Origin of the sequence: Paucibacter hankyongi (assembly GCF_037482915.1) — a bacterium.
GTDB lineage: Bacteria > Pseudomonadota > Gammaproteobacteria > Burkholderiales > Burkholderiaceae_C > Paucibacter_A > Paucibacter_A hankyongi.
Genome location: NZ_JBBHJX010000016.1, coordinates 1 through 57,146 on the forward strand (window position 1 = coordinate 1; position 57,146 = coordinate 57,146).

The following is a 57,146-nucleotide window of genomic DNA, read 5'->3' on the forward strand; positions in this document are numbered from 1 at the left end:
ACGTTCAAACAAGGGGCGCGAATTAGGTGATTGAAGTCGCTCCGCGACGCCCGCCAAACCTTCCGCTCCTCGCCCATGCAGAAGGGGGAAGTCTAGTCAACTCGGCTCGCTGCGCGTCGCCTGGATGGGTGCTGCGCTACGCGCAAGCCCCTCGCAGGTCTATGCCGATAGGATCAGGATTCTTTTACTTGAGATGTACATTCAGACTGGGCATAACGCCTGGATTTGATGGCAACATACACACTTGCCATGCTACTGACTGCGCCGCCTGATCCTCATTGGATTTGGGACAGGTGCGAAGTTGGTCGATAAATTCAATGCTGCATGAATAAACAAGCTGGTCCGGAGAGAACTCAGATGCGATAAGCACTTGCTCGCCGGTTTGGCAGGGCTGCTACTGCGCCGCTTTTTGGCAATGTTCAGCGCCGCAGGGCGCTCTACAACGGGCCAGGTGGCATAGGGCTACGACCGGGTCGCACACGCAAATGACACTCCTTTACCTTCTTCTTGGTGGTCTCGCGGTTTGGATCGCGTACAGGGTTTTGATGAAGCCACGAGCATATCCTCCAAACCCGCGATCCGGGCAGCACGAGATACCGATCAAGATCACGGTGAGCTATGAGGACGGAGGGTATGGGCGCCAACCTCGCGAGAGCATCGATAAAGATGAATGGGAAGGCAGCTTTTGGGAAGTTTCCCAACCTTTGCCAGCGAAGGCCAAGCTGAAGCTCAAGTACACCGATGGGGCCGGCCGCAAAACTGAACGTACGGTCGATGTACGGCAGTTTGGCGCGGTAGGTCCGACTACGTTACTCATCGGGCACTGCAACATGCGAGATGCAACGAGGACTTTTCGATGCGACCGTATCGAGTCTTGCATTGATGAAGAGTCTGGCGAAGTCGTCAGCGACGTTCGCACATACCTTCAGACCAAGTACGACGAGTCACCTGATCGCACCAAAGACCTACTTCTTGAAGGGGAGTACGACACACTCAGGGTACTGCTCTATGTTGGCAAGGCGGATGGCCAACTTCGCTCTGCAGAGAAGGCGGTCATTCGCGAGACCTGCGTTGCAATCACGAACGATTCCCGTCTCACGGACGGCACTATCCAAGATTTGCTTGCGAATATGGATGTACCGACATTGCAGGCCTTCAAACTCGCCGTCGGTCGCCTTGCCAAGCGCGATCCGGCAGCACAAAGCGTGGTCATGACTGCCGCCGAGAAAATGGTCGCAACGCAGAAAACAGTCCATCAAGCAGAACAAGAAGCGCTTGACTACATGAAGAAACGGTTTTCAATTGGCGCGAATGCCGCTTAACCGCTCTTGAGTACAAAGCCGTGGCGAGTTCTCTGATTTAAATGCAAGACCTGACCCTCAAGGGAATCGCTTGACAGGTGCATGTGCTCTGCGCATGCACCCTTCGAGGCGACGCGCAGCGAGCCGTGTTCTTTGGCGTTCCCCTTCTGCATGGGTGAGGAGCGCAGAATTTGCCGGGCGTCGCGTAGCGACTTCAAGAACTGGCTTCGCGCCCCTTGTCTGAACGGAGCGTAGCGCAGTGAGTTGGGCGCGGCCCGGCAAATTTGAGCATCCGAGCGGACCCGCAGGGCCATGCGTCAGGGTCGCCTTCTCTTGCCTCCTTCTCTTGGCGAGACAAGAGAAGGGGGTCGCCCGCCGGGGCGAATTCCCGGCATCGTGCGGGGCGACCGAGTCAAACGAAGCCGAACAGCCTTCAATGCATCGGAGCGATTACTTCAACCATGCCAGCAAGACCTGACCCTCACGCCCAACCGTCCCGCCGGTTTATGCTCTTCCTAGTTCAAACCCAAAGGTCCCCACCATGTACGAATTCAAACTCCCCGATATGACCTGCGGCCACTGCGTGGCCGCCATCACCAAGACGGTGGCGAGCGTGGACGCCGAGGCCAAGCCCTTGTTTGACCGCGAAGCGAAAATCTTGCGAGTCGAAAGCGAAAAAGGCCGCGACGTGTTCGTCGCGGCCTTGACGGAAGAGGGCTATCCGCCCGCTTGAGGGCTTAGGCCGGTTTCAGCAGGGCCGCCGCTTCGATTGGCAGCTTGCGCACCCGCACGCCGGTGGCGGCAAAGATGGCATTGCAGACCGCGGGAGCGATCGGCGGGGTGCCGGGCTCACCAATGCCACCGGGTGCTGCGGTGCTGGGCAGGATGTGAACCTCGACCTTGGGCATCTCGCTGAGGCGCAAGACCGGGTAGTCGTGGAAATTGCTTTGCTCCACGCGTCCGTCTTTGTGGCTGATCTTGCCGTAGAGCGCCGCCGAGAGGCCGTAGCAGATGGCGCTTTCCATCTGGTGCGTGATGGTCAAGGGGTTGACGGTCTGGCCGCAGTCCACCGCCGCCACCACCCGGTGCACCTTGGGTGTCCCGTCTTTGCCGATGGAGACTTCGGCCACTTCAGCCACATAACTGCCAAAACTCTCGGCCACCGCGATGCCGCGGTGAATGCCCTTGGGCGCAGGCTTGCCCCAGCCGGCCTTGGCGGCGGCTAGCTCCAAAACACCTCGCAGGCGCGGGTGCTGGCTCAACATCTTCAGGCGGAACTGCAGTGGGTCGGCCTTGGCCGCATGAGCCATCTCGTCGACAAAGCTTTCCAGGAAGAAGGCGTTTTGTGAATGCCCGACCGAGCGCCAGAACCAAACCTGCGGGCCGGGTTCGGCCTGGCCATAGGCGATGCGCTGATTGGCGATCTCGTAGTGGTGATCGGCAAGGCCTTCCACCGCCATCGCGTCTACGCCGCTGGCGGGAATCTTCATGAAGCCGGAGCCGGCCATGATGGAAGGCGAGCCGATGTCGGCGCGCAGCAGGGTCGGTTGGCCCTTGTCATCTAACGCACCCTCAAACTTGACCAGAGAGGCAGGCCGGTAGAAGCCGGCGGCCATATCGTCCTCGCGCTCATAGATCAGCTTGACCGGGTGGCCGCTGATCTTGGACAAGAGCGTGGCGCTGATGGTGAAGTCATGCGCAAAGCGACGCCCGAAACCGCCGCCGAGCAAAGTGGTGTGCACCTTGACCTTGTCGGTCGGCACGCCGGCGACTTGTGCCACGACTTGTTGCGTTGGCCCTTGGGCCTGAGTGCCGATCCAGACGGTGGCCTCGTTCTCTCGCACCCAGGCGGTGCAGTTCAGCGGCTCCATGCAGGCATGGGCCAGATAGGGCACCTCATAAGTTGCGCTCAGCTGTTGGCTGGAGTTGGCCGCCGCATCTTTCAGATTGCCCTTGTCCACGGCCACCGCTTGCGCATTGCTGGCGGCGGTCTCGAGCATGCTGCTGACCTTGGCGCTGCTCAGTTCGGCGCTGGGGCCCATGTCCCATTGCAGGTTCAGCGCGGCGCGGCCCTTCTTGGCGGCCCAGAAACCGGTGGCCAAGACGGCCACACCTTGATCTAGGCTGATCACATGTTTGACGCCCTTGATCGCGCGCGCCGCGGCCTCGTCGAAACTCTTGGGCTTCACCCCTGCGGCGGGCGCGCGCGACATCACCGCAACCAGCATGCCCTCCACATGGGCGTCGATGCCAAACTGCGCGCTGCCATTCACCTTGGCGGCCACGTCCAGGCGGCGGGTGGGCCGGCCCAGGATCTTGAAGTCTTTATTTGCTTTCAGCGTGGGCTTGCTTGGCACCGGCTGTTTGGCGGCAGCCTCCACCAAGGCACCATAGGCGATCTTCTTGCCGTTCGGCGCGATCACCTGGCCGCGCTCGGTGCGCAGCTGTGCTGCGTCAATCTTCCACAACTCAGCGGCTGCCGCGACCAACATCTGCCGAGCGGCAGCGCCGGCCTGGCGCAGCGGCGTCCAGTGCGCGCGCACCGTGGTGCTGCCGCCGGTGCCTTGCATGCCGAACAGAGGGTTGTTGTAGGCCGCATCGGCGGGGGCTTGCTCCACACCGACCAGGGCCCAGTCGGCGTCCAGCTCCTCGGCCACCAGCATCGGAATGGCGGTCAACACACCCTGACCCATCTCGGAGGAGCCGCACATCACGGTGACGCAGTTGTCCGGCGTGATGCGCAGCCAGGCATTCGGGCTGAAGGTGTTGGTGGTCTGCGCCTCGGCGCGTTTGGTCGCCAGCGGCAGGGCAAAGGAAATCATCAAGGCGCTGCCAAGGCCATGAGCGCTGCTCTTGAGGAAGCCGCGGCGAGAATTGTTCACAGTCGTGCTGTCCATGATCAAGCGCCTTTCTTCAACAGGGCCGAGGCGTCGTGAATGGCGGCGCGCACCTGCTGATAGGTGCCGCAGCGGCAGATATTGCCGCTCATGGCCGCGTCGATGTCGGCGTCGCTGGGCGACTTCTTGCGGGCCAGCAGCGCGCAAGCGCTCATCACCTGGCCGCTTTGGCAGTAGCCGCACTGCGGCACATCGAGCTTGACCCAGGCGGTCTGCACTGCGCGGCCGGTCTTGCTGGCGCCCACGCCCTCGATGGTGGTGACCTTCTTGCCGACGGCCGCCGACAGTGGCGTGGAGCAGGAGCGTACCGGTTGACCGTCCAAATGCACGGTGCAAGCGCCACACAGCGCCATGCCGCAGCCGAACTTGGTGCCGGTCAGCTGCAGGTCTTCACGCAAGGCCCACAAGAGGGGCATATCGGGTTCGGCGTCCACCGAAGCGGGTTTGCCGTTGACGGTCAAATGAATCATGGGTGGATCCTCGCGAAGGCCTTGAAACGGGGGCAGGGCGGTGTTGGCTTTGCGCCAGCGCCGGCAAGCATACACAGTGGCGCGGCGCCTGTCTTGGGACAGGCTTGCCGCGTTGGTGTTCAGCCTTGCTTCAGGGCTTGCTGCTGCCGGGACTGACTTGCTGGCGGCCGTTCAGATAGCTTTGGAAATCGGCCAGCTCTTGGTGCTGGGTGACCAGCCCGTTCTCCACGGTCAGGGTCAGCACCAAGGGGGTTTTGCTGCGCACGGGTGCTTGGCCGGGCAGCGAGAAGGACCAGTCCGACTCGCCGATGAACACCGCGTGCTGGCCGGCAAAGGTGCTGCGCTCACGTTTGAAGGCGTGTGTTTCCACATAGGGGTAGACCTCGGTGAAGTACTTCGTCAGTGCCGGTTTGCCCTGCTGGCTCAAGTCACCAAAAACCATCTTTGCCGTGGGGTCGGCAAAGTGGATGTGCTCGGCCATCAGCGGAAACAAGCGCGGCCAGTCGCGGCTCAAATAGGCCTGCAGATAGCGCTCGGCCACATCGCGGGTTTGCGCTGACAGCGCGCGGTACTGCTGCGCCGGCTCGGTGGTCGCGGCGGCGGCATTGCCTGTGTTGGCGGGCTGTGCGTCGGCGTTGCTGCTCAGCAGGTTCAGGCTCAGAGCGAGCAACAAGGGGGTGTAAGAGGCGATTCGGCGCATGGAAGAGGTCCTCGGTTGATGGCATGGCGTCTGTGCCCTTGGGCCCAAACGCGGCCGCGACTTTGGCTCGGAAAGCGCTGGGCCTGGCCCAGCATGGGATGAATTGCCAGGCCGGGGGGACGAGTGGCAGCGCCTTGGCCCGCTCTGGCCTTGTGCATGGCATACAGTGGCCGCAAGGCGGGCCCAAGGGGGCCGGCCGCTGTCAACGCTGGTGCTTCTTTCGCCTGATTCATGCGCGCTAATTTCTCTGACGTCTTGCCTGGCCGGGCCGCCGATTCAGCGGGCCCCGGCCGGATAAGCCTGCGCCGCAGCGCTTGGCGCGGCTTGTGGGTGTGCACGGTGGTCTGGCTGCTGTTTTGCCTGTTGCTGGTCTTGGCGCAGACCAATGATGCGGCCAAGCTAGGGCGAACCCAGCTGAGTTTCGGCGTGCTGCTGAAAGACAGCCTGCCGCTCTTTCCGCCCTTTCTTTTGCTGAGCTGGTGCTTGTTCATGCAGGCGCAGCGTTGGCCGCGGCTGTGGTCCTGCCCGGCGGCTTTGTCGAAAAACTTCGTCGTCTGCATGGCGGTCTTCATGGTCGTGTGGACAGGCTATGTCAGCGCCTTAGACCTGTTGCAAAACGGCAAGCCGCTCAGCCTTTGGTGGCAGCACATCAGCAGCCAGCGCTGGTTCAACCGTTTTTATGACTTCGTGCTGGCCAGCAGTGCCTTTGCGGTCCAGGCCGGCTTGTGTGCGCTGGGTGCCGCAAGAGACCGCGAGCTGGACTGGCGGCGCGAGCAGACCGACAACCTGCGTCTGCGCCTGACCTTGCTGCAAGGCCAGCTGGAGCCGCACTTTTTGTTCAACGCGCTCAACAGCATCTCGGCCCTGGTGCGCGGCAGTGACCGCAGCACCGCCCTGTCGGCCTTGAGTCGGGTCAGTGAATTGCTGCGTTATGCCTTGCGCGCCAGCCGCAGCAACTGGGTCACAGTGCAAGACGAACTGGACTTTGTGCGCGACTACCTGGCCTTGCAAAGTCTGCGCTTTGGCGAGGGCTTGCAAGTACGCTGGACGATACAAGAAGGGGCGGGTGCACCCGCCTGGGCCGAGATCGCCTGCCCGCCGCTGCTCTTTCAACCCTTGATCGAGAACGCCATACGCCACGGCCTGGAGGCGCATGAAGGCCAGGGCGTGATCCAGTTGAGCCTCGCCTGCCCCGAGCCCGGCCGCCTGGTGTTCTTGATTCGCAACCCCTTGCCGGCCGAGGCGGCGCGTCAGCCCGGCCATGGATTGGGGCTGAGCGCCACGCGCGAGCGTCTGGCCATGTTGTATGGCGAGCAGGCTCAGCTGCGCAGCCAAGCGATGACGCAGGCGGCTTGCTTTGAAACCGAATTGACTCTGCCCTGTCGGGATGCTGTTCATGAAGAAGACCCTGAGCGCGCTGGTCGTTGACGATGAAGCGCTGGCGCGCAGCAATCTGCAGCTGGCCCTGGCCGATCACCCGGGCTGGCGCTGTGTGGGTGCCTGTGCGGGCGCTGCCGAGGCGCGCGTGGCGCTGGCGCAGCGCGAGGTGGATCTGCTCTTGCTGGACATTCAAATGCCGCGCGAGAACGGCCTGAACTTTGCCGCCGAATTGCAGGCCGCCGCGAGCCCGCAAAAGCCCGCGCCCTTGATCGTCTTTGTGACGGCCTTTGATGAGCATGCGCTCAGCGCTTTTGATGTGTTCGCGCTGGACTATCTGCTCAAGCCCTTTGACGACCAGCGCTTTGCGGCCATGCTGGCGCGGGCCGAGCAGGTGCTGGCGCTCAAGCAGAGTGCCGCCTACGCCACGGCTTATGCCGATGCCATGGGCAGCTTCTTGAAAGAGCAAAGCCAAGTGGCGGCGGGGCAGCCCTATCCGGCCTTGGACTTTCTGACGGTGCGCTCGGTGGGCTCGGTTGAGCGGGTCGCCGTTGCCGACATCGAGTGGATTGCTGCCGCCGGCAACTATGTGGAGTTGCACCTGAGAGTCAACCCGGGCAGCAGCCCTCGCGTGGTCTTGCACCGCTCCACTTTGAGTGCGTTGGAGCTGCGCCTGCTGCCTCATCAGTTCATGCGGGTGCACCGCACGGCGCTGGTGCGCCCAGGGTCCATGAGCCGCATGGAAGTCACCGGCGACAGCACTTATGAGCTGACGCTGAGTTCGGGTGACAAGGTGCCGGTCAGCGAGCGTTTTGCCAAAGAGGTCAAGGCGGTTTTTGATTCAGCCTGAGCTTGATCCAGAGCCTAGGCTTTGCGCCGAGGTCGCCGCCCGTGAAAACCCCCTGGCCCTGCGGCGCCCCGGTGATATGGTCGCTAGCTTCGCCTTCCTGCTGTTTGCGCTAAGCGACCACCCACACCCATGACCACCCCCGCACATCTGCTGCCCACCGAGCAGAAAGTTCCTCATCCGGCTTTCTTCATGTTTTTGATCGCGCCCTTCGGCGCGGCCACGGGGTTTACCGGGGTGTGCGTGGCCTATCTGCTGGCGCAAGCCCATGTCAGTGCCGAGCTGATTGCCACCATGCTCGCCATGAACTACATCCCCCAGACCTGGAAGTTTCTGTGGGCGCCAGTGATCGACCTGACCCTGACGCGCAAGCGCTGGTTTGCCATCGGCATGGTCGGCCTGGTCTTCAGCATGCTGGCGCTGGGCATGCAAGTCATGAGCACCGTAGCCATGCCGCGCATCATCGCGCTGGTGGTGACCCTCAGCGCGGCTTCCACCGTGGTCGGCATGGCGGTGGACTGCTTGATGGCGCATCAAACGCCCGAGCATGCCAAGGGTCGCGCCGCCGGCTGGTTTCAGGCCGGCAATCTGGGCGGCGGCGGTCTGGGCGGGGGGGCTGGCTTTGTGGCTGATTCATTCCGGCGGCCTGAGCGTGCTCGCCGGTACCGCCGTGTTGGCCTCGGTCTGCGCCCTGTGCAGCCTGCCCATTTTCTGGCTGCGCGAGGATCTCTCCCAGGCCATCGTCGGCAGTGTGCGTGAGCGCTTGCGCGAGACCGGGCGCGACCTCTGGAGTGTGGTGCGTTCGCGCCGAGGCGCCCTGGCCATGCTGGTTGTGTTTCTGCCGCTCGGCACCGGCGCGATGAGCAATATGTACGCCATCTTTGCCGACAAGTGGGGCGCCAGCGCCGACACCGTCGCCCTGGTCACGGGCACCATGAGCGGCCTGCTTTCGGCCGCCGGCTGCCTGCTCGGCGGCTACCTGTGTGACCGCATGAACCGCCAACTGGCCTACTGCTTGCTAGGCCTGGGCACCGCCGGCATCAGCGTGGCCATGGCGCTGGCACCACAGACCGAGACCCAGTTCATCGTCTGGACCAGCCTCTACGCCTTCGCCAACGGCCTGTGCTACGCCGCCTTCTCGGCCGTCACGCTGGAGGCCATCGGCAAAGGCGCCGCTGCTACCAAGTACAACCTGATGGCCTCACTGTCCAATACGCCGATTGGTTGGTCAACGGCGGTTTACGGCTACGTCTTCAGCAAGTACGGCGCTCATGCCACCTTGCTGACCGAGATGGCGATGACCGTGCCGGCCGTACTGCTCTTTCTTGCCCTGCTGGGCTGGAGCCGGCGCAGTGATCGCCGCCGAGGCCTGCAGTCAGCCTGAGGGACGTGTGAATGCTGCCCCTGCACCTAAGCAAGGCCTCAGCTTCATCAGTTGTCCTGCCTCATTTCTGCCGTGGAAGTTGATACGGTTTGCGCGTCAAGGCTGGGGGTGTCTAACGTCGAAACTGAGCCGCGAGCGACGGCAGCGCCCGGAAGGCCAAGAATGAAATGGGGCCGGACTGGCCAACCACTGCGAGTCGGTTCGAACCCCGGGTCGGGCATCATCGAGTTGCTCTCTTGCGAGCTTGGCGCCGATGGTAAAGGTGTCAACCGAGAATTCCAACGAGTAGGACCGGCCCGTCTAACTGTTGGCTGGCTTCTGGTGAATTCAGGGCCGGGCCTTGCTCTTAGATTTACGACCTGCCCCCGAATTTCGCACACTGCCTCTTCTCTCAGTGGCCGCAGGCGGAACCGGCAGTGCACGGGAGATCGGGTGAGCATCACCTGCGTGGCCGATTACTGCTGCACGAAATGCTTGCATGTCATTCAGAAAGAGCGGAATCCAGAACGGAACTTTATGACCGTCGACGGTGAGTCGAAGGTGCGGAAGGAAGTAGTACTTCGCCGGCCATACTTTGGAAACTCCTTCCCAAGGAACTATTTGCCACCGACCAAACGTGTTGAAGGTGCGAATGCCTTCGGCCTGCACTTGAAACCTCACCGCGGCGGTCACGATACCCAATATGACGGCGCAGAAGGCTGAGATTGCCAAGCTCAAGAGCAGGTGTGGTTTCGTCATGGGCCGATCAACGATCAACGATAGCGCAAACCAGACTAGGAAGACGCTTGCGGTACAGATGGTGGACTGAAGGCGCCAGATCGGGAAAAAGTCGTAGCGAAAGTTTTTCAAAGGCGGAGGACTTGAGTGAGATGGGATTTTGCGGCCTAGCTTGGAAATATGGAGACATCCGTGTCGGATAACTTGGCGGCCTGTCTCCATAACGTCGCGAGGCGGCTCGACCGACCAGTTAGAAGTCATTTTCACCATGTCATCGACCACTCGACACGCACATGCGGCTTAAGCTGCAGTTCACAGAACTTGACCCTCTCGTCGTTGAACGAAACTCGCAAGAGTTCTTTTGACCCGCTTGTTTCAATTGTCCAGCCACTTGCCGCCACCGAGCTAAATCGCACCCGCAATTGATCTTCTTGCCACCATTGAACGGAGAATTCCATTTCATCCGGTCCGACGGTTGCAACGATCTTGTCCGCGCCGCGATGCGTCGTGAACCTAGCTCCGTAGTACCAGCCCTCTGGGTGAATCCAGTCGGGCTCGGTTTCGAAGAAAACCACGTAGTCGAGTAGCTCCGGTCTCTGTTCCATGACTTCTAACTATTCAGTTGTGATGAGTCTTCAAGTGACTTGCGGATTGGATTTGTGTGGCATTTTCTGTGAACAAGCCGATTTAAATAACAGGCAAAACCAGCGGCCAGATTTTGAACTGCATTTTGGGTTCGAGGGCTTGGTAGCAACCCAAATTGGGGCAGCGCTTTTCACTGGAGGCGCATAGGTAGGATCCAGCATTCGCACAAGGGGGCGGGCGCAAGGCCCCTTGTCCAGAGACATGGCTGAGTCCCTCTGGCCCTTGCTGGCGCTTCGGTGTGAAACCTCGCGCCGAAGGCAAGAAGCTGGCCGCCTGAAGCGGCCATCGGTCCGACCTCAGCCCGGCCGCTTGCAGGCGGCCTGGCCTTCGTCCGGCGTCAGGATGGCCGCAGGGCCATCCTTCGGTCCGGACTCAGAACTTGTGGTCGTATTGGATGCTGAACTTGACGAAGCGGGGTTCGGTGTAGCTGATCACTCGCTCATAAGTGGGCGACACATTGGTGCCGGTGCCGCCTACGTTATAGGTTTCATCCACGTTCTGTGCCACTTGCGAGTTGAAGGCGTTGAACACATCCATTCGCAAGGCCAGCCCTTTCACCACCGACGGCCGGTAGATCAGGTTCAGGTCCAGGCGCTTGTCCCAGGGCAGATTGCCCACCGAGCCACGGGGCGAAGGCTTGCCGTCGCAGTAGTGATAGGCCGAGCCATTGCCGGAGTTGGGTGTGGTCGGGTAGGAACCGATGCAGCTGCGCGGGCGACCCGAGGCGAGCAAGGCATTGGCGCCGATCTGCCACTGGTCGTTCAGCTGATAGAAGCCATAGGCCTTGATCGAGTGGGTGCGTTGGTTGGGCAGCGGGCCGTAGGCATGCTCCATGAGGTCGGTGTAGTCCCAGGAGCGGGTTTCGCCGATATCGGTCTGGCCCACATCGGACTGCGTCTGCCCTTCGGTATTGCCCTTGTTGCGGCTGTAGGCATAGCTGATCTTGCCGTACCAGCCATCGCTCAAGGGGTGCTCGGCGAATACATCAAAGGCCAGGAAGTCGCGCTGTGGCTTGTCAAAGCCGAGTTCGGCGGCGCTCAGCTTGACCTTGGTGTAGTCCTTGCCGGTGCCGGCAAAGTCCACATTGAAGGTGTTGTCCACGCCTGGGTTGAAGGGGGTGCATAAGAAGCCGCTGCCATTTGGGCCGCCGATCCAGTTGCTGGTGTCGATCTTGTGATCGTCCGCCCATTTCTGTATCGGGCCGGCGCCGCCGCAGTAGTCGTCGATGGTGGAGACCAAGCGGCGGTAGGTCAGTTTGCCGCCGATATTGAAGGACTTGCTCAGCGCCTTCTCAAAGCCCAGCGAAATTTCGTCCTGGCTGTTGGGCTTCATGTCGTCAATGATCAGCGTGCGGCGGTCCTTCTTGGAGCCGTCTTCGCCATCCGGGCTGTAGCGTGGGCTGATGTTCTTGCGGCCAATCGGTGAACCATCGGCGTTGATGCCGGTGTAGGTGAAGTACTGCCACATATAGGTCGAGGGACCAGCGCCGCGCACCGCCAAATGGGTGGGCATCTGCACCGCATAACGGCCTGCGCTGCCGTATAGCTTCAAACTGGCGTCACCATTGACGTCCCAGATGGCGGCCAGGCGTGGGGCGATCTGGTTCGGTTGATCCAGAAACACCTCCTTCTCGTTGTTCTTGTTGGTGAAGGATTCGCTACGCAGGCCCAGCGAGATCAGCAGGTTTTTGCTGACCTGGTAGCGGTCTTCCAAGTACCAGGCCGAGGTGTCCGAGTAGGCATTGGTGACGGTTGAGAAATTGAACTCTCGCCCGTAGTAGCCCTGCAGGCCCAGGCCGCCGCCGCTGGCAATGCTGGTTGAGCCGGGAGCGTCACCCGGCACCGCATTGATGTCGTTGTTCTTGCGGTAGCGATAGGTGCCGCCGCCGGGCAAGAAGTCGCCGTTGTTCATGGAGCTCAGCTCATTGCGATCCAGGCCGGCGCGCAGCGAATGTTGGCCGAGACGGTATTCCACGTCCAGGCGCATCGAACGCGTCTTGTCTACAGCACCGTCGGGTAACTGGTTATTCAGCAGGGGCTGTGGGTTGTTGTAGACCAAGCCGGGTGCGCGGCCGCTGGCGCTGGCGTCCACAAAGTACTGGCTGCCGCCCGACGTGCCGCCGTATTGAAAGGTGTTGACATGCTCCGAGCGTGTCTGGCCCACCATGGCGGTCAGCGTCAGGTCATTGCTCAGGTTGCCGGTGTACTTGAGCATCTGCACATCCGAGCCCACCGGGGTTTGGTTGAACTCGTTTTTGTAGTGGTCGCGGAAGTCGGTGTTGGGCTGCGCGCCCTTGCGGCTCAGCGTGGCGTAGTCAAAGCCGCTGACCCGGCGGTCGCGCGTGGAGTTGTCGCCAATCAGGGTCAACTCCAGGCGATGGTCATCGTGCAGATTCCAGTCGAATTTGGCCAGGTAGCGGGTGGTCTTGTCCTCGCGCTCGGCCCAGCCCCATTTATTGCTGGAGACGCTGGAGGTGGGCAGGTCCACCACGCTGGAGTCGGTGCGTTTCTCGTCCGCCGCCAAGAACATGAACAGGCGGTCCTTGATCAGCGGGCCGCCCACATAGGCGCCCATCTCGACCTGGCTTTGTGTGTTTTGGTCTTGCAGGCGGTACAGCGTGCCGTCGGTGCCTTCATTGCCGGGCTTGCCGGTCTTTTGATAGTAGATGTTTCGCGCCTTCGATCGCAGCGCATTGGGCGAGTAGGTGAGCAGGGCGCCGGTCTCCCATTCATTGCTGCCGCTCTTGCTGATGATGTTGACCACGCCGCCCATGGAGCGGCCAAACTCGGCGCCGAAGCCGCCGGTCACCACCTGCATCTGCTCGATGGCGCCAAAGGGCAGCGATGAAGCGCCCAGGCCGGTGTTCGGATTGGTGACCACCATGCCGTTGATGTAGAAAGAATTCTCCGAGGCCGCGCCGCCGCCCAGGCTGGCTGCGCCGTTGTAGCGGGAGTCGCCGCGCGTCACATTGGGCGCCAGCTGCATCACCGCCTCCACCGACTTTTGCACCGGCAAGATGTCCAACTGTTTGGCACCAAAGCTGACGCCGTTGTCGGCGGTGGAGACGTCAATCGTCTTGGCGCGGCCGCGCACTTCGACGGTCTCGAGCTTGCTGGCGTCAAGGAAAGACACCTCGTTGCCTTTGCCGACCTGGACCTCGACGCCCTCGCGGCTGCTGACCAGCACCCCGCCCTTGAGCAGGCTGACTCGGTAGATGCCGGCCGGCAGGGACGTGGCTTGAAAGCGGCCTTGAGCGTCGGGCGTCAGATTGCGCTTGAAGCCGGTGGCCGGGTTTTCAATCAAGATGCTGCTGTCGGCGGTCTGCACGTCCAGCCGACCAAAAATGGTGCCGGTGGCATTGGACTGCGCCATCACGGGTGTGCTCAGACTCACGCCCAGCGCGGCGCCTCCGAGCGCCAGCGCCAGGGCGCGGGCAATTGCGGTTTTCTTGAACAAGTCAGTCTCCTCAATGGGGTTGAACCACGCCCATCGGGACGATGGGGCGGATGACTGACTCTAGAAATGAGCGGTGTGCAGCGGCCTGCCCAGGGGACGAAAACCGGGCTCGCAGACACCGAGCGGGCGGGGCTGTTGCAGCTGGGAACAGGCGCCGAAATTCAGGGGTGAATGCACCCCTTCGGCCCACTTAGAGCGGTCTGGCCTGGGATGAAACCCCGCTGGGCTGGCAGGCGCTGGGCGCGAGGCCCAGAACAGGCGCAGGGCCTGTGGCCACCGGCGCTTGGGCTCTACTCAGACCTCAGACTTTGGCCAGCGCGGTGCCGAGGGCACCGGCCGGTGCTTCGCGCAGGGCGCTGATCACGGCCTGCAAGCGCGCTTGCTGCTCGTCGCTGAGCCCACTTTGGCGCAGGGCGGCGACGAACCACGCGGCTTGCTGGGCGGGGCCCTGCTCGCTGCCGCCGCGGCCTTCCATCGCATCTTTCAAGGCCTTGAGCTTGAGCTGGCGGCGCGCGGCCATCAGCTCGGGCGAGCTGTCCAGGTCCAATGCGGCTTCGAGTTGCAGCAAGACTTCATCAAAGGCCGCGTCGGCTGGGCCGGCTTGGCGTTGGTTCAAGGCCTGCTCCCAAGTAGCGGGCAGGGCGCCGGCTTGGGTCCACTGCGCGGCGAAGCTGGCCTCATCCATGGCGGCGGGGTTTTGCTCGCGCGACAGGCACAGCGCCCACTTCTTGGCCAAGGCTTCGCACTGCGACTGCCATTGCAACTGGCTGCGACCTTGCAGGATCTGCAGCGCCGCTTGATGGGCGGCCTGCAAGCGCGTGTTCAGCGCGGCCTCGGTGGCGCGTGGCAGCTCGCCGCCTTGGCGCCAGCCGCGGTCCACCTCGGCCAGGGTGCGTCGAATCTCGGCGTCAGGTGTTTCCAAGCTCAGCGCGCTCAGCTGCGCCAGCAGAGCCTCATAGCCGGCCACGCTGGCCGAGATGGCTTCATCGCGGGCATTGAAGGCGGCTTCGCGCTGGGCAAAGACGGCGTCGGTGGCCGTCTTGAAACGGGCCCACAAACTGTTTTCTGCGGCACGGGCCAGCGGCAGGCTGCGTGCCTGGGCTTGCCACTGGGCTTGTAAGTCGCGCACCCGCTGGGTGGTGTCGCGCTGCTGCGGCTGTGCTGCGATGTCGCGGGCCAGCGCTTCGGCGGCGGCAATCAATTGTTCGCGTTGCGCTTCGGCGCGAGCGCGGGCTTGCTGCAAGGGCTGCTCGATGCGCTCCAGCAGGGCGCGTTGGCGTTGCAGCAAATCGCTTTGCGCCGCATGCGGCACCGTGTGTTCCACCGGTCCGAGTTGGCGCCAGGCCGTTTGGAACTGGCTCAAGATGCGCAGCTGCTCTTTCCAATGGGCGCTGGCTTCTTCAGCGGCCAGGGCCGCTGTGGCTTCGCTGCTCAGCACCGCTGCGTTTTGCAGTTCGTTGAGCAAGACCTCGCGGGCGGCAAGATTGCTCTCGCGTGCGGCGCGCATCTCGGCCACTTGGGCTGCGATGGGGCGATGGGCGATTTGCAGCGCGGCATCGAAGCGCGCCCACAGGGCCTGACCGGCGCCGCCGCTGAGGCGCTCGACCTCTTTCCAGCGCTGGCGTAGCGATTGGATGGCTTCGCGATGGGCTTTCAGGTTCAGCTTGGGGGCCGGGGCAGGGGCAGCGGGGGCTTCCTCTTGGACGCTGTCTGTAGTGCTGCCGGGGCTACTGGCCTGGGGGGCTTCGGCAACTTCAGCGCTTGCTGCGACTTCAGTCTCAGGTTTAGGGGCTTCAGTCTCAGCAGGCTGCGGCGTGGCTTGCGCCAGTTGCTCAGCTTCGGCAACCAGCGCGTCGAGCGCACGGGCTCCGCCCCAATGCTCCCAGTCGCGCAGGTGCATGCGTTCGGCATGCAGCGCTAGCAGGCGGCCGCGCAGGGCCTCGCTCAAGCTCTTGGCGGCGAAGCTTTCGGTCAGCGTGTCCACGGCTTGCAGCTGGCGCAGCATCTCGCTGCTCAGGCCTTCGCTGGATGCGGCCTCGGCGGCTTGCAGCAAGACTTCGAGTTGCTGCAACTGCTCGGCGCTGGCATCGGGCAGGCTGGGCCGGCGCTTTTCATCAATCTTGTTCTTTTTCTTCTCGGCCTTAGGCGCAGCGGGTTCAGCGGCATCCTGCTTGGCTTGGGGCGTCTGTGCGCGCTTCCAGGCCGCAAACTGCTGTTGCAGCGCTTGCTCCCAGCTTGCTTGGGCCAAGGCGGGCAAAGCCTGCCATTGCTGAACGGCTTGCTCGAACGCTTGGTTGGCGGCGTCCACTTCAGGCGGAGTGGCTTCAGTCGTTTCGCCTTCGGCTGGTGCAGTGCTTGCTTGTGCCGGTGCTGCAGGCACAGCCGGCAAGGCACGGCAATGCGCCAGCAAATTCAGCTTGGCCAAGAGCGACTCGGTTTGGCCCAAGGCCTCGGTGATGCGCTGCGCCAGCGCTTCGCTCTGGGGCAGCTGGGGCTGGGCTGTCTGCAACGCCTGCAGCGCGGGGATCAATCCTTCCAGGGCCTCAGCTTGGGCTTCGCTCGCTGCGTTTGTGCAGCGGGCTTGCCAGTCGCTCAGGGCCTGTTCGGCCTCTTGGCTCCAACGCTGCAGCGCTTGCTCTTGCTCGCTGCGCTCGCGCAGGCTTTGGTTCAGTGCGGCGCTCAAGCGGGTGAAGGTTTCGATCTGCTCAGGCGCCAGCAGTGCTGCGTCCAGCGCTTGCCATTCGCGGTCCAGACTGATCAGGCGATTGACAGGCAATTCGGCGTCCGCCTGCAAGGCCTGGGCGCTGGCGATCAGCGCTTGCGCCTGGCTGCGGGCCACGCGCGTTGCCACAGCCGCTTCCAGCTTTTGCTTGGCCAGACGCTGCACTCGGCGGTCGTGCTTGCGGAACTCGCGCTCGGCCTGTTTAAGGCTGTCTTCGCTGCTCAGGGCCTCAATCGCGGCAAGCTTGATGTCCAAGAGGGGCGTGGCCTGGGCCAGGGCCAGCAGGGCCGCTTCGTCGCCGAGTGCGGCTTGCAGACGTGGCGTCCATTGCGATTTGGCATCCTCAATCTCGCGCGCTTTTTGTGCGGATTTTTGAGCCTGTGTTTCTTGCGCCAGTTCGGTGGCCCGGGCTTTTTGCTCTTGGGCAGCGGCTTGTGCAGACGGGGCAGCGGACGCGCTCTTGCGTCCAAATTTCTTGAAGATCCAGCTCAGCATGGGCGTGCGGCCTGGGCCGCGATTCAGTTGGGGGTTGTTCGACTTGGCAAGGCGCTTGCGTCGCGCGGCGCCGCCCGCAGTGTAGGCGGCCACCCATCACTGTAAACTTATACAGGTATGGACTCGCCTCAAACCCTCAGCCCCACGCGGGCCCAGCTCTCGCGCCTGATGAAGATCTGGCGTTCTGCCGGTTGGCCCTGCCACGACGGTTTGGAGCTGGATTTGATCGCAGCCGGCTGGGTGGAGCCCATGTCTGCCGCCGCCAGTGGCCTGCACAGCCTGAGACTGAGCGCCAGCGGCATTCAAGTCTTGGCTGCGGCTCGGCGCCGCAATCTGCGCGCGGCCAGCGCGCATGACCAATTGGCGGAGCGGGTAGTTCGTAGCTTGCAGCAAAACGGGCGCGTGGTCTGGCGGGAGTTGTCGCTGCGGGCGCAGGCCTCGCCAGCCGCAGGGGACACCGCTGCCGCTGTTCTTGCGTCCGATGGGCTGGCGCCGCCGGAGCTGCCGGGGCTGCCTGGTTTCGTGGCCGAAGCGCCCGATGCCACGCCCGTGCCTCAAGCCGCTGGCGGCAAAGCGGTCTGGCGCATGGCGCGGCCGGATGTGTTTTCGGTGCGCAATACCTCGGTGCAGGCCTATCTGCAGCCGGTGGTGCATGAGGTCAAGGTCAGCCGGGCCGATCTCTTGTCGGACCTGCGCCATGCGGCCAAGCGCGAGTCATATCAGTGGCTGTGCAGCGAGTGCTTTTATGTATTCCCCGCCGGCATCGCCGAGCCACAAGAGATCCCCGAGGATTTTGGCGTTTGGGTTTTGCATGGCGAGGTCGCGGATGGCCGGCTGGAGCTGCTGCGCCCGGCCCGGCACCGGCACTGCGAGTTGCCGTTTGCGGTCTGGATGGCTTTGGCCAAAGCGCATCCGGCCCCAGGCCCGGAGGAGTCGGCGCAAGCGCAACTGGGCGGCGAGGCGGAAATGCCTCTGCCTGATTTGCCTGATCTTCCCGAGTCGCCGTGAGCACTCAGCCGCAGTACACGGTGGCGGTGCGGGCGTTGTGCGAGTTCGCCGCCAAGTCGGGCGACCTGGACCTGCGATTCACCCCTGCGCCCAGCAGCCAAGAAGGCATCGCCGGCCATGCCCTGGTGGCGAGCCGGCGCGGTGCTGACTACCGCGCCGAGCTGAGCCTGAGCGGCCAATACCAAGCGCTCTTGGTGCGCGGCCGCGCCGATGGTTACGACCCCGGCCGCAAGCGTTTGGAGGAAGTCAAAACTCATCGCGTCGCGCTCGCGCGCATGCCGGCCAATCACCGCGCCCTGCATTGGGCGCAGCTGAAGGTCTACGGCGCGTTGCTCTGCGCTAGCGAGGGCTTGCCCGAGCTGGACCTGGCCTTGGTCTACTTCAACGTCGTCAGCGAAGAGGAAACAGTGCTTTGCGAGCGCCACAGCGCGGCAGACTTGCAAGTGTTTTTTGAGCAGCTGTGTGAGCGCTTCCAGGGCTGGGCCGAGGTTGAGTTGGCGCATCGGGCGGCGCGGGACGAAGCCTTGAATGCGCTGCGTTTTCCGCATGCGGACTTTCGTCAGGGCCAGCGCCCCTTGGCGGAGTCGGTTTACAAAGCGGCGGTTTCGGGGCGCTGCCTCTTGGCGCAGGCGCCCACCGGCATTGGTAAAACCGTGGGCACGATTTTTCCGCTGCTGAAGGCCGGCCCGGGTCAGCGCCTGGACAAGGTGTTTTTCCTGGCGGCCAAGACCTCGGGGCGGGCCATGGCCTTGGAGGCATTGAACAAAATCTCTCGTGCTGCACCCGAGGCCCCGCCGCTGCGAGTGCTGGAGTTGGTGGCCCGCGACAAGGCTTGCGAATACCCGGACAAAGCCTGCCACGGCGACTCCTGCCCGCTGGCCCAGGGCTTTTATGAGCGCCTGCCGGCGGCTCGCTTGGCGGCGGTGTCGCAGCCATCGGGCACGCTGCTGGACAAAGCCGCGCTGCGCGCAATCGCCTTGCAGCATCAGGTCTGCCCCTATTACCTGAGCCAGGAGCTGGTGCGCTGGGCTGATGTGGTGGTGGGCGATTACAACTACTTCTTTGACCTTAGCGCCATGCTGCACGGCATGAGCCAGGAGGCGGGTTGGCGCGTGGCGCTTTTGGTGGACGAGGCGCACAACCTGGTGGAGCGCGGCCGCAAGATGTACAGCGCCGAGCTGCAGCAAGCCAAGCTGCGCGCCTTGAAGCTGAGCGCGCCGGCCATTCTCAAGAAACCGCTCGACAAGCTGCAGCGCACATGGGCCGCCTTGAACAAAGAAGCGGGCGAGGCGCAACGCGAGTACGCGGTTTTGGAAGCTCTGCCGGCCAAGCTGCTGACGGCCTTGCAACTGGCCAGCGCCGCCATCACCGAGTACATGAGCGAGCATCCCACCGAAAGGGATGTGGCCCTGCAAGACTTCTATTTCGAAGCCTTGCACTTCACCCGCTTGGCCGAGCTGTTTGGCCCGCATTCGCTGTGTGACTTGCAGCTCAGCAGTCAAGGTTTGGCCAAAACCTCGTCCACCCTGTGCATCCGCAATGTGCTGCCGGCCGAGTTCCTGAAGCCGCGCCTGCAAGCCGCCCACACCGCCGTCTTGTTCTCGGCCACGCTGCAGCCTTTTGCTTATTTCGCCGACCTCTTGGGCCTACCCGAGCGCAGCGCTTGGCTGGAGGTGGAAGCGCCCTTCAGTGCCGAACAGCTGCAGGTGCGGGTGGCGCAGCAGGTGTCGACCCGTTACCAGCATCGCCGCGCTTCATTGCCGGCCTTGGTGGCCTTGATGGGACAGCAGTTTCAGCAGACCCCGGGCAACTACCTGGCTTTTTTCAGCAGTCACGACTACTTGAACGAGGCGGCTGACCTCTTCGAGCGCGAGTTTCCAAACATCACGATTTGGCGCCAGCAGCGGCGCATGGCCGAATCGGCCCAGGCCGAGTTTTTGGCCCGCCTGACCGAGAGCAGCCAGGGCATTGGCTTTGTGGTGCTGGGCGGTTCGTTCTCGGAAGGGGTGGATCTGCCAGGCAAGCGCTTGATCGGCGCCTTCATTGCCACCTTGGGGTTGCCGCAGCTGAACCCGGTCAATGAGCAGATTCGGATGCGCTTGGATCAATTGTTAGGCCAGGGCTATGACTACGCTTACCTCTACCCAGGTTTGCAGAAAGTAGTGCAGGCCGCAGGTCGGGTGATTCGCACCGTCAGCGACGCTGGCGTGGTGGTCTTGATGGACGACCGCTATGCGCGGCCCGAGATTCGGGCCTTGCTGCCGCGTTGGTGGCAGATCGAACGCTCGGCTTGAACGGATTTGTTCAGTACAGCTCAAGCTCAATGACGCGGGTTTCGAGGGCCTGCGCCTCCCAGCGGCGTTTGTATTGAAAGCGCAAGACATAGTGGCCGGGCTGCTCGGCCTGGATTTGAAAGACCTGCTGGCCGCCGTCCCCGGGGCTGGGGGCGGCGGCTTGTTCCATGGCGAGTTCTCTCACCCGCAGGCCCGCCGGAGCGGTCAGCGGTTCCCAAAGATAGCCGGTGCTGGGCGCTGAGCCCAGCTTCAGCTCAAAGGGCTTGCCGGCTTCAAACTTCAGGCGCATAGCGGACTGGGATGTCGTTCAGGCATACCACTTGTGATACATGGCCGAGTCGGTGCCCTCGACAAAGCAGTCCAGGCGGCCGGGGGCCCAGGAACTGACGCCGACGCCGGAGCTCAGAATGCCGCCCAGATCCTCTTCGCCGCTCCAGCTGCTGCCGTCCCACCATTTGTGCATCATGTGCGAAGTGGCGCCGGCGTAGAACACGTCGATGCGGTTGGGCCCCCAGGACTCGGCGGCCGGCTCGGCGCTGACATAGCCGCCCAGGCTCTCCCAGCCGCTCCAGGCGCCATTCCACCACTTGTGATACAGCTTGCTGTCGGTGCCTTTGACGAAGCAGTCGAGCCGGTTGGCGGCCCAACTGGACACCGCCGGGCCCGAGGCCAAGACGCCGCCGAGGTTCTCCCAGCCGCCCCAGTTGGCGCCGTCCCACCACATGTGATACATCGCGGAGTCAAGCCCGCGGCCGAAGATGTCGATGCGGTTCGGGCCCCATGAAACCGCGCAAGGCTCGGAGGAGAACTGGCCGCCCAGCGACTCCCAGGCGCTCCAGCCGCCCTGGAACCACTTGTGATACATGCGGTGATCCAGGCCCACGGCGAAGATATCGAGTCGACCATTGCCCCAGGAGCAGATCGCCGGTGCGCCCTGGATGCCGCCGCCTAAGCTCTCCCAGCCCTGCCAGCTGCTGCCGTCCCACCAGCGGTGGTGCACGGCCGAATCGGTGCCGCGCGCCACCACATCGATGCGATTGGCCGCCCAGGAGGTGGCGCTGGGCCGCGAGGTGATCACGCCGCCGAGGTTTTCATAGCCATGCCAACCCACTTGCGGAGGCGGCAAGACCACGCCTTGGGCGGTGGCGAATGGGTAGGCGTCGAACTTGCATTCGCCGTAGCCAATCTTGAAATAGCCGGCCATGCCAAAGCTGTCGGCCCAGGAGTTCTTGCAGATCCAGCATTGTTCGGCCTCGGAATAACCAATCACTTCAACGCAATGGCCACCGCGGTAGACGCCCGAGACATGGTGATAGACACCGCTGCCATAGGAGAAGAAATCGTCGTAGACATCAAAGGACGCCGAGCAAGGGCCGACATTGCTGAGGTAGTTTTTGCGGTCAACGATGCTGCTCAGCAGGCCGTGCGAGTTGATCTTGATCGCCGCAGCGGCGCGATTCGGGATGGCGCCGGCATGCGGTATCCAGTAGTGCGGTTCGGCCGGGCTGTTTTGCGGGGGATTTTCAAAGGCGGCCATATAGGGGAAAAGCGCATCCGGCACCACGCCGCGCACCTTGATCTGCTCCAGGCAGTCATTGGCATTCCAGCCGCTGCAGCTGGCCCCGTGCGAGGAGCCGAAATGCGCATCGGCCTCCGAGAGATTCAGCAACTGGCCTTTCTCGATCGAGGCCATGGACTCCACCAAGGCGGTGCAGCAAAAGGACACGCAGGAGCCGCAGTTCTTTTGATCCTTCACCGAGGTGACGTGATTGCCATTGCGGTTGCGCCAGTCCACGGCCGGCGCGAAGGCGGCTGGCGCCTTGCTTTGTGGTGCCGGTGCGGCCGCCGCGTCTATGTACTCTTTGGTGAAGATGACACCCAGCAAGGCCATCTTCTGGCTTTCACTGAGCAAGGATTGCGGGGTCTGTCGGGCTGTCCAGCGTGCCTTCGCTTGGCTCAGGTCTTTCGACAGTGCATTGATATCGAGGTTAGGCATTACTGTGCTCCCATTGGTGAATCATCTGCGTCAGAGCAGGCGCGCCAAATACGCAGCCAATGGGCGCCTACTAAGCGCACCATTGCCTCTGACTCATTCACACTAGGTGCTGGTGAGGCCGATTGATATGCCGGCCCCCTAGCTTGTCACCACTTCTTTGGAGCGATCATGAGCACACAGAACTCCCTCTACCTCTGGTTGGGCCAACATGTGTTGGCTTGCTTTGTTTTGCTGACGTTCAGTTTCATCGTGTTCGGCGCGCTGTCCTTGGACTTGATTCGCCTGTTTTCAGCCAATGCGGCCTTTCTGCTGGCGCATGGATGGATTGCGGTGCTGGAAGGCGGATTACGTCAGTTTTTGGAGTTATTGTTCAACGCGTTCTTGGCGATGGCGGCTTATCTGCTCTTCAAACTCAGTGAGCATGCGCTGGTCCATCGCCTGATGGCCGGGCGCGGCGCCACTCGGCGCTGAAACTGGGTGTTAAAGCCGAGCCAGCGAGCCGGCAAGTTCGTCGCGCAAGCGACGGAGCCTGACGAGTTCTTTTTCGGGCGCTTGCAACGCCGGCCAGAGCAGGGCGACCAAGTCCCTTGCGGCCGAGTCGATCTCGATCTGGCGGCCGGCGATGATCACTTCCCACAACATATGTTCCATCGGCCCGAACACCAAGGAGCGCAAAAGCCGCAAGGGAATGTCGGCGCGCACCTCGCCGCTGGCTTGGCCGCGTGCCAACAGGTCCATCAGCGGCGCGGTGTAGCGGCGCTGCAATTCGACAAAGGCGTCGCCAAATTCCTGACCCTTGGTGCGTCCCTCCGAAAGCACCAGGGCGCACAAGCCGGTGCCCTGGATCAAGAATAGGCGCAAATGGGTGTGCACCATGAACTCCAGTTGCACTCGCACCGGCGCCTCGCGCGGCAGGCCGGCTTCGATGGCCTCGATGATTTCGTCGTACCAGTCGCCGATGACCCGCATGCACAACTCCCGCTTGCCCCGGAAGTAAGTGAAGACGGTGGCTTCCGACACCCCCAGGCGCTGGGCGATTTCGGTGGTGGTGGCGCGCTCGTAGCCGCGCTCGGAAAAAACCTCACGCGCCACCCGCAGGATGTCGCGCACCCGTTGCTCGGCCTTGGCGCCGGCGGGCGCACGGCGTTGCACGGCCGCGCTGGTCGACCCGGCGTTGGGGGTGTTTGGGGCGGCGGAGGCTTGTCGGGTGCTCACAGGCGGCGATTCTGCGCAAAAATTGAGTAAAGCTCAAGTGTTGCTTGCAACATCTTCGCAGCTGGCCTATTCTTCGGCCTTCGCATGCCGCTGAGCGACCAGTTTGAGGCGTGTGGATGAATTTGTGAGTTGCACTCATTCCGAATTGGGTGCAGCGATTTTTGGAGACACCATGCCCGCCCTCAGCAGCAAACTGAATGCCCGTTCCGCCGATTTCAAGGCCAATGCAGAGGCCATGCGCGGCCTGCTGGATGACTTGAACAGCCGTTTGGAAAAGATTGCCCAGGGCGGTGGCGAGGCGGCACGCGCCAAGCACACCGCGCGCGGCAAGTTGCTGCCGCGCGACCGGGTCGAGATGCTGCTGGACCCCGGCACGCCGTTCCTGGAGTTGGCACCGCTGGCGGGCCTGAATATGTACGACAACGCCGCACCTGGCGGCGGCATGATCGCCGGCATCGGCCGCGTCTCCGGGGTGGACTGCATGATTGTCTGCAATGACGCCACGGTGAAGGGCGGCACCTACTACCCCATCACCGTCAAAAAGCATTTGCGCGCCCAAGAGATCGCTGCGCAAAACCGCTTGCCCTGCGTCTATCTGGTGGACTCGGGCGGCGCCAATCTGCCCAACCAAGACGAAGTGTTCCCAGACCGGGATCACTTCGGCCGCATCTTCTTCAACCAAGCCAATCTGTCCGCTGCGGGCATCCCGCAAATCGCGGTGGTGATGGGCTCTTGCACCGCAGGCGGCGCCTATGTGCCAGCCATGAGCGACGAGACCATCATCGTCAAAAACCAAGGCACCATCTTCCTGGGCGGCCCGCCCTTGGTGAAGGCCGCCACCGGCGAGGTGGTGACGGCCGAAGACCTGGGCGGCGGCGATGTGCACACGCGCCTCTCCGGCGTGGCCGATCATCTGGCCGATAACGACACCCATGCGCTGGCGATTGCCCGCCAATCGGTCGCCGGCCTGAACTGGCGCAAGGACTCGCAGTTGCTGCTGCAAGCGCCGCGCGAGCCTTTGTTCGACGCCAGCGAGTTGCACGGCGTGATCCCCACCGACACCCGCAAGCCTTTCGATGTGCGCGAGGTCATCGCCCGCGTGGTGGACGGCTCCGAGTTCGAAGAGTTCAAGGCCCGCTACGGCGCCACCCTGGTTTGCGGCTTTGCGCATATCGAGGGCATGCCCGTCGGCATCGTCGCCAACAACGGCATCTTGTTCGCCGAGAGCGCCAATAAGGGTGCGCACTTCATCGAGCTGTGCTGCCAGCGCAAGATCCCGCTGGTCTTCTTGCAGAACATCACCGGTTTCATGGTGGGCCGCAAGTACGAGAACGAGGGCATTGCCCGCGCCGGCGCCAAGATGGTGACGGCCGTGGCCTGCGCCCAGGTGCCCAAGTTCACCATCATCATTGGCGGCAGCTTTGGCGCCGGCAATTACGGCATGTGCGGCCGCGCCTTCAGCCCGCGCTTCTTGTGGATGTGGCCGAATGCGCGCATCTCGGTGATGGGCGGCGAGCAAGCCGCCAGCGTGCTGGCGACCGTCAAGCGCGACGGTATCGAAGGCAAGGGCGGCGCCTGGAGTGCCGAGGAAGAAGAAGCTTTCAAGGCCCCGATCCGCCAGCAGTACGAAGACCAAGGCCACCCCTACTACGCCAGCGCACGGCTGTGGGACGACGGCGTGATCGACCCCGCTGACACCCGCCGCGTCTTGGCTCTGGGCTTGTCCGCTGCCTTGAATGCGCCGATTCCGGACACCAAATTTGGTGTCTTCCGCATGTGAGTGTGGGTCGGATCTGATGACCGAATTGCGCGCCCTGCGTCCCGAGGATTCGCTCGAGGAACTGACCGATTTGCTGCACGCGGCCTATGCCAGCCTCGGCGCGCAAGGCTGGAACTTCACTGCAGTGGATCAGCCGGTGGACTTGACCGCCAAGCGCGTCAGCAGCGGCAACTGCATCGTGGCCGAGCAGGCAGGGCGGCTGGTGGGTACGGTGATGGTGCGGCCCTGCTATCGGCCCGAGCGCGATGCCTGGGCGCTGAACACGCCCTGGTACTTGCGCGCTGACACCGCCATCTTGTCGCAGTTCGCGGTTCATCCCGATTGCCAAGGCCAAGGTCTGGGCGAGCGTTTGATGGATGCGGCCGAGGCTTGGGCGATGACGCAGGGCTTTGCCCACATCGCCCTGGATACCGCCAAGCCCGCCGTCCATTTGCAGGCCCGTTACGCCAAGCGCGGCTTCAGCCCCGTGGGCGAGGTGCAATGGGACGGCAAGACTTATTCAAGCGTTCTGATGGTGAAAGACCTCAGCCCCACTGCAGCCTTGCTGGAAGGGGCTGGTCGATGAGGCGCGGCTTGCGTTTGGGATGCATCGCCTGGGTCTTGGCGAGTCTGAGTATTGCGGCTGCCGCCAAGCTGCGCGAGCAGGAGCAAGATCTGCCGGTTCGCGTCAGTGACCGCTTTGGCAAAGTGATCGAACAGACCATTCGTTTGACGGTGTTCGTCGATGACAGCACGCCACAGCCGCGGCCGATCTTGGTCTTGAACCATGGCCGGGCCACCGAAGCCGAGGCTCGCGCCGCCTTGGGACGGGCGCGTTTTGTTGAGGTTTCGCGCTGGTTTGCGGCGCGTGGATTTGCGGTGGCCCTGCCGACGCGCGTCGGTTACGGCGTGAGCGGCGGTGAGGACGTGGAAGACAGCGGCGACTGCAGTCGCAAGCACTACCGCCCCACCTTTGACGCCGCAGCCGAGCAAGTGCAGGCCACGCTGGCTTGGATGCAAACCCAGCCCGACACTTTGAAGGACCGCAGCGTGGTGATGGGACAGTCCTTTGGTGGCGCCACCTCGATCGCCGTGGCCGCACGCAACCCTGAGGGTGTGGTGGCGGCCATCAATTTCGCCGGCGGCGGTGGAGGCAATCCCAAGACCCATGCGCAAGAGCCCTGCTCCCCGGTGCTGCTCAGCCGTGTCTTGTCGGCCTATGGCCAAACGGCACGAGTGCCCATGCTCTGGGTCTACACCGAGAACGACCAGTTCTTTGGCCCGCGCTATCCCCGGCAATGGGCCGAGGGCTTTGCGGCTGCTGGCGGCCGTGTCGAATTCAAACAGTTCGGCCCGCATGGCGAAGACGGTCATTTGCTGTTCAGCCGCTTTCCGGCGGTGTGGCAGCCGGTGGTGGCCGAGTTCTTGCGCCGCCAGGGCTTTAGCGATTTCAAGGATTGAGAGGACGTGATGGTGCAAATCAGCAGCTTGAAGATTCAACGCGAGGGCTTTGTCGCCACCGTCACCCTGAATCGCCCCGAAGTGCGCAACGCCTTCAATGAGTCGGTGATTGCCGAGTTGACCGAGGCTTTCAAAACCCTGGGCCAGGACCCCAGCTTGCGCGCCATTGTGCTGGCGGCTGAAGGCAAGGCTTTTTGCGCTGGCGCCGATCTCAATTGGATGAAGGCCATGGCCGGCTATTCCTGGGGCGAGAACCATGCCGACGCCTCGCGCCTCGCCGAGATGCTGTGGACGATTTACAGCTGCCCGGTGCCGGTGATTGCGCGGGTGCAGGGCGATGTGTATGCCGGTGGCGTGGGCCTGGTGTCGGTCTGCGATGTGGTGGTGGCGGTGGATGCGGCGGGCTTTTGCCTGTCCGAGGCCAAGCTGGGCCTGCTGCCCGCCACCATCGGGCCTTATGTGGTGCGCGCCCTGGGCGAGCAGGCCTCGCGCCGCTACTTCGTCACGGCAGAGCGCTTCAGCGCCACCGAGGCGCATCGCCTGGGCTTGGTGCATGAGTTGGCCACGCCCGAGACTCTGGACGCCAAGGTGGCGGCGCTGGTGGAGGCCCTCTGCGCCAACGGCCCGGCGGCCGTGCGCGCCTGCAAGCGCCTGGTGCAGGATGTGGCACACGCGACAATCACGCCTTCGCTGCGAGATGACACCGCGCGCCGCATTGCTGACATCCGTGCCAGCGAAGAGGGACGCGAAGGTGTGCAGAGCTTTTTGAACAAGAGCCGACCGTCCTGGTTGGCTTGATGTTTTGACTCGGTCCTTGTCGATGAATTCCAGCAGTACCCAAGCCGATTGGCAGCGCCGCAGTCGCGCCGCCGTTTGGCACCCTTGCACCCAGATGGCACGCGCCGAAGTCGTGCCGCCCTTGCCGATCGCGCGGGGCGCCGGCCCTTGGCTTTATGACTATGAGGGCCGCCGCTACTTCGACGCCAACAGCTCTTGGTGGGTCAATCTGTTTGGCCACGCTGATGCGGGCATCAATGCCGCCATCAAGCAGCAGCTCGACACCTTGCCGCATGTGATGCTGGCTGGCTGCACCCATGCGCCCGCAGTGCGCCTGGCCGAGCGTCTGAGTGCGCGCACCTGTGGTGTGGATGGCAGTGCTTTGGGTCATGTGTTCTTCGGCAGCGACGGCGCCAGCGCGGTCGAGATCGCTTTGAAGCAAAGCTTCCACAGCTGGCGCAACCTCGGCCGCGACCAGAAGCGCGAGTTCGTCTGTCTGAAGAACGGCTACCACGGCGAAACCATCGGCGCCTTGGCCGTCACCGACGTCAAGGTCTTTCGCGATGCCTATGACCCGCTCTTGATGCAGGCGCACATCGTCGAGTCGCCCGACGCTCGCCTGGGCAATGAGGCCCAGGCCTTGGCCGCCATGCGAGCGTTGCTGAGCGAGCGCAGTGTGCAGATTGCCGCCGTCATCATCGAGCCCCTGGTGCAAGGCGCCGCCGGCATGGTGATGTACAGCGCCAACTATCTGCGCGGCCTGCGTGCCTTGTGCAGCGAGTTCGAAGTGCATCTGATCGTCGATGAAATCGCCATGGGCTGTGGCCGCACCGGCCGCTTCTTCGCCTGGGAACATGCCGAGCCCAAGGCGAAGTCGGAATGGCCGGACTTCATCACCGTGTCCAAGGGCATCACCGGCGGCACCATGCCGCTCTCCCTGGTGTTGACGACCGAGTCGGTCTACCAAGCCTTCTGGAGCGAAGACGTGACGCGCGGCTTTTTGCACTCGCATTCCTACACCGGCAATGCCCTGGCTTGCGCGGCGGCGAATGCGGTATTGGACCGATTTGACGCGGGCCAACTGGAGGCCAATGCAGGCCAAGCCGAATTGTTGAAGGCTGCATTTGCACCGCTGGCCACGCACCCCAGCGTGGCGCATCTGCGCCAGCAGGGCATGGTCTTGGCCTTTGATGTGATGGAGCCCGGCCTGCGCTTTGCGGAGCGCTTCCATCTGGCTGCGCGTGCGCATGAGTTGCTGATCCGCCCCATCGGCAACACGGTCTACCTGCTGCCGCCCTATGTGATCGACGCCGAGTCGGCTGCGTTTTTGGCGCAGGCCGTCAGCCGCACGCTCGACGAAGTGCTGGCCCAAGCGCCCGATTCAAGCAGCAAGGATCAACCCCATGTTGCTTGACCACCTGAACGAGAAGCTGCGCGCCATCGAGGCGCAAAGCCTGACTCGCTTTTTGCGTCAGGCCGAAAGCCCGACCGCGCCGCGTCAGCAAGTGCGTGGCGCCGACGGCCGCAGCCGCGAGCTGCTGATGTTCTGCTCGAACGACTACCTGGGCCTGGCCGCCGAGCCCAAGATCACCGAGGCCTTGATCGAAGGCGCGATGATTTACGGCGGCGGCTCCGGCGCCTCGCCCCTGGTCAGCGGCCACAGCCGGGCGCATGAGCAGGTCGCCGAGACCTTGGCGGCTTGGTTGGCGCCGCACATCCCCGAGGCGCGGGCGCTGGGTTTTTGCACCGGCTATATGGCCAATTTGGCCGTGGTCACGGCGCTGGGCGACGAGGGCGCGGAAATCTTCTCCGAAGCCTGGAACCATGCCTCGCTGATCGACGGCGCCCGCCTGGCGCGCGCTGAGGTGAAGCGTTATGCCCATGCCGATGTGGCCGGCTTGCGCGAGCTGCTTTCGGCCAGCACGGCCAAGATCAAGCTGATCGTCACCGACGCGGTCTTCAGCATGGACGGCGATCTGGCGCCGCTGCCGGCCCTGCTGGCGCTGGCCGAAGAGTTCGATGCCTGGCTGATCGTGGACGATGCGCATGGCTTTGGCGTACTGGGCGACAAGGGCCGCGGTTCGCTGGAGCATTTCGGTCTGCGCAGCGAGCGGCTCATCTTGGTCGGCACCCTGGGCAAGGCCGCTGGCTTGGCCGGGGCCTTTGTGGTAGCTCATGCCACCGTCACCCAGTACCTGCTTCAGGCGGCGCGCAACTACATCTTCTCCACCGCGTCGCCGCCGGCCGTTGAGCATGCGCTGTTGAGCAGCTTTGCCTTGATCGAAGGCGAGCTGGGCCAGGCGCGCCGTGCCAATCTGCGCCGCTTGCAAGCCCAGCTGCGTGCTGGCGTTGAAGTGATTCTGCAGCGGCACCCGAGCCTGGGCTGGCGTTTGCCGCCGTCCGACACGCCGGTGCAGCCGCTCATCATCGGCGGCAATGCCGAAGTCATGGCGCTGGCCGCAAGGCTGGAGTCCGAAGGCATTCGCGTGCCCGGCATTCGCCCGCCCACCGTGCCCAAGGGCGAGGCGCGGCTGCGCATCACCTTGTGCGCGACGCATACCGAGGCCGATGTGGCCCAGTTGCTGGCTGCCTTGAGCGCGGCAGCGGCTGAAATGGATCAGAAAGAAAGCGCAAAAGCATGAAGGGCTTTTTCATCACCGGCACCGACACCGAGATCGGCAAGACCTGCATCACCGCGGGCCTGACCCATGCTTTCAGTGCCATAGGCCTGCGCGCCGCGCCGATCAAGCCGCTGGCTGCAGGCCAGGACTACGTCAATGGCCACTGGGTCAATGAAGACGTGCAGCAGTTGCACGCAGCGCAGAGCATAGGCATGAGCCCGGAGCAGGTCGGGCCGCTGCAGTTCCGCGCCGCCTGCGCGCCGCATATCGCTGCGGCGCTGGAGGGTAAGACCATTGAGCGCGAACCCTTGCTGGCCGCCATCCGCGCCAGTGCCGCCTTGGGCGAGCTGGCGCTGGTGGAAGGGGTGGGCGGTTTTCGCGTGCCCTTGAATCCGGGCTATGACACGGCGGATCTGGCTGTGGATCTGGCCCTGCCGGTGGTCTTGGTCGTGGGCTTGCGTCTGGGCTGCATCAACCATGCGTTGTTGACCGCCGAGGCCATTCGTGCCCGTGGCCTGCAGCTGGTCGGCTGGGTGGGCAACCAGGTGGACGCCGACATGCCGCATGTGAAGGACAATCTGGGGGCGCTGGAGGCCGGGCTTGGCGCGCCTTGCTGGGGCCATGTGCCTCGGCTGCCATTGCCCAGCGCAGCGGCCGTGGCCGCCTGTTTGAATCGGGAGCAGTTGCTTGCGCAGCTGGTCTAAACCTCGCCTCCTCTTTTCTTTTCGAATCGCTTTTTGGAATCGCTATGAGCCACTCGCAAACCGTCAACCAAATCCAATCGCTGACGCCCACCACCGACGCGGAGCGCCGCAATAGCAAGACCTGGACGGTGGCCGAAGTGGTGGCCCTGTACAACCTGCCTTTCAACGATTTGATCTTCCGCGCCCAGCAGGTGCACCGCGAGAACTTCGACGCCAATGCGGTGCAACTGTCCACGCTCTTGTCCATCAAGACCGGTGGTTGCGAAGAGGACTGCGCTTACTGCCCGCAGTCGGCCCATTTCGACACCGGCCTGAAGGCCGAGAAGCTGATCCCGCTGCAAGAAGTGCTGGAAGCCGCCCGCGCCGCCAAGGCCAATGGCGCTACCCGCTTTTGCATGGGCGCCGCCTGGCGTTCGCCGAAAGAGCGTCACCTGGAAGCCATTGGCGAGATGGTCAAAGAGGTCAAGGCCATGGGCCTGGAAACCTGCTTGACCGCCGGCATGCTGGGTGACGGCCAGGCCGAGCAACTGGCGGAAGCCGGCCTTGACTACTACAACCACAACCTCGACACCTCGCCCGAGTTCTACGGGCAGATCATCACCACCCGAACCTACCAAGACCGCTTGGACACGCTGGACCGCGTGCGCAATGTGGGCCTGAAGGTCTGCTCCGGCGGCATCGTCGGCATGGGCGAAAGCCGTGGCCAGCGCGCCGGCTTGATCGTGCAATTGGCCAATCTGAATCCCTACCCCGAGTCGGTGCCAATCAACAACTTGGTGAAGGTGGAGGGCACGCCCTTGGCCGACAAGAACACTGAAGCGCTGGACCCGTTCGAGTTCATCCGTTCGATCGCGGTGGCTCGCATCACCATGCCGCGCGCCATGGTGCGTTTGTCGGCCGGCCGTGAAGAGATGCCCGAGAGCATGCAGGCCCTGTGCTTCTTGGCTGGCGCGAACTCGATGTTCTATGGCGACAAGCTGCTGACGACGACGAATCCGCAGGCGGAGAAGGACCGGGCGCTGTTGGAGCGGCTGGGGATGCGTTGTGCGAGTGAGGCGAATTTGGTGCCGCAGGAGGCGGCGTGCGAGAAGAAGGCTTGCTCGTCGCACTGAGGGCTTGAAGCAATGGGCGCTGCGTTGCAGGGGAGGCCCATGCCGGGAGTTCGCCCCGGCGGGCGACCTTCTTTCTTGGGCGGCCAAGAAAGAAGGCAAAGAAGCCGCCCCTGCCGCATGGCCCTTCGGGTCCGCTGTGGTGCTCAGGTCTGCCGGGCCGCGCCCAACTCACTTCGCTACGCTGCGTTCAAACAAGGGGCGCGAAGCATGTTCTTGAAGTCGCTCCGCGACGCCCGGCAAACCCTCCGCTCCTCGCCCATGCAGAAGGGGAGCCCCGGAATACCGTCACGCCTCGCTGCGCATCGGCGTGTTGGGGAGGTCTGCTCGTGAGAGGGCGTCACTGCCATCGCGGCTTACGTGTTTGGCTTGCGCTATTGCCAGTTGTTCTTGTTTCGCATGCCGTAGCGGCCCCTTACCGAGGGCATTTGTTTCTCGGTCCAGAAAACGAGACCTTCTATCCTTGCGGTAGCAAAGTTGGCTATTGGCTTGTCACGACGGCGGAGATGCGTAAGCGCCTTTTAGTTGATGGTTTGGCGAGGTCCGAAGCGCTTGCTGAGCAAGGTGTGTATGTGGAAATCGATGGTCGAGTGGGGCGAAAGACGAAAGAGACGGATGGGCTTGCTTTCGCGTACTCCGCGTTCTTTCAGCTTCAGCGGCTCAAACTAGTTAGAAGGGTTTCAGAAAGCGACTGCAAGTGAAAAACACTTGCTGCGGGTTTGTGACTTGGAGTGAGCCAAAGCGCACTTCATCGAGCTTGGGGCGAGGCGTTTTGGTGTGTTTTGGAATTCCCCGTCTTGCCTGGGTGAGGAGCGCAGGGTTTGGCGGGCGGCGCGAAGCGCCTTCAAGCACTGGCTTCGCGCCCCTTGTTTGAACGGAGCGTAGCGAAGTGAGTTGGGCGCGGCCCGACGAAGCCGAGCACCGCAGCGGACCCCGGAGGGGCCAGGCATTCGGGGCGGTTTCTTTGCTTCCTTTCTTGGGCGACCAAGAAAGGGAGTCGCCCGCCGGGGCGAAATCCCGGCACGGTCTTTGATGGTTGGTGATGTGTCAGCGAAGCCCCGGCGCTATCCAGGGCATGAATGAAGATCAACCCGGATCGATATCCGAGTGAAGTAGGAGACAAACAGAATGTTCAAGAAAATCCTCATCGCCAACCGCGGCGAAATCGCCTGCCGTGTTGCCGCAACGGCAAAACGCATCGGCGTCAAAACCGTTGCCGTCTACTCCGAGGCCGACGCCAAAGCCAAGCATGTGCAGGCTTGCGATGAGGCGGTCTTGATCGGCGGCCCCGCACCACGTGACTCCTATCTTCAGTGGCAGCGCATCATCGATGCGGCCAAGGCGACCGGCGCCGAAGCGGTGCACCCCGGCTATGGCTTCTTGAGCGAGAACGAAGAATTCGCGCAGGCTTGCGCGGCCAACGGCCTGGTCTTCATCGGCCCGCCAGCCAGCGCGATTCAGGCTATGGGTTTGAAGGCCGAATCCAAACGCCTGATGGAGGCGGCCGGCGTGCCGCTGGTGCCGGGCTATCACGGCGCCGACCAAGACCCGGCGCTCTTGCGCGCCGAGGCTGATCGCATCGGCTACCCCGTGCTGATCAAGGCCAGCGCTGGCGGCGGCGGCAAGGGCATGCGGGCGGTGTTTGCGGCCGAAGAGTTTGATGCGGCGCTGGCTTCTTGCAAGCGCGAAGCCATCAATAGCTTTGGTGACGATGCGGTGCTGATTGAGCGTTATGTGCAGCGCCCGCGCCATATCGAGATCCAAGTCTTTGGCGACAATTTTGGCGACTGTGTGTACCTGTTCGAGCGCGACTGCTCGGTGCAGCGTCGCCATCAAAAGGTGTTGGAAGAAGCGCCGGCTCCCGGCATGACGGAAGAGCGCCGTGCCCAGATGGGCGGCGCGGCGGTGGCAGCAGCCAAGGCGGTCGGTTACAGCGGTGCCGGCACCGTCGAGTTCATTTGCGAGCAAGACGGGCGGTTTTACTTCATGGAGATGAACACCCGCCTGCAGGTGGAGCATCCGGTCACCGAGGCCATCACCGGGCAAGATCTGGTCGAGTGGCAGCTGCGCGTGGCCTCGGGCGAGCCCTTGCCCTTGAAGCAGGATGAACTGCGCATGCATGGCCATGCCATCGAGGCGCGCATCTGCGCTGAGAACCCGGACGCCGGCTTCCTGCCCGCCACGGGTGCCTTGAATGTGGCGCGTTGGCCTGAGCATGTTCAGTTTGAGCGGGGCGCGGTCCGCATCGATGCGGGCGTGGGCGAGGGCGATGCCATCAGCCCCTTCTACGACTCCATGGTCGCCAAGCTGATCGTCTGGGGCGAAGACCGGGCCCAGGCTCTGGCGCGCTTGGACGCAGCGCTGCGCGACACCCATATCGTCGGCCTGCAAACCAATGTGGCCTTCTTGCGCCGCTGTGCGGCCACGGCTTCCTTTGCCAATGCCGATCTAGACACCGCCCTGATCGAGCGTGAGCGTGCCGCGCTGTTCGAGCAGCCCGGTCTGCCCTTGACCATCAGCGCCGCTGCCGTGGTGGCGCACACGCTGGCGGCCGAGGCCACGCTGCAGAGCAGTGACCCCTGGAGCCGCCGCGACGGCTGGCGCATGTATGGCGCCTCGGCCCGTCGCTTTGACTTGGAAGTGGCGGGCACTCACCACGAAGTCTTGCTCTCGCGCCACCACCAAGGCGGCATGCAGCTGACGGTGGCTGGTGAGGCCATCGCCTTCGCTGTTAATTCACGCAGCCTGGAGTCGCATGAGCTGCTCTTGGGCGAGGGTCTGGCGCAGCAGCGCGTCACCGTCAGCACTTATGCCGATGGCGAGGTGGTGGCCGTGTTCAGCGCTCAGGGCAGCAGCCTGGTGACTGAGATTGATGTGATTGCTCGCGCCGGTGACGGCCCCGCCGAAGGTGGCCGTTTGACCGCGCCGATGCCGGGTAAGCTGGTCAGCTTCTTGGCGCAGGTGGGTGACACGGTCACCAAGGGCCAGGCGTTGGCGGTGATGGAGGCGATGAAGATGGAGCACACCATCAGCGCGCCGCGTGATGGCGTGGTGGCCGAGTTGCTGTTTGCCGTCGGTGACCAAATCGCCGATGGCGCCGAGCTGCTGCGTTTGCAAGCCGCGGCTTGATCAGGCTGAAACGAGGAGAGCCCAAATGAGTCACTTGCCCAGCCGTGTCACCTTGGTCGATGTGGGCCCGCGTGACGGCCTGCAGAACGAAAAGGAACCGGTCGCCACCGAGCACAAGGCGCAGTTGGTGCACATGCTGCAAGCGGCCGGCCTGAAGGAGATCGAGGTCACCAGCTTTGTGTCGCCCAAATGGGTGCCGCAGATGGCCGACAACGTGGCGGTGATGGCCGCCATCGAGCGCCAGCCCGGTGTGCGCTATGCGGTGCTAACGCCGAATATGAAGGGGCTGGAAGCGGCGATTCCGACTCGGCCCGATGAGATCGTGGTCTTCGCCGCGGCCAGCGAGGCTTTCAGCCAGAAGAACATCAACTGCTCCATCGCCGAGAGCATCGAGCGTTTCGCCCCGGTGGTGGAGGCGGCCAAGGCCGCGGGCATCAAGGTGCGCGGGGCATTGTCCTGCGCCGTTGGCTGCCCTTACGAGGGAGACATCAGCGCCGATCAGGTCGAGCGCGTGGTGCGTTTGATGAAGGACATTGGTGTCGAACATTTGGGCGTGGCCGACACCATCGGCGTGGGCACCCCGCGCAAGATCCAGGCGGCGATGGAGCGGGCTCTCAAGCATTACCCCTTGGTGGAGGTGAGTGGCCATTTCCACGACACCTACGGCCAGGCACTGGCCAATATCTATGCCTGTCTGGAGCTCGGTGTGCACCAGTTCGACACCAGCGTGGCCGGCTTGGGCGGCTGCCCATATGCCAAGGGCGCCACCGGCAATGTGGCCAGCGAGGACGTAGTCTTCATGCTCAATGGCCTGGGCATCGACACCGGCATTGACCTTGACAAGCTGGTCGATGCCGGCGCCTTTATCTCCGGCGTACTCGGTCGTTTGCCGGTTTCACGCGTGGGCCGCGCGCTGTTGACCAAGCGGGCTGCGGCCTGAGACGTTTAGGCCTGCAGGTGTTGGCGTAAAAAATCCAGGGTCCGAGTCCAGGCCAGTTCGGCGCTGGCGGCGTCAAACACCTCCGGCCTTGTGTCGTTGAAGAAGCCGTGCTCGGCGGCATAACGGTGGATTTCCGCTGAGGCAGGTACTTGACCTTGGAGAGTATCCACCGCGGCTGGTGTGCACCAGTCGTCTTGATTGGCAAAGTGGCCCTGGAAGGGGATCTTGATCTGCGTCGGGTCGGCCAATGCCGCCGGCGGAATGCCGTAGAAACAGCTGGCGGCGCTCAAGGCGGGCAGGTGCACCGCGGCGGCAATCGTCAGCGCTCCGCCCATACAAAAGCCGCTTACCCCAACCTTGTTGCAATGCTGCAGCAAGAAGTTCAGCGCACCGGCCAGGTCCTGGTGAGTGGCATCGGCGAAGTCGAGATTTTGCTTCAGATGCGTGGCCTCATCGGCGTTGTTGGCCAAGCGACCGCGGTACAGATCGGGCGCTAAAGTGGTGTAGCCGGCGGCGGCATAACGGTCTGCAATGGCGCATATGTTTGGGTTCAGCCCCCACCATTCCTGGATCAGGATCAAACCCGGCCGTTTCAGCCCTTCGGTGCTTTGGGCCTCGGCCAGATAGGCGCGGCTGCTGCCGCCATCGGGGCGTTGAAATTCAATCATCTGTCCCATCACATCTCTCCTGTCGGTCAAGCCACATTCTCGATCTGAAACACATGCAATGGGGCGGCGCGGCCGCGCAGAAACTGGGCTCCCAGAGGCGTGGCCCGCAGGCCGGGGATGGCGGCCTGCGTTTGCTCGCCGATCAGAATGCCGGCCTCACGCTCGGCGCATAGGGCCTGCAAGCGGGCCGCCAAGTTGACTGCGTCCCCCAGCACCGTGTACGCACGGCGCTGCTGCGAGCCCATATCGCCCACCACCATATGGCCGGTGTTGAGGCCAATGCTGATGCGCAAGTCGGGCCAGCCGCGCGCGGCGAAGCGCTGGTTGAGCGCCACCAAGCTGCGCTGCATCGCCTGTGCGGCCTGCACCGCATGGCGGGCGTGCTTGGGGTCATCCAGGGGCGCGCCCCAGAAGGCCATCACCGCATCGCCCATGTATTTGTCCACCGTGCCTCGATGCTCGCCAATGATGCGGGCCATCTCGCTGAAGTACTCGTTCATCAGCTCGGCCAAGGCTTGCGGCGGCAAACGCTCGGAGATGCCGGTGAAGCCGCGTACATCGGCAAACATCACCGTCAGCTCGGCGCTGCGGCTGGCCATCGAGTATTGCTCGGGCCGCTGGCTCATTTCGGCCACCAGGGCGGCCGGCACATATTGCCCAAACAACTGCGTCAGCCGGCGGCGGGCACCGCGTTCGCCCAGATGGGCCAGCAACAAGTGCAGGCCGAACAGGCCGGTCGCCAGGCACAGCGGGCCGGCCAAGGGCCAGGCCTCGCGCCAGCGCAACCAGGCCAGGCCGTTGAGCCCCAGCAGCGCCGCCAGCAGCAAGGCGGCCAGCAGCGTGCCCGCCCACAAGGGCAGCCGCAGCAACGCGAGCAGCAAGATCAGCGCGATGGCCAAGAGCTGCAGCGATGCCAGCAGCGGGCCATCGGCCGGATGGTGGGCCAGCGTGCCGTCGAGCAGTGCCGACAGCACGGTGGCATGGACTGCCACGCCGGGATAGACCGGCGCCAGCGGCGTGGCCCTTTGGTCCAGCAGGCCCGCCGCGCTGCTGCCCAGCAGCACGATGCGGCCGCGCAAGGCATCGGCCGGCAGCCGGTCGGCCAGCAGATCGGCGGCGGAGTAATGGATGAAATCAGCGGAGCGCTGGCGGTAGGGCAGCAGCACGCGACCTTGCTCGTCGGTGGCGACCCGGCGGGGGCCTTGCGGGCTGTTCAGTTGCAGGCCTGTCAAAGCGCCAGTGGCCGAAAACAGCGGTGTGAGCTGGGGGCTGTTGAGGGCAATTTGGGCCAGGCGCAGCGGCAGCGAGGCAAACACCTGCTCGCCTTGGCGGGCCAGCAGCAGGCTGCTGCGTGTCAGGCCGTCGCTGTCGGCGATGGCGTTCAGAAAGCCTGCTTGGCCGGCCGCTTCTTGCAGCCGGGCCAGGTTGCCGCCGTAGCCTTGCCAATTCGGCAAAGCCAGCAGGCCGCGTGCTTCTGCCGTCGTGGTGCTGAACAGCGGCGCCGGCAGGGCCGCGCTGCGGGTGTTGAGCTGCGACTCGGAGAAGTAAAAGCCCAAGACCACCGGATGGCGCGCCAAGGCCTGGGCCAGCTGCCCGTCGTCATCCAACTGCGGGCGCAGAGCCTGTAGCTCGGCCAAGAAGGCCGGGTTGTCGCTCAGGCTGCCACGCGCCATGCGCTCCAGCGCGGGCAGCCCCGAGCTGGCATCGGGCTCGGCCAGAATCAAGTCCATGCCCAGCAGGACGGCGCCTTCTTGCTCAAAGCAGCGCGTCAGCAGCTCGGCCAACAAGCCGCGCCGCCAAGGCCAGCGGCCATGGGCGGCCAAGGCCTTGTCGTCGATGTCCAGCACCACGATGCGCGGGTCGGCCTCGGGCGGGGCCGACCAGGCCAGGCGCTGGTCATACAGATAGCGCTCCAGCCCATCCAGGGCGGGCAGGTTGAGGCGGTGAGTGGCCTGGGCCAGCAGCAAGGCCAGCAAACTCAGGCCGGTCAGCCAGCGCAGCCCAGCGACCCAGCGGCGCGAGAGCCGACTAACGGAGCTTGATCTCGACACGACGGTTGCGCGCCTCGGCTTGCTCGTCGGCGGTGGCGATCAGCGGCTCGCGCTCGCCGCGGCCCACCACCTCGATGCGCTGCGCTGCCACACCTTGCTTGACCAGCAGATCGCGCACGCTGGCGGCGCGCGCCAGCGACAGCTTGTCATTCGCCTCCAGGCTGCCGACCCGGTCGGTGTGGCCGATCACCACCAGCTCGCCGGCCACTTGCGCGGCCAATGCTGCCCGGACCTCGGCCAGCACCGGTGCGGTCTCGGCCGTCAAGGTGTTGGAGTTGCTGGCGAACTGGACGACGAAGATGCGTGGGCGCATCGGCTGCATGGCCAGCAAGGCGCCGTAGTCGCGTTGCACCGTTCCCGCGTCGCTGCGGCTCAAGCTCAGCGCGGCGGGGTTCGCATCCGCTTGGGCATAGGCTTCGGCCAAGAGCAATTGCTGCGAGCCCGAGCGCGCTTGAACCAGCAAAGCGCCGCTGCTGCTGCCATCCGCCTTGGGCAGCAATATGACTCTCTCAACCGGGACTTGTGCGCAGGCCGCCAGCAGCAGGCTCATGGCGGCGCTTAACCAACGCGGGCTCATTCTTCGGCTCCGCCGACATCGACGATGAACTCGGTGCCGCGCACGCCCAAGACCACGCTGCGGGCCTGGAAGTTGACCTTCTCCGGCGCCTTCTTGGCAATCAAACCGGTCACCACATGCAGGCTGCCACGGCCTAACTTGGCTTGCAGGGCGCCGTCGTGGGTGGTGGTGTTGAAGCTGAAGCTGCTGATCAGCAAGCTGCTGTTGGGCCCGGCGGTCAGCAGGCTGTCGTCGCTCAAGGTCACGCCGGCCAGCCCGTCAGCGCCGGTGCGCAGGCGGTCGCCTTCTTGCAGACTCATGCCGGGCTGCGGCGTCAAGACCTGACCCCCGCGATCCAGCATGACGGTGCCGCTAAGGCGTTTGACCTGGCCGATGCTGGCCTTGGCGGAGATCTCTGCCGCATGCAGAGATGGCGCCGACAGGCTGCTCAGCAGCGCGGCCATGGTGGCCAGCGCGGTGAGACGAGAATTGAACAACAGGGGCATGGAACTCAGTCGGGGTTCAGGATCTTTGCTACCGGATTGGGGCGCAGCCGGAAGGCGTCCGGCAGGCCCGAGCCCAGCAGGGGACGCAGGTAGAGCCGGAAGGCATCGGTCACATCGGTGCCGCTGGCGCTGATGAACTCATTGTCCATCACGCGGGTCTTGCCGGCCACCGCCTCCAGCGGCAGCAGCGCGTAGTCCACCGAGTAGTAACCGCTGCGCTGGATGGCGACCGAACCGTCGCGGCCGGCATTGAAGGCGAATTGCACCGCCTTCTCGCCAACCTCGCGCGCCTCGCGTTGGTCCACATCCGAGACGCAGCCGATGAAGCTGCGTTGCAGATAGCCAAAGGTGTCGCCGCGCACCCGTTTGATGCCCAGCTTGGTCTTGATCTCTTCGCACAGCAGATCGGCCAGCGCGCCGTTGCCGGACAGCTGCACATTGCCGTGGGCATCGCGCTCCAGGTCCTTGGCCAATTGAGCGGCGATGGGCTCGCCGGTTGCGTCATGAATGCCTTCGGACACCGCAATCACGCAGCGCCCGTGGCGCTCGTACATGGCCTTCACATCGGCCAGAAACTGGGTCAGATCGAAGACGCGCTCGGGCAGGTAAATCAGGTGCGGGCCATCGTCGGGGAACTTCTTACCCAGGGCCGAGGCGGCGGTCAAGAAGCCGGCGTGCCGGCCCATCACCACGCCGAGATAGACGCCGGGCAGGGCCGCGTTGTCGAGGTTGGCGCCGGCAAAGGCTTGGGCGACGAAGCGGGCTGCGGAAGGGAAGCCGGGGGTGTGGTCATTGCCGACCAAGTCGTTGTCGATGGTCTTGGGGATGTGGATGCAGCGCAGTGGGTAGCCGGCGGCGGCCGCTTCCTCGCTGATGATGCGGGTGCTGTCGGACGAATCATTGCCGCCGATATTGAAGAAATGCGTGATGCCGTGGGCCTGCAAGACCTTGAAAATCTTGTGGCAGTAGGCGGCATCGGGCTTGTCGCGGGTCGAGCCCAGGGCGGAGGAGGGCGTCTGCGCGACCAACTCCAGGTTGTGGCTGGTTTCTTGCGTCAAATCAACGAAGTCTTCGTTGAGGATGCCGCGCACGCCATGGCGAGCACCATAAACCAGGCCGACCTGGTCTTGCCGGCGCGCTTCGAGCACCACGCCGACCAAGGATTGATTGATCACGGCGGTGGGGCCGCCGCCCTGGGTGACAAGAATCTTGCAACGCGACATGAGGGCTCCTGATGGCATTGTGATGCGTGTTGATTGTGGCTTAGCAAGCGTGTCTGAGGTGACCCAGCATAAGAGAATCTAATGGTGCTGAAGCGGCTTGAATCATGCTTGCGCGGCCGCCGCGATGGTCGTACAACATGCCACCACAACAAGGCTTGCACAAGCCACGGAGACCTCACATGAAGATCGGATGCCCGAAGGAAATCAAGAATCATGAATACCGCGTTGGCCTGACGCCGGCCAGTGTGCGCGAGCTGAGCTCGCGCGGCCATCAGCTGCTGGTGCAGACCGGCGCCGGTGCGGCCATTGGTCTGCTGGATGAGCATTACGTGGCGGCAGGTGCGAGCATCGCGGCCGATGCGGCAACGGTGTTCGCGCAAGCCGACATGATCGTCAAGGTCAAGGAACCGCAGCCGCAGGAATGCGCGATGCTGCGCGAAGGTCAGATCCTCTACACCTATCTGCATCTGGCGCCCGATCCGGAGCAAACGGCGGCCTTGGTCAAGTCAGGTGCTATTTGCATTGCCTACGAAACAGTCACCGGCCCCGGTGGCGGCTTGCCGCTGTTGGCGCCGATGAGCGAGGTGGCCGGGCGTATGTCGATCCAGGCCGGCGCAGCCCATCTGGAGAAGAGCAAGGGCGGTATGGGCGTCCTGCTCGGCGGGGTGCCAGGTGTTGCCCCAGCGCACGTGGTGATCATTGGCGCTGGCGTGGTTGGCACCCATGCGCTGCAGATGGCTGTTGGCCTGGGCGCGCGCGTGACCGTGCTGGACAAGAGCGTGGACCGTCTGCGTCAGCTCGATCTGGTGTTCGGCAATCGCATCACCACCCAGTACTCGAATGTGCAAAGCGTGGAGGAGTCGGTGCTGGCGGCCGATCTGGTCATTGGCGGCGTGCTGATTCCCGGCGCGGCGGCGCCCAAGCTGGTGACGCGCAATATGGTCTCCCGTATGAAGAAAGGTGCGGTGGTGGTGGACGTGGCCATCGACCAAGGCGGTTGCTTCGAAACCTCACATGCCACCACCCACGCCGACCCGACCTTTGTGGTCGACGGTGTGGTGCATTACTGCGTGGCCAATATGCCCGGCGCGGTGGCGCGCACCTCGACCTTTGCACTCAACAACGCCACCATTGGCCACGCAGTTGCGCTGGCCGACAAGGGCTGGCGCCAGGCTTTGAACGACAGCCCTTATCTATGCTCGGGTTTGAACGTGGCGCTGGGCCAGCTGACCTACGAGGCGGTGGCCCGCGATCTGGGTTACGAATATGTGCCCGCCGAAAGCCTGCTGAACTGAAAGGGCGCAGGGCGCGCCAGGTGTGGGGTTGCGTCCGGAGTCATTGATATGGATCATGGCTCCGGCGCCCAAAGGCGTTAGCGTTGAAAACCGGTTAACACTTGCCAAGGAGAAAAGCCATGTCTGACTTGACCCAAGCTCACAAGGATCGTTTGATGAAGGACCTGCACTCGGTGGTCACCGAGGCCGAAGGTCTGCTGCGGGCCACCGCCGGGCAAGCCGGCGAGGGTGCATCGGAGTTGCGCGCCAAGGTGCAGGCCAGCCTGGACCGGGCCAAACACAATCTGGCCGATCTGCAAGACGCGGCGGTGGAAAAGGCCAAGGCGGCCGGCCGCGCCACCGATGCCTATGTGCATGAGAAGCCCTGGCAGGCCATCGGCGTCGCCGCCGGCATCGGCCTGCTCTTGGGTATGTTGATCAGCCGTCGCTGAGCCTGGGGCGCCAGGGCGGCGCTGCCGCCTTGGCTTTGATGGGCGTTGAATAGCCTTGGATGGCGTTGATTGGCGTCGTTATGACGCGCGACGCTAGAGGGGTTAAGCGGTACCGCCTGAAGGCTGCGCCATCCATTTTTCCAGCTGATCGGCCGGCATTGGGCGGGCGAACAAATAGCCTTGGCCCTCGTGGCAACCGAGGCCAAGCAGCAGTTGGCGCTGCTCTTCGGTTTCGATGCCTTCGGCGATGACTGTCAGGCCCAGCCCGCGACCCAGGTTGATGACCATCTGCGCAATCGTCGAGCCCGCGCTGGAGGTTTGCGCCTCGCGCACAAAGGCGCGGTCTATCTTCAAACGATCAACATCCAGTTGGCGCAGATGGCTCAGAGACGAGAAGCCGGTGCCGAAGTCATCGATGGCCACGGTGATGCCCAGGCGCTTGATGTCGGCCAGTACATGCATCACCAACTCGGTGTCTTCCATGGCCATCGATTCGGTGATCTCGAGTTCGAGATTGCGACCATTGACGCCAATGTCTCGCATGGCGTTTGTCAGCACCGAGATGAAGTCCGGGTGACGGAACTGCGCCAGTGACACGTTCACGCACATGCGGAAGTCGCTGAAGCCCAAGTCCACCATGCGCTTGAGTTGGTGGCAGGAGGTGCGCAGCACAAACTCACCGATGCTGATGATCAGGCCGGACTTCTCGGCCAGTGGAATGAACTGATCCGGTGGCACAAAGGTGCCTTCCTCGGTGCGCCAGCGCAGCAGCGCCTCGGCGCCAATGGTGGCGCCACTGGGCAAGTCCACCTGCGGCTGATAGACGACGAAGAGGCGGTTTTCCTCAAAGCCGGCGCGCAAGCCTTTCAGCAGCTTGAAGCGCTCACGGGCATCGGTGCCCATCGCCGGGGAGAAGTATTGCGAGGAGCCACGGTGCTGTTGCTTGGCCTGTTTCAGTGCAATTTGGGCATCGAGCAGCAACTCGGAACCGACCGCCGCCGACTCGGTCAGTCGCACCAGACCGGTGGTGGCAGACAGTTGCAGACGCTCACCGGCGACCGCAAAAGGTTCCAGGAACACATCCTGGATGGACTCCGCGCAAACCTGTTCTTGCTGGCCCAGCAGCCCAAAAGTGTCGGCGCCGACGCGTGCCATCGAAGTGTTCAGGCCCAGTTTTGCGACCAAGCGCGCCACCACGGCGCGCAAGACCTGGTCGCCGAAGTGGTGGCCAAAGGCATCGTTGATGTCGGAGAAGTCGTCGATGTCGATCAGGGCCAGGGTCACACCCTCAGGGTCCTTGAGATTTTTGTCCAGCAACTCAACGAAGCGGTTGCGGTTTGGCAAGTTCAGCAGTTGGTCGTTGTAGGCTTGATCCAGCAGCTTGCTGTAAAGCACAACGTTTTCAAAGCCGACCGAAATATTGGAGCAAAAGGCACGCAGCAATTGCTGGTCCATCGGGCTTAAGGTGCGGCCTACATCGACCAGGGCCGCCATAGGACGGCCGTTGGAGAGGCCGAAATACAGGCAGGTGCCGTCTTCGTAAAGGTTCTCACGCTGAGTCAGGCAGCGCTGCAGTCGTTCGCGCACCGACTTGATCTGCACGGCCGCCAATGGGCTGTTGATCAGACCGCTGTATTGGCCAGCGGCGGCGACGATGCGCACCTCGGCATTGGCGTCATGCTCGACCTGCGCGCACACCAAGCCTTCGGGCAAGATGCCCAGCATGGCGCAGAGCTGGGTCACCACGCCTTCGGCGAAGCGATGCAGGCCGCGCATGCGGCTCAGTTCGGTGCTGGCTTCGACAATCAGTTCGAGGCCCCGCCGGTTCGCTTCGAGTGCGCAAATCTGCTTGTAGGAGCGGATCGCTGCCGTCAACACGGTGTAAAGCCGGGTTCGGGTCAGCTCGGACTTGGTCTTGTAGTCGTTGATGTCATAGGCCTGCACCGTCTCGATTTCAGGTGCATAGCCCGGTTGGCCGGTGCGCAGCACGATGCGCACGGCACCCAGGTGCAGGTCGGTGCGGATGAACTTGACCAACTGCAGGCCGGCGTCTTCGGACTCCATCACCACGTCCAGCAGGACCACCGCCAGATCGGGCTCGGCCGCCAGAACCTGTCGGGCTTCCGCCGCCGAGGTGGCGTGCAAAAAGCTCAGTGGCAGGCCTTCGACTTGCAGGCCTTGCATGGCCAATTCGGTAGCCTTGTGAACGTCGCTGTCGTCGTCAACGATCAGGATTCGCCATGGGCGGATCTGATGGTCGCCGTCGGCTTCGCCGTGTTCCGGGCCATCTAAAAATTCCAGCAGATCATCATCACCCGACGGGTCGGGCAAAGCCGGACTGTTTGTCTCGCGCATGAGGGGCCTGTGCTCCAGCCGATGAATTGACAATTGCGTAAGGGTATTGGATTGTGCACCGAGTCGCTATGCGCGCAATTGCCTATGTGGCGCCGTTTGCGACAGGATTGTTTGCGGTTATAGACGATTTGTCGCAGCATCGGTCTGGCAATCAATAAGTTGACGGTGTTTTTTCGGGAGGACGCGATGAGCAAGCAGCAAGAAGAACACGAAAGCAAGGCCGGAGCCATGGGCGGCGGCGCCGGCCTCGGTGAGCGAGCACGCCGCTTGCTGGCGCATGGCTTGGAGCTGTTGCAAACGCGCGTCGAACTGTTGTCGACCGAGTTGGAGGCCGAAAAGCTGCGCCTGTTTGCCGGCTTGGCCCAGGGCTTTATGGCGTTGTTGCTGGCCGCCGCGGCGCTGGGCATGTTGAGCCTGTGCCTGCTGCTGCTGACGCCCGAGGGCTGGCGCTGGTTGACGGCATTGGGCTTGTGCCTGCTCTACCTGGGCTTGGCCTTGAGCCTGTGGCAGGGCGCGCGCAAGCAATTGAGTCAGCCGGGCGGCATGTTCGCCGGCAGCGCGGCGGAACTGGGGCGTGACCGCAGCGCCCTGGAGCCTTGATCATGTTCAGCCGTGAGTTGACTGAATTGAAGCAGCGCCAATTGGCGCTGAAGCTGCGCAATATCGAGCTGCGTGCCGAGTTGCGTAGCGAGCTGGGGGCGCTGGCGCGTCCGGCCGGCTGGATGGGTTTGGCCGGCGGCGCGGCCGGCCTGGTCTTGCTGTTGGCCGGCTTGCGCCGGCCCGGGCGGCTTTCCAAAATGCTCGGTTGGACTCAGCTGGTGCTGCGCCTGATCCGCCTATTCAGCAAGCCTTGATGTGACCCCTCAACGTGCGGGCGACTTCTTGCCCGTGCCGACGCGCTGGCCGCCGCCGCTCACCGATGTGGTCTTGCGAACGGGGCCCGGGCGTTTGCCTGTGTCGCGCGGCGGCAGGCCGGTGTGTTGGGTCAGCAACTGACCCCGCTGCGGCGCAGCCCCTGCCTTTTTGGCCAGCGGCTTGGCGACCGAAGTTCTGACGCCGGTCGGGGTCGAATTCTTGCGCCGGGCACTCTCGTAGCTGCCATCGGTCACCGGCTGGTAGGTCGGGATCAGATGGTATTTGCCGTTACCAATCAGGTCTTCTCGGCCCATGGTCTTCAGCGCCTCGCGCAGCATCGGCCAGTTGTTGGCATCGTGATAGCGCAAGAAGGCCTTGTGCAGGCGGCGTCGACGGTCGCCGCGCACGATGTCCACGGTCTCACTGGTCTCGGCGTTGCGAGTGATCTTCTTCAGCGGGTTTTTGCCCGAGTGGTACATGGCCGTGGCCGTGGCCATGGGGCTGGGGTAGAAGGTCTGCACCTGGTCGGCGCGGAAGCCGTTCTTCTTCAGCCAAACCGCCAAGTTCATCATGTCCTCGTCCGAGGTGCCGGGGTGGGCGGCGATGAAGTAGGGGATCAGGTACTGCTTCTTGCCGGCTTCTTCGCTGGCCTGCTCAAACATCTGCTTGAACTTGTCATAAGTGCCGATGCCGGGCTTCATCATCTTGGACAGCGGGCCGCCCTCGGTGTGCTCAGGCGCGATCTTCAGGTAGCCGCCCACGTGGTGGGTGACCAGTTCCTTCACATACTCGGGTGACTTGATGGCCAGGTCATAGCGCAGACCGGAGCCGATCAGGATCTTCTTCACGCCCTTCAGGGCGCGCGCACGGCGGTAGACCTTGATCAGCGGGTCATGGTCGGTGTTCAGGTTTTGGCAGATGCCGGGGTAGACGCAAGAGGGCTTGCGGCAAGCCGCTTCGATCTCGGGGCTCTTGCAGCTCAGGCGGTACATATTGGCTGTGGGCCCGCCGAGGTCGGAGACGATGCCGGTGAAGCCCTTGACCTTGTCGCGCATCTCTTCGATTTCTCGAATGATGGAGTCCTCGCTACGGCTCTGGATGATGCGGCCTTCATGCTCGGTGATGGAGCAGAAGGTGCAGCCGCCGAAACAGCCGCGCATGATGTTGACCGAGAAGCGAATCATCTCCCAGGCCGGGATCTTGGTCGCGCCGTCGTGGCTGCCGTTCTCATCGGCATAACGAGGGTGGGGCGAGCGCGCGTAGTTCAGGTCGAAGACGTGGTCCATCTCGGCCGTGCTCAGCGGGATCGGCGGCGGGTTGATCCAGACGTCGCGGTCGCCATGGCGCTGCACCAGGGCACGGGCATTGCCGGGGTTGGTTTCCAAGTGCAGCACGCGGTTCGCGTGGGCGTAAAGCACCGGGTCGCTCTTGACCTGCTCGTAAGCGGGCAGGCGCACCACGGTGCGCTCGCGCGGCGGCATCTGGATCTTGCCAGCCAGAGCGCTTGCTGCCGGTGCGGCTGGGCTGGCAGCGTTGCGCACGATCTTGATCGGTTTGCTTCCGTCCGACTCTGGCGCCTTGACCTGGCCGGTCACGCAAGATGCAGCCTTGCTTTCGGCGGTTTCTTCAATCGTTTGGTAGGGGCTGATATGCGCGTCGATGCGGCCCGGCATGTCCACCTCGGAGGAGTCCAGCTCGAACCATTCATGCGAGGTCGGGTCATCGGTGCGGCGCATGAAGGCGGTGCCGCGCACATCGGTGATGGTCTCCACCTTGTGCCGTGCAGCCAGGCGGTGGGCAATCTCAACAATGGCCCGCTCCGCATTGCCGTAGACCAGCAGATCGGCTTTTGAGTCCACCAGAACCGAGCGGCGCACCTTGTCCTGCCAATAGTCGTAATGGGCGATGCGGCGCAGCGAGGCCTCGATGCCGCCGATCACGATGGGCACTTCGTTCCAGGCTTCTTTGCAACGCTGGGTGTAGACCAGGGTGGCGCGGTCTGGGCGCGCGCCGCCTTGGCCGCCGGGCGTGTAGGCGTCGTCGCTGCGGATTTTTCGATCGGCCGTGTAGCGGTTGATCATCGAATCCATATTGCCGGCCGCGATGCCGAAGAACAGATTCGGTTTGCCCAAGGCCTTGAAGGGCTCGGCGCTTTGCCAATCGGGCTGCGCGATGATGCCGACACGGAAGCCCTGCGCCTCTAGCGTGCGCCCGATCACCGCCATGCCGAAGCTGGGGTGGTCCACATAGGCGTCACCGGTGACGATGATGATGTCGCAGGAATCCCAGCCGAGCTGATCCATTTCTGCGCGGCTCATGGGCAGAAATGGCGCAGGACCAAAGCGCTTGGCCCAGAACGGGCGATAGGCCGTCAGGGCTTTGTTCGGTTTCGGTACGGTGAGGGTCGGGTGTGCGGACACGGCGGCGGCTCGGGAGATGGGCAACCCTAGATTGTCCCTGACTTGGGGCAAACCCGGGGAATACCGACAAAAATCAAGGGCTTAGGCGCGCAAAAAGTTCTCAAACCAGCGCGCAAAAGCCGGGGGTGCCTTATTTGGGGGCAGCGTCAGGCACCGAGCTCGCGCCGGATGAGGGGCCGGTGCTGCGGCGGCAAATGCCTTCTTGCCCCAGACGGGCGCGTTCTTCAGCCGTCAGCTGCGGCAGCAGGGCGGCGCCGCCCATCGCCAGGCTGCTCAAATAGCCCTCGACGGTGGCTTGGCCCACTTCCAGCAGGTCAAAAGAGTCGGGGTCCATGATCCACTGGTGCAGCAAGCCATCGACCATGGCCACCAGGGCTACGGCGGCGACACGCGTGTTGAGCCCTTTCGGCAATTGCCCGATGCTGACTGCGTGGTCAAACGCGGCTTGGTTCTGGCCACGCCATTCGCGGTGTGAGGCCAGCTTGCGCTCATGCAGGGCCTGCATTTCACCGCTGTACTCGACCTTTTGCATGGCGATCTCAAACACGCGTCGGGTGCGCTCGTTGTGCATGGCGGTGTAGAACACATTCACCAAGCCCCAACGCAATTCGGCCAAACTCAGATGGCCCTCCACCATGCTGGGCGGGTTCATGCCTTCTTCCAGCGGCATGGTGGCGCGCTCCATCATGGCGTTGAACAGTTCAGCCTTGTCTTGAAAGTGCCAGTACACCGCGCCGCGAGTCACGCCTGCGGCTTGGGCAATGTCTTGCAGCGAGCAGCGCGACACCCCGCGTTGCTGGAACAGCATTTCAGCTGCATCCAGCAGTCGGGTGCGGGTCTCTTCGGCTTCCTGTTTTGTTTTCCTGGCCATCGTGAGGTTATTTTAGACGATTTAACATACATTCGCGCATGTATGTTTATACTGCGAGCCATGTTGAACTGGTCGAGCAATGCCGATCAGGCTCCAGAACACCTCGGCACGCCGCCGCTGCCGCCCCTCGTCAACGAACTTTGTTGCCTCAAGATTTGAATTCTCAGCCGTCACCTCTCTATCAATTTGCGCCCAGCGGGCGCCCGAATGCTCATCAAGCCATGAAGAACCCCACTGCTTCTCCAATGAACTCCCCCCGTCTGGGGACCGGTGCTCGTCTGCTGTACTGGACGCCGCTGGTCATCGCCATTGCCGCCAGTCTGACGGCATGCGGCGGCGGCCAGCCGGCTGCCGCGCAAGGCCCGGGTGGTGGCATGCCGCCTCCACCGCAAGTGGGTGTGGTCCAAGCGCAAAGCCAAGCGGTTGCGCTGCAAACCGAATTACCGGGCCGTGTGGAAGCCCAGCGCACAGCGCAGGTGCGTGCCCGCGTCAATGGCGTGGTCTTGAAGCGTCTGTTCACCGAAGGCAGCGAGGTCAAGGCAGGCCAAGCCCTGTTCCAGATCGACCCGGCGCCTTATCAAGCGGCCTTGGACAGCGCGCAAGCGTCCTTGGCCAAGGCGCAAGCCAATTTGGTTCAGGCGGCCGCTCAGGCCGAGCGCAACAAGCCCTTGTTTGAGGGCAAGGCGATTTCGCAGCAGGAATACCTGACATCGGTGGCTGCCGCCAAGGCGGCCGAGGCTGACGTGGCCGCCGGCCGCGCGGCGGTGCAGAGTGCTCGGCTGAATCTGGAATATGCCCATGTCAGCGCACCGATCTCCGGCCGCATCGGCCGAGCTTTGGTGACGGAGGGCGCGCTGGCCAGCGCCGCCGAGGCCACGCAGCTGGCGCTGATTCAGCAAACCAGCTCGGTCTATATCAACTTCACCCAAAGCGCCAACGAGGTGCAACAGCTGCGCCGTGCCCTGAGCACAGGCCAGCTTCGCAAGGCCGGTGGCAGCAATGGCCAAGCCGCCGAGGTGCGCGTGGTGCTGGACGATGGCAGCGAGCTGGCCAAGCCCGGCAAACTCTTGTTCACCGACTTGAGCGTGGATGCCGGTTCGGGCCAAGTGACCCTGCGTGCCGAGGTGTCGAATGCCGAAGGCATGTTGTTGCCTGGCCAGTATGTGCGGGTGCGCCTGACGCAAGGCGAATTGCCGGCCGGTATTTTGCTGCCGCAGCAAGCCGTCAAGCGCGGCAGCCAGGGCGACACCGTGTTGGTGGTTGGCCCCGACAACAAACCCGTGCCGCGCGTCGTCAAGGTCGGCCAGGCGGCCGGCAATCAATGGGTGGTCTTGGATGGCCTGAAGGTAGGCGAGCAAGTCATCGTCGATGGCTTCCAGAAGATGTTTGTGCCGGGCGCACCGGTGACGCCAGTGCCATGGTCGCCTGCGGCCGCCGCTTCAGCGGCAGCACCGGCTGCCGCCCCGGCCTCGGCCGCCAGCGCCGCAGCGAAGTAAGGCGAGGGTTTAAGCAATGGCACGTTTTTTCATTGACCGACCGGTTTTTGCCTGGGTGATCGCTTTGTTCATCCTGGTCTTCGGTGCGGTAGCGATCACCAAGCTGCCGATCGCGCAGTACCCGACCGTGGCTCCGCCGGCGCTGTCCATCAGCGTCGTCTACCCCGGTGCTTCCGCCAAGACCCTGGACGAGAGCGTGATCTCCGTCATCGAACAGGAGCTCAACGGCGCGCCCAAGCTGGCCTATTTGGAGTCCGTCAGCCAGGCCAATGGCACGGGCGCCATCACCGTCACATTTGAGCCGGGCACCAATCTGGAGCTGGCTCAAGTGGAGGTGCAAAACCGCCTGAGTCGTGCCTCGCCGCGTTTGCCGGCGGCGGTGACCCAGCAAGGGGTGCGCATCGACAAGGCGGGTAACAACTTCCTGCTCTTCGTCACCTTGTCCAGCAAGGAAGGCAAGCTTGACCCGGTGGCCCTGGGCGACTATGCGGCGCGCAACATCATTCCCGAGTTGCAGCGTTTGCCCGGCATCGGTCAGGCTCAGCTTTTCGGCACCGAGCGCGCCATGCGGATTTGGTTGGACCCCGCCAAGCTGCAGTCCTTCAACATCAGCACGGCCGAAGTCAACGCCGCCATCCGCGCACAAAACGCGCTGGTGCCGGCCGGCTCGATTGGTGAGCTGCCGAATCTGTCGACCCAGACCATGGCCGCGACCGTGGTGGTCAAGGGACAGTTGGAAAGCGCCGATCAGTTCCGCAACATCGTGCTGCGCGCCAATGCCGACGGCTCCAGCGTGCGCTTGAAAGACGTGGCGCGGGTTGAACTCGGCGGCCAAAGCTATGGCTCCTATTCGCGCTTGAACGGCAAGCCCAGCACCGGCATCGGCATTCAGCTGGCGCCGAGCGGCAATGCACTGGCGGCCGCGACCGCAGTGAAGGACCGCATGGCAGAGCTGCAGCGCTTCTTCCCGGAAGGCATCAATTACGAGATCCCGTACGACTCGTCCAAGTTCGTCAACATCTCCATCACCCAGGTGGTGCACACCTTGGTGGAAGCGGTGGTGCTGGTGTTCTTGGTGATGTTCTTGTTCTTGCAGAACTGGCGCTACACCTTGATCCCGACCATCGTGGTGCCGATCGCGCTGCTGGGCACTTTCGCCATCATGTTGGCCATGGGCTTCTCGATCAACGTCCTGACCCTGTTCGGCATGGTGCTGGCCATCGGTATCTTGGTGGACGACGCCATCGTGGTGGTGGAGAACGTCGAGCGCATCATGAACGAAGAGGGCTTGAGCCCGCTGGAAGCCACCCGCAAGGCGATGGGCCAGATCTCCGGCGCCATCATCGGCATTACCGTGGTGCTGGTGTCGGTGTTCGTGCCCATGGCCTTCTTTGCCGGCTCGGTCGGCAATATCTATCGCCAGTTCTCGCTGGCCATGGTGGCCTCGATGCTGCTGTCGGCGCTGATGGCGCTGACGCTGACGCCGGCCCTGTGCGCCACCTTGCTGAAGCCTGTGGCGGCCGGTGAAGCGCATGCCAAGACCGGCTTCTTCGGCTGGTTCAATCGCGGCTTCTCGCGTACCGCCAAGGGCTACGAAGGCTGGGTCGCCAAGCTGCTCAAGCGCAGCGGCCGCATGTTGCTGGTGTACGGCGTGGTGATTGGCGCCGTGGGCCTGATGTACACCCGCATGCCGACCTCCTTCCTGCCCAATGAAGATCAGGGTTATCTGATCGTCAATGTGCAGCTGCCGCCGGGCGCTACCCTGAACCGCACCCAAGCTGCCGTCAAGCAGGTGGAAGACTTCATGCTCAAGCAACCCGAGGTGCAGTCCACCGTGGGCGTGTTGGGCTTCTCCTTCTCGGGCCAAGGCCAAAACGCCGCACTGGTGTTCGTGCCTTTGAAGCCCTGGGATGAGCGCAAGGGTCCGCAGCACAGTGCGCAAGCGCTGGCGGGTCGTGCTTTTGGCGCCTTCATGGGCGTGCGTGATGCCTTCATCTACCCGCTCTCGCCCCCGCCGATTCCCGAACTGGGCACGGCCACCGGCTTTGCCTTGCGTTTGCAAGATCGCGGCGGCCTCGGTCACGAAGCGCTGCTGAATGCCCGTAACCAGCTGATGGGTATGGCCAGCAAGAGCAAGGTCATCACCGGCATGCGCCCTGATGGCCTGGAAGACGCGCCGCAATTGCAGGTCGACATCGACCGCGACAAAGCCAACGCCCTGGGCGTCAGCTATGAAGCGATTGCCAATGTGATCGGCACCCAGCTGGGCTCGGCTTACATCAATGATTTCCCGAACGCAGGTCGTCTGCAGCGGGTGGTGGTGCAGGCCGACGCGGGCGCACGCATGCAGCCGGAAGATCTGCTGAAGTTGAACGTCAGCAATGCCAAGGGGCAGAGCGTGCCTCTGTCGGCTTTTGCCTCCACGCGTTGGATCACCGGCCAGATGCAGGCGGTGCGCTACAACGGCTACCCGGCCATGCGTTTGGCGGGCGACGCGGTGCCGGGCGCCTCCACCGGCGCGGCCATGGCCGAGCTGGAGCAGATGGTCAAGCAATTGCCGGCCGGCATTGGCTATGAGTGGACCGGCATGTCGCGAGAGGAAAAGCTCTCCGGCTCGCAGGCCACCATCCTCTTGGCCTTCTCGCTCTTGGCGGTGTTCCTCTGCTTGGCGGCGCTGTATGAAAGCTGGAGCATTCCGCTGTCGGTCTTGTTGGTGGTGCCGCTGGGCCTCTTGGGCGCATTGGCCGGGGCAACGCTGCAGGGCATGCCCAACGATGTGTTCTTCAAGGTCGGCCTGATCACCATCATTGGCCTCTCTGCCAAGAACGCGATTCTGATCATCGAGTTTGCGAAGGACTTGCAAGCCGAAGGCAAGGGCTTGGTGGAGGCGATTTTGGAGGCCTGCCATCTGCGCTTCCGCCCCATCATCATGACCTCGATGGCCTTCATCCTGGGCGTGATGCCGCTGGTCTTCGCCACGGGTGCGGGCTCGGCCAGTCAGCGCGCCATCGGTACCGGCGTGATGTCCGGCATGATTTCGGCCACCGTCTTGGCGGTCTTGTTTGTGCCGGTGTTCTTCCTGGTGGTGCGTCGCATCTTCAAGGGCAAGGCAGCCCCGGTGACGAGCCCGGCTGCGCAGGAGTAAACCATGATGACAAGAACAAGCATGAGCAAGAACTTGATTGCCGCCGCGGCGGCCCTGATGCTGAGCGCTTGCGCGTCCATGGCGCCTGAGCACCAGAGGCTGGTGCCAGCCATGGCCGAGCAGTGGTCCAACTCGGCAGGCCCGGCGCAAGGCGTGGCCGCCAGTGATCTGGCCTGGCAGAGCTTTTATGCCGGCGATGCGCGCTTGCAGGCTTTGATCCAACTGGCGCTGGACAACAACCGCGATCTGCGCGTGGCCTTGCTGAACGTGGAGCAAGCGCGTGCCATGGCGGGTGTGGCCGAGGCCAATCGTTGGCCGACGGTGGGCGCCGGTGTGAACGCCAGCCGTCAGCCCGACGGCAAGGGCGGCAGCCAGAACAACTACCAAACCGGCCTGCAAATCAGCGCCTATGAGTTGGACTTGTTCGGCAAAGTGAAGAGCCAAAGCGATGCCGCCACAGCCCGCTTTCTGGCCAGCGCCGAAGGCAGCCGCGCGGCGCAGATCAGTTTGATCGCCGGCGTGGCGGCGGCGCATTTTGCATTGCAGGCCGATGAAGAACTGCTGCTCCTGGCGGCGCAAACCGCCAAGGCCCGCGAGGACAGCCTGCGTTTGACCCGCATGCGCTTTGATGCGGGCGCCAGCTCTTCACTGGAGCTGAATTCGGCAGAGTCCGCAGCCGCTTCGGCTCAGGCCAGTTTGGCGCAAGCCAAGCGTCAGCGCGAACTCAGCGAGAACGCTCTGGTGCTTTTGATCGCCCAGCCTTTGCCCAAGGACCTGCCCAAGGCGCAAAGCCTGGCGCTGCAGCGCACGCCGAACTTGCCGGCGGGTCTGCCCTCTGAAGTCTTGGTCAAGCGGCCTGATGTATTGCAAGCGGAACAATTGCTGATCGCGGCCAACGCCAATATCGGCGCGGCGCGTGCGGCTTTCTTCCCGTCCATCAGCTTGACGACGAGTTTGGGTACGGCCAGCAGCGAGTTGTCCAATCTCTTCACCAACACGGTGTGGAGTGTGGCCGGCCAGGCCTTGATGCCGATCTTTGACGCCGGTCGCAACCAAGCCAATTTGCAGGCCAGCAAGGCGGCGCAAGGCATTGCGGTCGCGCAGTACGAGAAGACGGTGCAAACCGCCTTCCGCGAAGTGGCAGATGCCTTGGCAGGCAAGGCCACCTTCAGCGATCAACTGCAAGCGCAGACCGCTCAGGCTCGCGCTGAGGCCGAGCGTCTGAAGTTGGTGGAGCTGCGTTTCGCCAATGGCGCCTCCAACAGCCTGGAGTTGCTCGACGCACAACGTGCGAGTTATGCCGCCCAGCAGGCCTTGCTGCAAGTGCGCTTGGGCCAGTTGCAAAACCATGTGCAGCTCTACAAAGCCTTGGGTGGAGGCTTGGCCAAGAGCTGAGGCTTAGGTTTTCTGCATGTCAGGGCGCCGGTGTCGAGAGACTCGGCGCTTTTTTGTTGTGGCCTGATCGCCGCCGATCAGTAAAGCAATCGCTGAGACCTGGATTTTGAAAGCCCGGGCCGGGGGCGATCAGCTAGTGAACGAGAGTAGCTTCAGTGCGCTCGCACCCAGGCCAAGCCTTCAGCGGTGGCGTAGCGAATCGCAGCGCGTTGGCTGATGAATCGCGGTGTGAAGCGCATGACCCGGTCATGGCTGGCCATGCCGCGGCCAGAGCGGATAGAAACGGACGCGGCGTAGCTGCCATCGTCCTGCGGTTTGATCATGGGTGAGACAAGATATTTGCCCACCTCAATGCTTTTTGTAGTTTGCATTTTTTCAAAGAGGTGTGCGTCTTGACGCAGCGTTAGCGGTCCAGACGCGATTGGAGAAGGGCTTGTGCTGCCGCGAGTTGATCCGCTTGCTTGACGGGCAATAGCGGTCTTGACGCAGTGGATCGAGAGTCTTCTAGGCCTCTATCGATCTCGGGGCTGGGCTTGGGTGCCCGGCTTGGCTTCGGGATGATGCGCGGCCGTGGCGGGCCGTCCCGGCTTGCCTGGGTGAGGCAAGGCACTTTCAGTGTGCTGGGTCAATCGATCGACACTTCGTGCACGATCATTGCCTGGCTTTGGTTTTTCTTCTTCTTGGCCCGACGCTCACGCGTCTAGCAAAAACAATGGGTTGACACTTGCGCGTCAACCCATCGGTTGGCAGCGCCACCAGGGCGCCGCCCGAGCTCAATTACAGAGCGCGGATGTTCGAAGCTTGCAGACCCTTGGGGCCTTGCTTGACTTCGAATTCAACCTTTTGGTTTTCGGCCAAAGTGCGGAAGCCGCCGTTGTTGCGGATTTCGCTGTGGTGAGCGAACAGGTCCTTGGAGCCGTCTTCAGGAGTGATGAAGCCGAAGCCCTTGCCGTCGTCGAACCATTTCACGGTGCCGGTTTGCATTGTTGTCATGATGTGTTCCTTTGGAAACAATTAAAAAAACACTCCGCGACGCGCACACAGGCGCGGCTCTGCGGAGACAGAAACACTCAAGAACAGTCAAACGGGGAGTTGAAACTGAAGCGAGCCCAAGTGCGTGTTGAAGCGAACTGTTGCGGTCGGGTGCGATGTGGACATCGAACCAGCCGCGGGGGCTGCAGATTGAAGACCTTGAAGAAACGGTCTTGTGCGTATCTATCCGGCTAATGTATCACAAATGCTCTGGGCGCGCTGAGTCATTTGTGGCTGGGCGCTTGGGCGCGACCGACCGCTCATCAATTCTCGGCTCCGCGGGGCTGCGGTGATACTTCGAGCCCTGATGCAGAAAAGGTGAAACGATGAGAGTCGATATCGGTGCCGGGGTGCGTTTGTTTGTTGATGTCGAGGGGCCGGGCTTGGTGCCGGATGGCGCGGTCATGCGAGAAAAGCCCACGCTGATTTGTATGCATGGTGGCCCTGGCTTTGATCACAGCGCCTTCAAGCCGGGTTTCTCGGGCTTGGCCGATATCGCCCAAATCGTTTACTACGATCACCGCGGCCATGGTCGCAGTGATGCCCGGCCGTCCTCCGAGTGGAATCTGGATACCTGGGCCGATGATGTGGTGCGGCTGTGTGATGCGCTGGGCATCAGCAAGCCTATCGTGCTGGGGCAATCCTTCGGCGGTTTTGTGGCGCAACGCTATATCGCCCGCCATCCCGACCATGCGGCCAAAGTCATTCTGTCCAGCACTTCGCCGCATATGGCGATCGAGCGCAAGTTAGCGATGTTCGAAAAGCGCGGTGGCCCCGAGGCACGCGAGTTGGCCCGGCGGTTTTGGACCGACCCGACACCGGC

The 57,146-nt window shown here is 63.3% G+C and carries 47 protein-coding genes (1 of these 47 running past the window's edge); 27 read left to right on the forward strand and 20 right to left on the reverse strand.

The features are described 5' to 3' along the window. Window positions 1-485 precede the first annotated feature (485 nt). The gene (locus WG899_RS18535; protein ID WP_339597140.1) at window positions 486-1,322 is read left to right on the forward strand and encodes a WYL domain-containing protein; all 837 of its coding nucleotides are present in this window, start codon (window positions 486-488) and stop codon (window positions 1,320-1,322) included. 520 nt (window positions 1,323-1,842) lie between these two features. Further along, window positions 1,843-2,034: a heavy-metal-associated domain-containing protein gene (locus WG899_RS18540; RefSeq protein ID WP_339597141.1), complete on the forward strand. Its 192-nt coding sequence runs from the start codon at window positions 1,843-1,845 to the stop codon at window positions 2,032-2,034. A gap of 4 nt (window positions 2,035-2,038) precedes the next feature. Here the strand turns inward: WG899_RS18540 and WG899_RS18545 are convergent, their stop codons facing one another. The 3 genes from WG899_RS18545 to WG899_RS18555 all read right to left on the reverse strand — a co-directional run bounded on the left by WG899_RS18545 (window position 2,039) and on the right by WG899_RS18555 (window position 5,368). Continuing rightward, window positions 2,039-4,198, reverse strand: coding sequence for a xanthine dehydrogenase family protein molybdopterin-binding subunit (locus WG899_RS18545; protein WP_339597142.1), 2,160 nt, complete (start codon window positions 4,196-4,198; stop codon window positions 2,039-2,041). A gap of 2 nt (window positions 4,199-4,200) precedes the next feature. Then, window positions 4,201-4,668 carry a (2Fe-2S)-binding protein gene (locus WG899_RS18550; protein ID WP_339597143.1) on the reverse strand — a complete coding sequence of 156 codons (468 nt, stop codon included), beginning with the start codon at window positions 4,666-4,668 and terminating at the stop codon, window positions 4,201-4,203. 130 nt (window positions 4,669-4,798) lie between these two features. After that, a complete protein-coding gene (locus tag WG899_RS18555) occupies window positions 4,799-5,368 on the reverse strand; it encodes a nuclear transport factor 2 family protein (RefSeq protein ID WP_339597144.1) in 570 nt (189 codons plus the stop codon). A gap of 231 nt (window positions 5,369-5,599) precedes the next feature. On the opposite strand from WG899_RS18555, the gene WG899_RS18560 reads away from it, so the two are divergent. The 4 genes from WG899_RS18560 to WG899_RS18575 all read left to right on the forward strand — a co-directional run bounded on the left by WG899_RS18560 (window position 5,600) and on the right by WG899_RS18575 (window position 8,976). Next, entirely contained in the window at window positions 5,600-6,796 is a 1,197-nt protein-coding gene (locus WG899_RS18560; protein ID WP_339597145.1) for a sensor histidine kinase, read from the forward strand. Beyond that, entirely contained in the window at window positions 6,765-7,595 is an 831-nt protein-coding gene (locus WG899_RS18565; protein WP_339597146.1) for a LytR/AlgR family response regulator transcription factor, read from the forward strand. Before WG899_RS18560 ends, WG899_RS18565 begins: the two co-directional genes overlap by 32 nt. Before the next feature lie 129 nt (window positions 7,596-7,724). Then, window positions 7,725-8,351, forward strand: a complete 627-nt coding sequence (locus WG899_RS18570) for an MFS transporter (RefSeq protein ID WP_339597147.1) — start codon at window positions 7,725-7,727, stop codon at window positions 8,349-8,351. After that, window positions 8,245-8,976: an MFS transporter gene (locus WG899_RS18575; protein ID WP_339597148.1), complete on the forward strand. Its 732-nt coding sequence runs from the start codon at window positions 8,245-8,247 to the stop codon at window positions 8,974-8,976. The genes WG899_RS18570 and WG899_RS18575 overlap by 107 nt, the downstream gene beginning before the upstream one ends. Before the next feature lie 327 nt (window positions 8,977-9,303). Here the strand turns inward: WG899_RS18575 and WG899_RS18580 are convergent, their stop codons facing one another. The 4 genes from WG899_RS18580 to WG899_RS18595 all read right to left on the reverse strand — a co-directional run bounded on the left by WG899_RS18580 (window position 9,304) and on the right by WG899_RS18595 (window position 17,011). Next, the gene (locus tag WG899_RS18580; protein WP_339597149.1) at window positions 9,304-9,825 is read right to left on the reverse strand and encodes a hypothetical protein; all 522 of its coding nucleotides are present in this window, start codon (window positions 9,823-9,825) and stop codon (window positions 9,304-9,306) included. Window positions 9,826-9,956: 131 nt separating this feature from the next. Next, complete coding sequence (locus WG899_RS18585) at window positions 9,957-10,298, reverse strand: hypothetical protein (protein WP_339597150.1); 342 nt, start codon at window positions 10,296-10,298, stop codon at window positions 9,957-9,959. 412 nt (window positions 10,299-10,710) lie between these two features. Further along, on the reverse strand, window positions 10,711-13,794 hold the full coding sequence (locus WG899_RS18590) for a TonB-dependent receptor (protein ID WP_339597151.1): 3,084 nt from the start codon (window positions 13,792-13,794) through the stop codon (window positions 10,711-10,713). A 301-nt stretch (window positions 13,795-14,095) separates the two neighbouring features. Beyond that, on the reverse strand, window positions 14,096-17,011 hold the full coding sequence (locus WG899_RS18595; protein WP_339597152.1) for a DUF349 domain-containing protein: 2,916 nt from the start codon (window positions 17,009-17,011) through the stop codon (window positions 14,096-14,098). A gap of 117 nt (window positions 17,012-17,128) precedes the next feature. On the opposite strand from WG899_RS18595, the gene WG899_RS18600 reads away from it, so the two are divergent. Beyond that, entirely contained in the window at window positions 17,129-18,019 is an 891-nt protein-coding gene (locus tag WG899_RS18600) for a hypothetical protein (protein ID WP_339597153.1), read from the forward strand. Next, window positions 18,016-20,313 (forward strand): ATP-dependent DNA helicase, encoded by a 2,298-nt coding sequence (locus tag WG899_RS18605; RefSeq protein WP_339597154.1) that lies wholly within the window; start codon window positions 18,016-18,018, stop codon window positions 20,311-20,313. Before WG899_RS18600 ends, WG899_RS18605 begins: the two co-directional genes overlap by 4 nt. A 10-nt stretch (window positions 20,314-20,323) precedes the next feature. Here WG899_RS18605 and WG899_RS18610 read toward each other — a convergent pair whose 3' ends face one another. Together WG899_RS18610 and WG899_RS18615 are read right to left on the reverse strand one after the other, a co-directional pair. Next, window positions 20,324-20,602 (reverse strand): protease inhibitor I42 family protein, encoded by a 279-nt coding sequence (locus WG899_RS18610; protein ID WP_339597155.1) that lies wholly within the window; start codon window positions 20,600-20,602, stop codon window positions 20,324-20,326. A gap of 18 nt (window positions 20,603-20,620) precedes the next feature. Then, window positions 20,621-22,309 (reverse strand): DUF8189 domain-containing protein, encoded by a 1,689-nt coding sequence (locus WG899_RS18615; protein WP_339597156.1) that lies wholly within the window; start codon window positions 22,307-22,309, stop codon window positions 20,621-20,623. A 168-nt stretch (window positions 22,310-22,477) separates the two neighbouring features. On the opposite strand from WG899_RS18615, the gene WG899_RS18620 reads away from it, so the two are divergent. After that, a complete protein-coding gene (locus tag WG899_RS18620; protein ID WP_339597157.1) occupies window positions 22,478-22,780 on the forward strand; it encodes a hypothetical protein in 303 nt (100 codons plus the stop codon). Window positions 22,781-22,789: 9 nt separating this feature from the next. On the opposite strand, the gene WG899_RS18625 is transcribed toward WG899_RS18620, so the two are convergent. Further along, the gene (locus WG899_RS18625; protein WP_339597225.1) at window positions 22,790-23,461 is read right to left on the reverse strand and encodes a TetR/AcrR family transcriptional regulator; all 672 of its coding nucleotides are present in this window, start codon (window positions 23,459-23,461) and stop codon (window positions 22,790-22,792) included. 235 nt (window positions 23,462-23,696) lie between these two features. Here WG899_RS18625 and WG899_RS18630 point away from each other — a divergent pair, with 235 nt between their 5' ends. The 10 genes from WG899_RS18630 (at window position 23,697) to WG899_RS18675 (ending at window position 36,024) form a co-directional block, all read left to right on the forward strand. Beyond that, window positions 23,697-25,304 carry a carboxyl transferase domain-containing protein gene (locus tag WG899_RS18630; protein WP_339597158.1) on the forward strand — a complete coding sequence of 536 codons (1,608 nt, stop codon included), beginning with the start codon at window positions 23,697-23,699 and terminating at the stop codon, window positions 25,302-25,304. A 16-nt stretch (window positions 25,305-25,320) separates the two neighbouring features. Beyond that, a complete protein-coding gene (locus WG899_RS18635) occupies window positions 25,321-25,869 on the forward strand; it encodes a GNAT family N-acetyltransferase (RefSeq protein ID WP_339597159.1) in 549 nt (182 codons plus the stop codon). Window positions 25,870-25,877: 8 nt separating this feature from the next. Next, window positions 25,878-26,744 carry a dienelactone hydrolase family protein gene (locus tag WG899_RS18640; RefSeq protein WP_339597160.1) on the forward strand — a complete coding sequence of 289 codons (867 nt, stop codon included), beginning with the start codon at window positions 25,878-25,880 and terminating at the stop codon, window positions 26,742-26,744. Between the two features lie 9 nt (window positions 26,745-26,753). Continuing rightward, a complete protein-coding gene (locus WG899_RS18645) occupies window positions 26,754-27,542 on the forward strand; it encodes an enoyl-CoA hydratase/isomerase family protein (RefSeq protein WP_339597161.1) in 789 nt (262 codons plus the stop codon). A gap of 22 nt (window positions 27,543-27,564) precedes the next feature. Further along, window positions 27,565-28,935, forward strand: coding sequence for an adenosylmethionine--8-amino-7-oxononanoate transaminase (gene bioA / locus WG899_RS18650; protein WP_339597162.1), 1,371 nt, complete (start codon window positions 27,565-27,567; stop codon window positions 28,933-28,935). After that, window positions 28,925-30,163: an 8-amino-7-oxononanoate synthase gene (gene bioF / locus WG899_RS18655; RefSeq protein WP_339597163.1), complete on the forward strand. Its 1,239-nt coding sequence runs from the start codon at window positions 28,925-28,927 to the stop codon at window positions 30,161-30,163. The genes bioA and bioF overlap by 11 nt, the downstream gene beginning before the upstream one ends. Further along, window positions 30,160-30,846 carry a dethiobiotin synthase gene (gene bioD, locus WG899_RS18660; RefSeq protein WP_339597164.1) on the forward strand — a complete coding sequence of 229 codons (687 nt, stop codon included), beginning with the start codon at window positions 30,160-30,162 and terminating at the stop codon, window positions 30,844-30,846. Before bioF ends, bioD begins: the two co-directional genes overlap by 4 nt. 44 nt (window positions 30,847-30,890) lie before the next feature. After that, entirely contained in the window at window positions 30,891-31,958 is a 1,068-nt protein-coding gene (gene bioB, locus WG899_RS18665) for a biotin synthase BioB (RefSeq protein WP_339597165.1), read from the forward strand. A 1,125-nt stretch (window positions 31,959-33,083) separates the two neighbouring features. Next, the gene (locus WG899_RS18670) at window positions 33,084-35,084 is read left to right on the forward strand and encodes an ATP-binding protein (RefSeq protein WP_339597166.1); all 2,001 of its coding nucleotides are present in this window, start codon (window positions 33,084-33,086) and stop codon (window positions 35,082-35,084) included. Window positions 35,085-35,109: 25 nt separating this feature from the next. Next, complete coding sequence (locus WG899_RS18675) at window positions 35,110-36,024, forward strand: hydroxymethylglutaryl-CoA lyase (RefSeq protein ID WP_339597167.1); 915 nt, start codon at window positions 35,110-35,112, stop codon at window positions 36,022-36,024. A 5-nt stretch (window positions 36,025-36,029) separates the two neighbouring features. Here the strand turns inward: WG899_RS18675 and WG899_RS18680 are convergent, their stop codons facing one another. The 5 genes from WG899_RS18680 to WG899_RS18700 are packed head-to-tail and all read right to left on the reverse strand — an operon-like array spanning window position 36,030 to window position 41,028. Continuing rightward, a complete protein-coding gene (locus WG899_RS18680; RefSeq protein ID WP_339597168.1) occupies window positions 36,030-36,701 on the reverse strand; it encodes a dienelactone hydrolase family protein in 672 nt (223 codons plus the stop codon). A 17-nt stretch (window positions 36,702-36,718) separates the two neighbouring features. Then, a complete protein-coding gene (locus WG899_RS18685) occupies window positions 36,719-38,743 on the reverse strand; it encodes a CHASE2 domain-containing protein (RefSeq protein WP_339597169.1) in 2,025 nt (674 codons plus the stop codon). Further along, window positions 38,721-39,320 carry an OmpA family protein gene (locus WG899_RS18690; RefSeq protein WP_339597170.1) on the reverse strand — a complete coding sequence of 200 codons (600 nt, stop codon included), beginning with the start codon at window positions 39,318-39,320 and terminating at the stop codon, window positions 38,721-38,723. The genes WG899_RS18685 and WG899_RS18690 overlap by 23 nt, the downstream gene beginning before the upstream one ends. Beyond that, window positions 39,317-39,805: a FecR domain-containing protein gene (locus WG899_RS18695; RefSeq protein ID WP_339597171.1), complete on the reverse strand. Its 489-nt coding sequence runs from the start codon at window positions 39,803-39,805 to the stop codon at window positions 39,317-39,319. The genes WG899_RS18690 and WG899_RS18695 overlap by 4 nt, the downstream gene beginning before the upstream one ends. Before the next feature lie 5 nt (window positions 39,806-39,810). Continuing rightward, window positions 39,811-41,028, reverse strand: a complete 1,218-nt coding sequence (locus WG899_RS18700) for a 6-phosphofructokinase (RefSeq protein WP_339597172.1) — start codon at window positions 41,026-41,028, stop codon at window positions 39,811-39,813. Window positions 41,029-41,207: 179 nt separating this feature from the next. Here WG899_RS18700 and ald point away from each other — a divergent pair, with 179 nt between their 5' ends. Both ald and WG899_RS18710 read left to right on the forward strand, forming a co-directional pair. Continuing rightward, the gene (gene ald, locus WG899_RS18705; RefSeq protein ID WP_339597173.1) at window positions 41,208-42,323 is read left to right on the forward strand and encodes an alanine dehydrogenase; all 1,116 of its coding nucleotides are present in this window, start codon (window positions 41,208-41,210) and stop codon (window positions 42,321-42,323) included. Window positions 42,324-42,442: 119 nt separating this feature from the next. Then, window positions 42,443-42,754: an ElaB/YgaM/YqjD family protein gene (locus WG899_RS18710; protein ID WP_339597174.1), complete on the forward strand. Its 312-nt coding sequence runs from the start codon at window positions 42,443-42,445 to the stop codon at window positions 42,752-42,754. Between the two features lie 102 nt (window positions 42,755-42,856). Here WG899_RS18710 and WG899_RS18715 read toward each other — a convergent pair whose 3' ends face one another. After that, window positions 42,857-45,109, reverse strand: a complete 2,253-nt coding sequence (locus WG899_RS18715) for a GGDEF/EAL domain-containing response regulator (protein ID WP_339597175.1) — start codon at window positions 45,107-45,109, stop codon at window positions 42,857-42,859. Between the two features lie 186 nt (window positions 45,110-45,295). Here WG899_RS18715 and WG899_RS18720 point away from each other — a divergent pair, with 186 nt between their 5' ends. Next, complete coding sequence (locus WG899_RS18720; RefSeq protein WP_339597176.1) at window positions 45,296-45,709, forward strand: phage holin family protein; 414 nt, start codon at window positions 45,296-45,298, stop codon at window positions 45,707-45,709. A 2-nt stretch (window positions 45,710-45,711) separates the two neighbouring features. Further along, window positions 45,712-45,963 carry a hypothetical protein gene (locus WG899_RS18725; RefSeq protein WP_339597177.1) on the forward strand — a complete coding sequence of 84 codons (252 nt, stop codon included), beginning with the start codon at window positions 45,712-45,714 and terminating at the stop codon, window positions 45,961-45,963. Between the two features lie 9 nt (window positions 45,964-45,972). Here WG899_RS18725 and WG899_RS18730 read toward each other — a convergent pair whose 3' ends face one another. Next, entirely contained in the window at window positions 45,973-48,384 is a 2,412-nt protein-coding gene (locus tag WG899_RS18730; RefSeq protein ID WP_339597178.1) for a YgiQ family radical SAM protein, read from the reverse strand. Window positions 48,385-48,514: 130 nt separating this feature from the next. Further along, a complete protein-coding gene (locus tag WG899_RS18735) occupies window positions 48,515-49,255 on the reverse strand; it encodes a TetR family transcriptional regulator (protein ID WP_339597179.1) in 741 nt (246 codons plus the stop codon). A gap of 245 nt (window positions 49,256-49,500) precedes the next feature. Here WG899_RS18735 and WG899_RS18740 point away from each other — a divergent pair, with 245 nt between their 5' ends. The 3 genes from WG899_RS18740 to WG899_RS18750 are packed head-to-tail and all read left to right on the forward strand — an operon-like array spanning window position 49,501 to window position 55,291. Then, window positions 49,501-50,751 (forward strand): efflux RND transporter periplasmic adaptor subunit, encoded by a 1,251-nt coding sequence (locus tag WG899_RS18740; protein WP_339597180.1) that lies wholly within the window; start codon window positions 49,501-49,503, stop codon window positions 50,749-50,751. Between the two features lie 16 nt (window positions 50,752-50,767). Continuing rightward, complete coding sequence (locus WG899_RS18745; RefSeq protein WP_339597181.1) at window positions 50,768-53,896, forward strand: efflux RND transporter permease subunit; 3,129 nt, start codon at window positions 50,768-50,770, stop codon at window positions 53,894-53,896. 3 nt (window positions 53,897-53,899) lie between these two features. Beyond that, window positions 53,900-55,291, forward strand: a complete 1,392-nt coding sequence (locus tag WG899_RS18750) for an efflux transporter outer membrane subunit (protein ID WP_339597182.1) — start codon at window positions 53,900-53,902, stop codon at window positions 55,289-55,291. A gap of 152 nt (window positions 55,292-55,443) precedes the next feature. On the opposite strand, the gene WG899_RS18755 is transcribed toward WG899_RS18750, so the two are convergent. Both WG899_RS18755 and WG899_RS18760 read right to left on the reverse strand, forming a co-directional pair. Then, window positions 55,444-55,662, reverse strand: coding sequence for a hypothetical protein (locus WG899_RS18755; protein WP_339597183.1), 219 nt, complete (start codon window positions 55,660-55,662; stop codon window positions 55,444-55,446). Window positions 55,663-56,068: 406 nt separating this feature from the next. Next, the gene (locus tag WG899_RS18760) at window positions 56,069-56,275 is read right to left on the reverse strand and encodes a cold-shock protein (RefSeq protein WP_058720877.1); all 207 of its coding nucleotides are present in this window, start codon (window positions 56,273-56,275) and stop codon (window positions 56,069-56,071) included. A 374-nt stretch (window positions 56,276-56,649) separates the two neighbouring features. Here WG899_RS18760 and WG899_RS18765 point away from each other — a divergent pair, with 374 nt between their 5' ends. Beyond that, window positions 56,650-57,146 carry the 5' portion of an alpha/beta fold hydrolase gene (locus tag WG899_RS18765; RefSeq protein ID WP_339597184.1) on the forward strand. Its footprint extends 352 nt past the window's final position, so only the first 497 of its 849 coding nucleotides appear in the window; its start codon is at window positions 56,650-56,652; its stop codon lies beyond the right edge, outside the window.

Bases quoted from the DNA above. Each gene is read 5' to 3' on its own strand.
- WG899_RS18535 (WP_339597140.1), top strand. From the start codon at position 486: ATGACACTCCTTTACCTTCTTCTTGGTGGTCTCGCGGTTTGGATCGCG.
- WG899_RS18540 (WP_339597141.1), top strand. From the start codon at position 1,843: ATGTACGAATTCAAACTCCCCGATATGACCTGCGGCCACTGCGTGGCC.
- WG899_RS18545 (WP_339597142.1), bottom strand. From the start codon at position 4,198: ATGGACAGCACGACTGTGAACAATTCTCGCCGCGGCTTCCTCAAGAGC.
- WG899_RS18550 (WP_339597143.1), bottom strand. From the start codon at position 4,668: ATGATTCATTTGACCGTCAACGGCAAACCCGCTTCGGTGGACGCCGAA.
- WG899_RS18555 (WP_339597144.1), bottom strand. From the start codon at position 5,368: ATGCGCCGAATCGCCTCTTACACCCCCTTGTTGCTCGCTCTGAGCCTG.
- WG899_RS18560 (WP_339597145.1), top strand. From the start codon at position 5,600: ATGCGCGCTAATTTCTCTGACGTCTTGCCTGGCCGGGCCGCCGATTCA.
- WG899_RS18565 (WP_339597146.1), top strand. From the start codon at position 6,765: ATGAAGAAGACCCTGAGCGCGCTGGTCGTTGACGATGAAGCGCTGGCG.
- WG899_RS18570 (WP_339597147.1), top strand. From the start codon at position 7,725: ATGACCACCCCCGCACATCTGCTGCCCACCGAGCAGAAAGTTCCTCAT.
- WG899_RS18585 (WP_339597150.1), bottom strand. From the start codon at position 10,298: ATGGAACAGAGACCGGAGCTACTCGACTACGTGGTTTTCTTCGAAACC.
- WG899_RS18595 (WP_339597152.1), bottom strand. From the start codon at position 17,011: ATGCTGAGCTGGATCTTCAAGAAATTTGGACGCAAGAGCGCGTCCGCT.
- WG899_RS18600 (WP_339597153.1), top strand. From the start codon at position 17,129: ATGGACTCGCCTCAAACCCTCAGCCCCACGCGGGCCCAGCTCTCGCGC.
- WG899_RS18610 (WP_339597155.1), bottom strand. From the start codon at position 20,602: ATGCGCCTGAAGTTTGAAGCCGGCAAGCCCTTTGAGCTGAAGCTGGGC.
- WG899_RS18615 (WP_339597156.1), bottom strand. From the start codon at position 22,309: ATGCCTAACCTCGATATCAATGCACTGTCGAAAGACCTGAGCCAAGCG.
- WG899_RS18620 (WP_339597157.1), top strand. From the start codon at position 22,478: ATGAGCACACAGAACTCCCTCTACCTCTGGTTGGGCCAACATGTGTTG.
- WG899_RS18630 (WP_339597158.1), top strand. From the start codon at position 23,697: ATGCCCGCCCTCAGCAGCAAACTGAATGCCCGTTCCGCCGATTTCAAG.
- WG899_RS18635 (WP_339597159.1), top strand. From the start codon at position 25,321: ATGACCGAATTGCGCGCCCTGCGTCCCGAGGATTCGCTCGAGGAACTG.
- WG899_RS18645 (WP_339597161.1), top strand. From the start codon at position 26,754: ATGGTGCAAATCAGCAGCTTGAAGATTCAACGCGAGGGCTTTGTCGCC.
- bioA (WP_339597162.1), top strand. From the start codon at position 27,565: ATGAATTCCAGCAGTACCCAAGCCGATTGGCAGCGCCGCAGTCGCGCC.
- bioF (WP_339597163.1), top strand. From the start codon at position 28,925: ATGTTGCTTGACCACCTGAACGAGAAGCTGCGCGCCATCGAGGCGCAA.
- bioD (WP_339597164.1), top strand. From the start codon at position 30,160: ATGAAGGGCTTTTTCATCACCGGCACCGACACCGAGATCGGCAAGACC.
- bioB (WP_339597165.1), top strand. From the start codon at position 30,891: ATGAGCCACTCGCAAACCGTCAACCAAATCCAATCGCTGACGCCCACC.
- WG899_RS18670 (WP_339597166.1), top strand. From the start codon at position 33,084: ATGTTCAAGAAAATCCTCATCGCCAACCGCGGCGAAATCGCCTGCCGT.
- WG899_RS18675 (WP_339597167.1), top strand. From the start codon at position 35,110: ATGAGTCACTTGCCCAGCCGTGTCACCTTGGTCGATGTGGGCCCGCGT.
- WG899_RS18680 (WP_339597168.1), bottom strand. From the start codon at position 36,701: ATGGGACAGATGATTGAATTTCAACGCCCCGATGGCGGCAGCAGCCGC.
- WG899_RS18690 (WP_339597170.1), bottom strand. From the start codon at position 39,320: ATGAGCCCGCGTTGGTTAAGCGCCGCCATGAGCCTGCTGCTGGCGGCC.
- WG899_RS18695 (WP_339597171.1), bottom strand. From the start codon at position 39,805: ATGCCCCTGTTGTTCAATTCTCGTCTCACCGCGCTGGCCACCATGGCC.
- WG899_RS18700 (WP_339597172.1), bottom strand. From the start codon at position 41,028: ATGTCGCGTTGCAAGATTCTTGTCACCCAGGGCGGCGGCCCCACCGCC.
- ald (WP_339597173.1), top strand. From the start codon at position 41,208: ATGAAGATCGGATGCCCGAAGGAAATCAAGAATCATGAATACCGCGTT.
- WG899_RS18710 (WP_339597174.1), top strand. From the start codon at position 42,443: ATGTCTGACTTGACCCAAGCTCACAAGGATCGTTTGATGAAGGACCTG.
- WG899_RS18715 (WP_339597175.1), bottom strand. From the start codon at position 45,109: ATGCGCGAGACAAACAGTCCGGCTTTGCCCGACCCGTCGGGTGATGAT.
- WG899_RS18720 (WP_339597176.1), top strand. From the start codon at position 45,296: ATGAGCAAGCAGCAAGAAGAACACGAAAGCAAGGCCGGAGCCATGGGC.
- WG899_RS18725 (WP_339597177.1), top strand. From the start codon at position 45,712: ATGTTCAGCCGTGAGTTGACTGAATTGAAGCAGCGCCAATTGGCGCTG.
- WG899_RS18735 (WP_339597179.1), bottom strand. From the start codon at position 49,255: ATGGCCAGGAAAACAAAACAGGAAGCCGAAGAGACCCGCACCCGACTG.
- WG899_RS18740 (WP_339597180.1), top strand. From the start codon at position 49,501: ATGAACTCCCCCCGTCTGGGGACCGGTGCTCGTCTGCTGTACTGGACG.
- WG899_RS18745 (WP_339597181.1), top strand. From the start codon at position 50,768: ATGGCACGTTTTTTCATTGACCGACCGGTTTTTGCCTGGGTGATCGCT.
- WG899_RS18750 (WP_339597182.1), top strand. From the start codon at position 53,900: ATGATGACAAGAACAAGCATGAGCAAGAACTTGATTGCCGCCGCGGCG.
- WG899_RS18755 (WP_339597183.1), bottom strand. From the start codon at position 55,662: ATGCAAACTACAAAAAGCATTGAGGTGGGCAAATATCTTGTCTCACCC.
- WG899_RS18760 (WP_058720877.1), bottom strand. From the start codon at position 56,275: ATGCAAACCGGCACCGTGAAATGGTTCGACGACGGCAAGGGCTTCGGC.